The following is a 57,671-nucleotide window of genomic DNA, read 5'->3' on the forward strand; positions in this document are numbered from 1 at the left end:
TAATGTCGAAATTTCACCTTCTGATATAAACCCACAAGACATTGCATCTATTAGTGTATTAAAAGATGTGTCGGCTACCTCAATATACGGCCCTAGAGCAGCTTTTGGAGTTGTTTTACTTACTAGTAAAAAAGGGAGAAAAAATCAAGACCCTAAATTTAGATATACTTTAACAACAAGTTTAAGTTCACCTGAAGATGTACCCAAACAAGCTAGCACTTACAATTTTATTAAAGCATTAAACGATTGGGGAGAAACAAGCTATTGGGGAGGTCAAGATGTACCTACATGGCTTAACTTTTTAGAAGATTATAAACAAAACCCAGAAGCTTACCCTGATGGTTATGCAACCGACACTAACGGTTTAACCTATTCATTAACCGACCATGATATATGGGGTACTTTATTTTCTGACCCTGCTTTTTCACAAATACACAACTTAAGTGTTCATGGCGGTAGTGAAAAAATTACATACCGTATTTCAGGAGCTTTTGCTAACCAAAATGGTACAATTGTTACTGACAATGATAATTTTAAAAAGTATAATATTAACAGTGACATATCTGTAAATTTAACCGACAAATTAAGTACAGACACTAAATTAATGTATATGCGCTCTAATAGAAGCTCTTCTATTTCTAGCTTCTCTAGATCAGTAAATTACCCAAGTTTTGCACCTATAGATGGGTATCATGAGTATGCTGATGGTACGGTACTACCTTACGAATCTTCAATTAATAGAGAGCGATTATTACCTGCGCCAATACGCATACAAAACAACATTAGGTTTTTTCAACAAATTAAGTACGAGCCTATTAAGGATTTAAATTTAACAGGTGAGTATACTTTTGAAAGAAAAACAAACGATTATTACAATACTACCTTGTCTATTACCATGGCTCATCCTGTAAGTTTTTCTCCTATACTTACTTCATCACTAAGTTCGTATGAAAGAACTAATAGCTTTAGCAACTATAATACGTTAAATTTATATGCTGATTACACCAAAAAATTTAACAAACATAAATTTAAAGGATTGATTGGTTATAATAAAGAAATTAAAAAAACAGAATCTTATTTTGCTAAAAAAGAAGGAATAATAAGCAATAATCTACCTTCATTATCTTTAGCTAATGGAACTACCACTGCTGACGATGGCTTTTCTGAGTGGGCAGTATTAGGATATTTTGGTCGACTCAATTACGATTATGCTGGCAAGTATTTTTTAGAAGGAAATATTAGACGCGATGCTTCTTCAATCTTTCCTAAGAAAGATAAATACTCAACCTTTACTTCGGTTTCTGGAGGATGGATAATAAGCAAAGAAAGCTTTATGAACACACTAGACTTTGTAAGTCTATTAAAATTAAGAGCTTCATATGGGGAGCTAGGAAACCAGAAAGCAGGAAACCTTGGTGTATACCCCTCAATAGAACAGTTTGGATCAGGAACCGTTAACTGGATAGACCCAGATACAGGATTAGGTGCATTTTATATTAATAATCCAACTCGTTTAATAAGCCCTAGCTTTACTTGGGAACGTGTAGAAAACACTAACTTTGGGGTAGATTTAGGATTGTTTAATGACAATTTAACAGCAAATTTCGACATCTATACTCGTAACACGAAAGATATGCTTACCGCAGGTAAAGAACTACCTAGTGTATTAGGTGCTGATGAGCCTAAAGAAAACGCTGGCGATTTACAAACCAAAGGTTGGGAATTTCAAGTTAACTGGAAACAAAATTTTACAGACTTCTCATACAACATAGGCGTATCACTTTCAGACAACACCTCAAAAATAACCAAATTTGAAAATGAAGAAGGTTTATTAAGCAATTATTATGTAGGCGAAACCATAGGAGATATTTGGGGATATGTTACCGATGGCTATTATACTGTAGACGACTTTGTAGAAGGTACCTTAGCAAGTGACTTAACAGGAGGAACACTTAAAGATGGGGTGGTAAAAATAAAAAACGGTTCTAATCCTAACCCAGGAGATGTAAAATACAAAGATTTAAACGGTGATGGAGAAATAAGCCCTGGATCAAGCACCTTAAACGACCCTGGAGACAGAAAAGTAATAGGCAATAACTCAAGAAGATACCAATATGGTGTTTTTGGTAATGTAAAATACAAAAATTTCGATTTTTCATTTTTATTTAATGGGGTAGGTAAAAAAGACGTATGGGTAAACAACGCTTTTGTTTTTCCTTACAGAACACAATTCGAATCACTTTTTAACCACCAATTAGATTATTGGACACCTGAAAATACCGATGCTTATTTACCTAGAATTTACCCTTCTGGCGGAGGGGGTAATTATGGCGCAAACAGAAACGTACAAACTAAATATTTATTAGACGGTTCTTACTTACGCTTAAAAAACATAACCTTAGGATATTCTATACCGCAAGAAGTATTAGACAAATTAAAACTAGACAACGTACGCTTATTTATAGCGGCAGAAAACTTGGTTAATTTTGATCATTTACCTAATGGTATAAACACAGAACTAGAAAACAAAGGTGCAGGAGCAACCTATCCGTTTTCGAGAACCTTTAGTACAGGAATAAACATACAATTTTAATTGTTTTAAAAATGAATATCATGAAAAATAATATTAAAAAACTATATATACTGTTCGTATTCCTGTCAGTTTTTACAGGATGCAACGACGACATTTTAAACCAATTACCCAAAGACACTTTGGTTGAAGAAACAACTTTTACTTCCGATGCCAATTTTAAAAGTTACGCTTGGGGGTTTTACACCTCTTTTGACGCATACAATTTATCACAACAAAACCTTGGCTTTCGAGGCGATTTATTAGCGCTTGGTAACGGCTCTCAAACCGACCCTTGGTTGCGTCAAGCTATACAAATACCTACCACTAGTAGTTTATGGAGCGATTCGTATAAACAAATAAGAAGAGTAAATATAATGTTAAGAAACACAAATAACGGTTCTTTAGACGAAACCCAACGTAAACATTGGGAAAGTGTAGGGCGTTTTTTTAGAGCTTATCATTATTTTAACTTAGTAAAGGCTTATGGCGATGTGCCTTGGCTTGGCGACTTAGTATTAACCGATAAAAGCCCAGAATTGTATGGTAAAAGAACGCCAAGAACTGAAGTAGCGCAACACATATTAGACGATTTAAAATTTGCAGAAGCCAACATAAAAGCAGACGGAAGTGGTAAAAACACCATAAACACCAATGTGGTAAGAGCCTTACTTTCTAGATTTGGTTTATTTGAAGGTACTTGGGAAAAATATCATGAAACTTCTGGCGGAACACCTGAAAAATATTTACAAGCTTCATTTGACGCCTCTGCTGAATTAATGGTTGCTTTTCCTTCATTAATAAGTAATTTTGACTTAGTGTTTAACAGCGAATCATTAGATGGTAAACCAGGTATTATTCTTTACAAAGATTACATTTTTGGGCAAGTAACTCATATTTTAACTTCACGCCTTAGAAACTCTGCAGGAAACTGGGATTTAACCAAAAAAGCTGTAGATAAATTTTTATGCACCGATGGTAAAACTCGCTGGACAAGCACTTCTTTTAAAGGCGACAAAGACCCTTATGATGAGTTTAAAAATCGAGACACAAGGTTATACATAACCACTACGGTACCTTACAAAGTTAAACCTACTGGTGGTAATAAAAACAAATCATATACTTGGACGTACGACTCTAACCCAAAATATAGAGAGTACTTAGATATTATGGCTGGTTTATCTGATGCAGAACACAAAGCTGGGCCAACAATGAACTGGGCAGGTTTTGTTGTTAAACAAGAACCGCATTTTAGAAAATTTAATAGCGGTCAAGGGTTTAATGTATGCTATACGGGTTATAGATTAAACAAATTTTACAACAATTTAAACACAGGTATTCAAAATAAAGATTTTGCGGATGCCCCAATTTTTAGAATGGGTGAAGTTTTATTAAACTATGCTGAAGCTGCTTACGAACTTGGTACAATTAACCAAAGTATTATCGATGCTACCATTAATAAATTAAGAGCCCGAGGAGGCGTTACTTCATTAGATATAAGTAACATCCCTAACGACCCAACAAGAGACGCTGACGTAGACGCTATTTTATGGGAAATTAGACGAGAAAGAGCGGTAGAATTACTAGCAGAAGGCTTTAGATGGGACGACTTAAGAAGATGGAAAAAATTTGTAGAATACGGAAGTCAAGAAAAATTAGGTCGTTGGGTTAAAAATTCTGATTACGGCAATAAACTTCCTATTCAAGGAGGTGCCTCTGAAGGATACGTATCTCCTTTTGGCGTACCCCCTGGTGTACCCGAATACTATTATTTATCACCTATACCGAGTAACGAAATTGTGCTAAATCCTAATTTAACGCAAAACCCCGATTGGAATTAAAAAATAGCTTTATAAAATATACGCTCTAGATTAATCTAGAGCGTATATTTTATATAATTGACAAAACATTAACTATAATTAGCAAACTTTAATTTTACAACAAAGCATAAAAAAGCATACATTTGCAAATCAATTTTATTCTAACTTAAGTACATTTTAGTGTTTTTTTTATTTGTGTTAACACAATTTTGCTACATATAATAAACAATACAACACTCTTAATTATTAATTTAATAATTAACTAAACAAAAAATACGTAAAATAGTATCTTTTAAAGATTCAAGGTGTATTATTTGTTTAACGTATAAAACCAGAACTCACAATGAAACCAACTACAAGACGAGATTTTATAAGGAAAACAGCTATTGCTGGGGCAGGACTTTCGATGCTTCCAGATGTAACTTTTTCAGGAGTACCACTACTTAACACCGAAAAAAAATTGCGTTTAGCCTTTATAGGGGTAGGTCTTCGTGGAACCAACCACTTAAATAATGCCTTACACAGAAAAGATATTGAAATAACTGCTATCTGTGATATCGACCCCAAACGAATAGATATTGCTTTAGAAAAAATAAGTAAAGCTGGTTTTAAAAAACCTCAGACTTTTGGCAAAAACGACTACGATTATCGAAATTTATTAGAATTAAAAAATGTAGATGCTGTAATAATAGCAACACCTTGGCTATGGCATACTCGAATGGCTGTAGATGCAATGAAAGCAGGAAAATATGCTGGTGTAGAAGTGTCTGCTGCTAATACAATGGAAGAATGTTGGGATTTGGTAAATACCCACGAACAAACTGGCTCACATGTAATGATTTTAGAAAATGTAAATTACCGTAGAGACGTACTTGCTGTATTAAATATGGTAAAACAAAACGTTTTTGGAGAGTTAGTGCATTTTAGATGTGGTTATCAACATGATTTAAGAGGCGTAAAACTAAACGACGGAAAAACACCTTACGGAAAAGGAGTAGAATTTGGAGAAAAAGGAATTTCTGAATCAAAATGGCGAACTAAACACTCTGTATTAAGAAATGCCGACACCTACCCTACTCACGGTATAGGGCCAATAGCTGCCATGTGCAATATTAATCGAGGCAACCGTTTTACTTCTTTAACTTCTAGCGCAACAAAAGCAATAGGACTACACAATTATATTGTGGAACATGGCGGAGAACATCATCCCAATGCCAAAGTAAAATTTAAACAAGGTGACGTTATTACAACCACAATTGAAACGGCTAACGGAGAAACCATTATTGTAACACACGATTGTAATTTACCTCGCCCTTACTCTTTAGGATTTAGAGTGCAAGGAGCTAATGGTTTATGGGAAGTAGATGGTAATCGAATGTATATAGAAGGACAATCAAAACCTCATCGATGGGATAATGCAGATAGTTGGTTAAAAAAATACGACCACCCATTATGGCAAAAATATGGCGAATATGCCGCTAATTCGGGTCATGGAGGAATGGACTTTTTTGTACTAAATGCTTTTGTAGAATCAGCAAAACAAAATATTGCACCGCCGTTAGACGCATATGATGCGGCAGCTTGGAGTGCCATAACCCCGCTTTCTGAATTATCTATAGAAAATAATGGCGAACCCCAAAATTTCCCTGACTTTACAAGAGGGCTATGGATAAAAAGAAAACCGTATAACTGGATTAAAGATACTTATTAATACAAAATGTCAGATAAAATTATTTCATTAGCACCAGCAAGAACCTGTCTTTTTGGTGACCACCAAGATTATTTAGAATTGCCAATAATTGCATGTGCCATAAACAGATACATCAAATTAGTCGCAACAAAAAACCACTCAAATGTTTTTCAAATTTCTAAGCCCGATATTAACGAAGAAACTACTATTAGTATTGATGCTGGAACAGGAGAAATAGAACTAGGCGACCATTTTTTATCCGCCCTAAAAGTAGTTCAAAAATACGGTTGTATTCCTACCGAGGGTTACGATATTACCATATCAGGTAATATCGCCATTAACGCAGGTACTTCTAGCTCATCTGCTGTAATTATTGCTTGGATTAAATTTCTATTAGAAGCATACGGATGCAATCAAAAAGTAACCCCTTTATTAATTTCTGATATAGCATATCAAGCCGAAGTAGTTGAACAAAAAGCTTCTGGCGGAAAAATGGATCAATATAGTATTGCCTTAGGCAATATTATCTATTTAGAAACCGATGAAAAATCGTATTACGAAACAATCAATAAACCTATTGAAGGGCTTATTGTTGGAGAATCTGGAATACCAAAAGAAACCCTTTCACTTTTAAAAGAGTTAAAAGAAAAAACTTGGTTATCTGTTTTTAAAATAAAAGAAAAAGTAAAAAACTTTACCCTTAAAGATGCTAAAATAGAAGATTTAAATATCTATTTAAACTATCTACCTACAGATTTACAACCTTATTTATATGCGGCTATTTCTAATTACGATGTAACTAAAAGAGCTTTAAATGAATTTAGAAAACCTAGTTTAAATTTACCTAAAATAGGTGCTTTAATAAACGAGCACCATACTATTTTAAGAGATTCTTTACAAATAACCGTTCCTCGAATTGATGACATGATAGATGCTGCAAACAAAGCAGGTGCGTATGGGTCAAAAATTGTTGGCTCTGGAAAAGGCGGAAGCATTGTTGTTTTATCGCCTAAAGAAAAAGAACAACAAGTAGTAAATGCTATAATAGAAGCAGGCGGGGTAAATTCTTATCCTGTATCTGTTGATAGTGGAGCAAGAATTATTGATAAATCAATGGAAAAAACAATACAATTTTAATTTTTTACAAACACACTAAAAAAATGCATGACAATTTAATTATTTTGGCTGGAGGAGCCTCTTCTAGGATGAAAAAAGCCGCCCAGTCTGAAAACATAAAACAAGAAGACATACAACAAGCTAACAGTCGAAGTAAAGGTCTTATTGGTGTAGGCCCCGAAGGAAGACCCTTATTTGATTATTTACTATATAATGCCAAAAAAGCAGGATATAAAAATATTTTTATAATTACTGGCGAAAAAGACTCATTATTCAAAGAGTTTTATGGTGCAAACAAAAAAAATAACAAATTCAAAGGGCTTAATATATCATATGCCACACAATATATACCTAAAGACAGAGTAAAGCCTTTTGGTACAGCCGACGCTTTATTTCAAACCGTTGAACAATACCCAGAACTAAATACACAATCGTACACCGTTTGTAACAGCGACAACCTATATTCAAAAGAAGCATTAGAAGCATTAAGAGAAACTAAAAGCCTTAATGCCTTTATTAGTTACGATAGAGATGCATTAGACTTTCCAGAAGAAAGAATATCTCGTTTTGCTGTAGCAAAACTCGATGCAAACAATTATTTATTAGAAATCGTTGAAAAACCTTCGTTAGAAATAGTCGAAAAAAGCAAAGACAGTGAGGGTAAAGTACGGGTAAGTATGAATGTGTTTAAATTTGATGGAGCTATGTTATATCCTTATTTAAAAAACTGTCCTGTACATCCTGAAAGAGATGAAAAAGAATTACCTACAGCTTTATTAAATATGATAAAAGATAATCCAGAATCTACTTTAGGTATTTCATTTTCAGAACATGTTCCTGATTTAACCTCTAAAGACGATATTGAAAAAGTTAGAATTTATTTAACAACAAATTACCCCGTATTAAACTGGGAATAAAATTAATCTTATGGTAACACTTAATACATTAGATATTACACTAATAGCTGTTTTTTTTACGACTATTTTGTTTATCGGAATTTATGTTTCTAAGAGCTCAGGAAAAAGCTCTTCTCAATTTTTCTTATCAGGCAAAAGTATGCCTTGGTGGTTATTAGGGGTTTCTATGGTAGCAACCACCTTTTCTACCGACACCCCTAACTTAGTAACCGATATTGTGCGTAGTAACGGCGTATCAGGTAACTGGGTATGGTGGGCCTTTCTAATTACAGGACTTTTAACGGTTTTTGTTTACGCAAAACTTTGGCGAAAATCAAATGTAAATACCGATTTAGAATTTTACGAGCTACGCTATGGTGGTAAACCCGCAAAATTTCTAAGAAAATTTAGAGCAATCTATTTGGGTGTTGTATTTAATGTAATTACCATGTCTGCAGTAACTTTAGCGGCTATTAAAATCGGACAAATAATGTTAGGTTTAGCCCCTTGGCAAACTGTAGTTGTAGCAGGGTTAATTACGGTTACCTTTAGTGCCATTGGTGGATTTAAAGGTGTGGTTTATACCGACTTTGTCTTGTTTTTTGTGGCCATGACCGGTGCTATTGGCGCTGCTTATTACTTAGTAAATATTCCTGAAGTTGGCGGTATTCATGCGTTAATCAATAACGAAAGTGTAGCTAGTAAAATAGCTATACTGCCTGATTTTAGCGATAAACATGCATTAATAACATTACTAATTATTCCATTAGCAGTACAGTGGTGGAGTTCTTGGTATCCAGGAGCAGAACCTGGCGGTGGTGGCTACATTGCGCAACGAATGTTAGCTGCAAAAAACGAAAACCATGCTATCGGAGCCACTTTCTTTTTTAATGTAATGCACTATGCTTTACGCCCTTGGCCTTGGATTATTGTTGCCTTAGCATCATTAATTGTTTATCCAGATATTGCAAGTATCCACTCTGCTTTTCCAAACATAGCCCAAAGTAAATTAGGTAACGACTTAGCCTATTCTGCAATGCTTACCAAATTACCTCACGGATTATTAGGTATTGTTTTAGCCTCTTTAATTGCAGCCTATATGAGTACGATTTCTACTCAATTAAACTGGGGATCGTCTTACATTGTATACGATTTTTACAAACAACAAATTAACCCAGAAGCATCAGAAAAAAGATTAGTAGCTGTAGGTCGTATATCAACTGTTGTTTTAATGGTATTAAGTGCTGTAATAGCCTTATTATTACAAAATGCAATGCAAATATTTAATTACTTATTGGTATTTGGTGCGGGTACAGGGTTAATTTTTATCTTACGGTGGTTTTGGTGGCGAATTAATTCGTGGAGTGAAATTACAGCAATGTTTGTTTCAGGAATTGTATCAATACTATTAATCACACCTATAGGGTCGTATTTGTTTGGGGCTGAAAATGGTATTTTTCCAGAATACTATCAATACCCATTCGTAGTTTTAATAACTACAATAGCCTGGTTAATAGCAACCTATGCAACCAAACCCGAAAACAATGAAGTGCTTTATAATTTTTATAAAAAAACCCAACCTGGTGGCCCAGGGTGGAAACACGTACTACAACAAGCAAAAAAAGACAATATAACTATAGAGGATAAAAACGAAGTTTGGAGTGTGCCTTCTGGCATTAAAGCCATGTTAGTTGGTTGTGTATTAATTTACAGCTGTTTATTTGCCACAGGATATTGGATTTATGGCGAAACAAAATATGCAATTATACTCACTATAACAGCAATTATTTCAGGGTATATCCTTGTTAAAATTTGGAATAAAATAAAAGTAAACGTCTTATAACAATGATCGAAACTGCAAAAAACCCAATCAAACACAAAACTGCTGGTCAGTTTGAAGAAACAAGATTTGAAAAAATTCATAATGTAATTTTCAATGATTCTGATGAAGCTTCTATTTGCGTAGCACAAGAAATAGCTGCGCTAATCAGAGAAAAACAAAGCCAAGGAAAATCATGCGTATTAGGTCTTGCTACAGGATCTTCTCCTATAAAAGTGTATGAAGAACTTGTTCGTCTTCATAAAGAAGAAGGTTTGAGTTTTAAAAATGTAACTACATTTAACTTAGACGAATACTATCCTATGGAAAAAAGTAATATACAAAGTTATCATTACTTTATGCACGAACATTTATTTAACCATGTTGATATTTTACCTGAAAACGTAAATATTCCTGACGGAACAATTCCAAGCGAAGATATTCGAGATTATTGCCTTAGTTATGAAGCTAAAATAAAAGACGCTGGCGGTTTAGACTTCCAATTATTAGGTATTGGTAGAACAGGTCATATCGGTTTTAACGAACCAGGTTCGCATTATAATTCAGGCACAAGAGCAATTACCTTACACCATATAACTAGAGTTGATGCAGCATCTGCTTTTTTAGGAATTAATAATGTACCTAGAAAAGCTATTACCATGGGAATTGCTACGGTAAAATCTGCTAAAAGAATTGTTTTATTAGGATGGGGAGAACACAAAGCTTCTGTTGTTAAAGAAACTATTGAAGGAAGTGTTTCTTCGCAAGTACCTGCAACATATTTACAAAGCCACCCCAACACTACTTTTGTATTAGATAAAGAAGCAGGTAGTATGCTTACTAGAAATAAAACCCCTTGGTTGGTAAGCTCTTGTGAATGGACAAAAGAATTAACAAGTAAAGCTGTTGTTTGGTTGAGCGAACAAACAAAAAAATCAATTTTAAGTTTAACCGACAAAGATTACAACGATAACGGAATGTCTGGTTTACTTGCCGAAAAAGGCTCTGCTTACGATCTAAACATTGCTATGTTTAATAAATTACAACACACTATTACAGGATGGCCGGGAGGTAAACCTAACGCTGATGACACATACCGACCTGAACGTGCTACACCAGCAAAAAAACGAGTAATTATTTTTAGCCCTCATCCTGATGATGATGTAATTTCTATGGGAGGCACTTTTGACCGATTAGTAGAACAAGGACACGAAGTACATATAGCATATCAAACTTCTGGAAATATTGCTGTAACAGACGAAGAAGCCTTAAAATTTGCTGAAGTGGCTAGCAGTATTGACCCAAACAACAAACAAGCAAAAGAAATTATACAACATATTTCTGAGAAAAAAGAAAATACGATAGACTCTCCAGAAGTACGTCAATTAAAAGGCACTATTCGAAGAAAAGAATCTTATGCTGCCACTCGTTATGTAGGATTAGAAGATAAAAATGTTCACTTTTTAAACTTACCTTTTTACGAAACTGGAACTATAAAAAAGAACAAATTATCTAAAGCAGACATTGATATTATGTGTAATTTAATTGAAGAAATTAAACCACACCAAATTTATGCCGCAGGTGATTTAGCTGATCCACATGGCACACACAGAGTTTGTTTAGATGCTGTTTTTGAATCTTTAAAAATATTAAAAAAAGCTCCTTACATGAAAGATTGTTGGTTATGGCTATATCGAGGTGCATGGCACGAGTGGGATATGCACGAGATAGAAATGGCTGTACCTATGAGTCCAGATCAAGTTTTGAAAAAAAGACGGGCAATTTTTTACCATCAGTCTCAAAAAGATAATGTAATGTTTCAAGGAGACGATGCAAGAGAATTTTGGATGCGCGCTGAAGAACGTAATAGAGAAACTGCTAAAAGATACCATGCATTAGGCTTAGCCGACTATGCTGCCATGGAAGCTTTTGTTAGATACGAGTATTAAAAAATACTTGCTTTTTGAACTCCTCAGGTTTTAAAAAATCTGAGGAGTTGATTTTTTTTTAAATTATATAATAAATCTTTTTTATTCACATCACAAACCATGAATGCTCTTAAATATATTTATCTAATTTTCTTCTTTTATGCGTTATCACTTACATCATGTACAAAAGAAGACCCACATTTTTCAACAATTAAATTTAACAACGACTGGAAGTTTTCATTAAACACCGATGACAAAGCCATAGAGGCTAATTTTAATGATGAGAATTGGAGGGTTTTAAATTTACCTCATGATTGGGGAGTTGAAGGTTCTTACGCCGAAGAAAATGGTAACTGGGAGGCTGGTTATTTACCTTTTGGTGTGGGTTACTACCGAAAAACTATTGATTATGATAAAGCGTGGAAAAACAAAAACGTTTTTATCGATTTTGACGGCGTATATACTAATTCAACAGTATATATAAACGGTCATAAACTTGGTTTTTATCCTAACGGTTATTTAGGATTTAGCTACGAATTAACTCCTTATTTAAAAAAAGGAAAAAACACCATTGTGGTAAAAGTAGACCATGAAAAAGGCAATAGCGGACGTTGGTATACTGGAAATGGAATTTATAGAAACGTATGGCTAAGAACTGAAAACCAAGTATATATACCCAAAAAAGGTGTACGATTTCAAGATACAGAAGTTACCGATAAAAAAGCAAAAATAACCGTTACTGTTGACGTTACAGGAAAAATAAAAGCTTCTAAAAACTATACCGTACAAACCGTAGTAGCAGATAGTAACAACAAAATTGTATTTACAGATACAAAAAAGCTAACCAGTTCTTCAAAAAAAGGAGCTAAAGTTGTTATCGATGGTGAAATAGAAAATCCTAACTTATGGTCTCCAAAAAGTCCAAATATTTATCACCTAACCGTAAAATTAAAAAAAGGAACCCTGCTTTTAGATGAAGAAAAAACAATTGTAGGGGTTAGAGACCTAAAATTTTCTGCCGATAAAGGTTTTATTTTAAATGGCGTTGAAACCAAAATAAAAGGCGTTTGCGAGCATCACACTGCAGGTGCTGTAGGTGCTGCTGTACCTAACGACGTATTATATAGAAGGTTAAAACTTCTAAAAAACATGGGAGCCAATGCTATACGTACAGCTCACAACCCTTTCTCTCCCGAATTTTACACCATGTGTGATACCTTAGGTATTATGGTACTTGACGAGTTGTTTGATGGCTGGAATGTAAAAAAAGCCCCTAACGACTATGGTTTATATTTTAAAGATTGGTGGAAACACGATGTTGAAAGCTTTATAAAAAGAGACCGAAATCACCCTTCTATTATTATGTGGAGTATTGGCAACGAGGTACGAAAGCCAAGTAGAGAAGTACAAAAAGAAATTATAACTAAAGTTAAAGAATATGATAGTACTCGACCCATTACACAAGGCGGTCGTGACCCTACTAGAGGAATGAAAGGAAGTCAGTTACCTACGCAATTGGATATAAAAGGATTTAATGGAGACGGAGAAGAAAAAAATGTTTTTGAAGAGTTTCATAAAGAACATCCAAATACCCCAATGATCGGTACAGAAATACCACACACCTATCAAACCAGAGGGGTGTATCGTACACAAACACATTGGCGTCGACGAAATTTTCCTGCTCCTTGGGAACTAGGAGGTAATGGTAAAATGGGCGGATTAATGAAAAAGGTTTTTCCTATTAAAGATTTAGCTCCTAAAGAAGTTTTTCCTGAAGAAAAAAGCACTCAGTATTATCAAAACGGACACTACTATCCTATTAAAAACGATAAACCTTGGGCTGGTGATTTATACTATCAATCTTCTTACGACAACGCCTCGGTACGAAGCAGTTTGCGCAAAGCATGGCAACGCACAAGAGACTTTGATTATGTAATGGGGCAATTTCGTTGGACTGGTTTTGATTATTTAGGCGAAACCAATTATTGGCCTTCTAGAATGGCTAATTTTGGAGTAATTGACATTGCTGGGTTTCCAAAAGACAGTTACTATTTACTACAAAGTTTATGGACTAGCAAACCAATGGTTCACATATTACCGCACTGGAATCATGAAGGTAAAGAAGGCGTTAAAATACCCGTTGTTGTGTATACCAACTGTGATGAAGTTACCTTGTTTTTAAACGGTAAATCACTAGGAAAACAAACCTATAAAGATGAACAATTGGTATGGCAAGTACCTTATAAAAAAGGGGTTATTAAGGCTGTAGCCTATAAAAACGGAAAAGCAGTAGCCGAAACAGAAATTAAAACAGCAGAAAAACCTGCAAAAATTAAAGTAACTACCGATAAAAAAACGGTAAGAGCTAACGGAGAAGATGTTATTCACTTTGAAATAGACATTACCGATGAAAATGGCGTTTTTGTACCTTATGCTGAAAATTTAATAACCGTAAACCTCAAAGGAAAAGCTAAAATAATTGGAACAGATAACGGCGACCCTATAGATGTTTCAGATTATAAAACCAACCAAAGAAAAGCCTTTAGAGGTAAAGCACTATTTATAATTCAAACCTCAAAAGAAGATAGCGGCACTATCGAAGCAACTTTTTCTTCAAAAGGGCTAGAAAGTACTACAGCAACTATAGAAGTTGTTAACAATGATAAAAATTAAATGCGTTTAACAACAAAACAAATTTTAAGTATATAAAATCTAAAAAAGTAATTTATATATTTACCAATAGTGTCTAAAAGAGATCGTCTAAAAAATAATTTTTAGACGATTTTTTTTTTGTGGTTTACTGTTTTAGATTTTAAAGAATTGCTTTAAAACAGACTGCTAAAAAAAGCCTAAGTTATTTTATATAGCTATAACTAAACTTTTTAAGATTATGTGTGTTAATATCCCAAAAAAAGATTTTCTTTTAAAACAGCCTCTTTTTATTATTATAAGCCACTCGTTAAAATAGTGTTTACTAGTTAATATAAAAGGTAAGCTTATTAAAAAGACTAAATGACCATGTATATTTCTTGTACAATGCCTAGTTTTAAACTTAACGGATAATCTTTTTGAGTACACTTTACATCATTGCTTTTTATTACACTTAAAATTTTAGTATAACGCTATTTCAGGACGAAACAAAACTATAAAAAACCCTCTCAACAAACAGCTGTTTGTTGAGAGGGTTTTTTCGAACTTAATTACACTTCTTTTAAAAAGCTTATTTATTTTTTAGATCGTTGTTGAGCTGCCTGTTGTTCTTGAGCTTGCTTCATAGCATTATCTAAACGCTCTCTAAACTTACTCTTTTTAACTGGTTTCTTTTTATTTTCTTCTATTTGTGCATGAATTTTCTTTTCGTCAATTACGTAGTTTTTAATCACTAACATAATGGTTATCGTTAATAAGTTCGAAATAAAATAATACAAACTAAGTCCACTAGCATAATTATTAAAGAACACCAACATCATAATAGGCGAAAAATAAATCATATATTTCATTATTTTACTCATATCAGGCATACCTTCTTGTGTTGGCGCTTGCATATTTAATTGTTGACTTTGATTCATTTTCATATAAAAGAAAATAGCAACCGAAGCTAATATTGGAAATAAACTTATGTGATCTCCATAAAGTGGTATTTTAAAAGGTAACTTAAAAATAGTATCATACGATGATAAATCTTTTGCCCATAAAAAACTTTTTTGACGTAGATCGAAATTAGTAGGAAAAAACTTAAACAAGGCAAAGAAAATAGGCATTTGCACTAGTGCCGGTATACAACCAGACATCATACTAACACCTGCCTTTCGCTGTATAGCCATTGTTTCTTGTTGTCGTTTTAGTGCATTTTCTTTTCCTGGATATTTTTCGTTTAGTTCTTGTAACTCTGGACGAATTACTTTCATTTTAGCACTCGAAACATACGACTTATAAACCAACGGAGACATTATAATACGAACTACAATAGTCATTAAAATAATGATAAGCCCGTAGTTACCTATAAAACCTTTTAACATGTTAAATACAGGGTAAAAAATTGTGCGGTTTAAAAAGCCAAAAATACCCCAACCTAAATCGGCAGTTTCGCTTAAATTAGTATTCTTATACGTTTTTAAAACATTATAATTTGTAGGCCCATAATACCACTTCATTTTATAATTTAACTCCCCATTATTTAAGGTTAAAGGCGCTTTAAGTTCGTATCGTTTGGTAAAAACGGTATCTATTTCTTCATTTTTTAACAGATTGGTAGACGTAATTTTAGCATTATTAAATGGCGTATCTGTTAATAATATTGACGAGAAAAAATGTTGATGATACGACACCCAATCTACTTTATCAATTACTTCTGATTTATCAGGGCGTATATGATCAACCTCATTATTAGATTTGTAATAATACCAAGAATACATTCTATTTTCGGTATTCATACTTTTTTCGTGTCTATACCCATCTAATGTCCAATCTAAATTAATCGTATTTGAAGAGTTAATCACATTATTTAACCCTTTCGATTCTATGGTAAAATTAACCATATAATCGTTAGGCTTCATTTCGTAGCGGTATTCTAAAAATTGAGTTTCAGATACTTTCAATTTCATCGAAAGCACTTGCGTATCTCCATTTTTAGTTAGGGTAGGCTCAAAAAATAAATCTTTTGTGTTTAAAATTCGGTTATCAGTAGTGCCAAAATTAATATTGAAGGAGGCGTTATTATTTTTAATCAAATATAAAGGTAACGAATTATAGTTTTTAGCATTTTTTACCAATGCTTCGGTTATTTGCCCTCCCTTATTATTAATTGTTAATTTTACTAAATTGTTTTCAATAACAGTTACGCCTTCTTTACCATTTACACTACTATAAGCAAAACTACCTAACTTATTTTGTAAAGTAACTTGTTTTACGGAGTCGTTTACAACACTTGTTGTATTGTTTAAAGTAGCCGTATTAACTAACGAATCGTTGGTTTTTGTGCTATCAATTACTTGTTGTGTGTTGGTGTCTTCTGGTGTTGGTTTTGGTTTTTGAGTGCTCATCCACCAAAACATAATACCTCCTAATAAGAGCATTCCTATTAAAGAGTTAAAATCAAATTTTTTTTCTTCCATTGATTATGTGTTTGTCATTCTGTCATTTTCCTTGATTTATATAACAAGAAAAAACGCGACAAATGTAGTAAAACTCTAAGTATTTTTGTTTGTTTTACGGTTATTAATTTTAAGCAGTATATAAGTCAAAGAATATTCCAGATTTAATACTAACAAACTATATTTTAGCCTTTTGATTGTTTTAAGGCAGCTTTAATAAAACTGACAAACAATGGGTGTGGGTTTAGCACCGTACTTTTATATTCTGGATGATATTGTACACCAACAAACCACGGGTGTGAATCAATTTCAACAACCTCTACCAATCCTGTTTTAGGATTAATTCCTGCGGTTTTCATTCCTGCTTGTTCTAATTGATTTTTATACACATTATTGTATTCGTATCGATGGCGATGACGTTCGCTAATCAATTCTTTTTGGTAAGCTTCAAAAACTTTTGAGTCTTTGGTTAACTGGCAATCCCATGCTCCTAAACGCATAGTTCCTCCTTTTTTGGTAACCTCTTTTTGCTCTTCCATTAAATTAATTACGGGTATTGGGCAATCTTTGTCCATTTCAGTAGAATCAGCTTTTTGTAATCCAAGAACATTACGAGCAAACTCAATAACTGCCATTTGCATACCTAAACAAATTCCGAAAAAAGGAATGTTATTTTCACGAGCAAACTGTACCGCTTCAATTTTACCTTCGGTACCTCTATCACCAAAACCTGGAGCTACTAAAATACCATTAACCCCAGCTAATTTTTTTGAAATATTTTTAGCCGTTAATTCTTCTGAGTGTATCCAGCGTATAATTACTTTAATTTCATTGGCGGCACCAGCATGAATAAAGGCTTCGGTTATAGATTTATACGAATCGTGTAATTCTACATATTTACCAATTAAAGCAATTTCAACAGTAGATTTCGGATTTTTAAATTTTTGTAAAAATTCGTTCCACTTAATAAGTTTAGGTTGCTTATCGGTTGCTAATTTTAATTTTTCTAAAACTACTTTATCTAAGCCTTCATCAAACATTAAATTAGGTACATCGTAAATAGTTTCAGCATCTATCGACTGAATAACATCTTGTTTTTTCACATTACAAAACAAGGCTAATTTACGTTTAATATCATCAGAAATTAGGTGTTCAGAACGACAAACCAATATATCTGGGCTTACCCCACTTTGCATTAACATTTTTACCGAATGTTGTGTTGGTTTGGTTTTTAACTCACCTGCTGCAGCTAAATATGGAACAAGTGTTAAATGGATAACAATTGTATTATGCTCTCCTAGCTCCCATTCTAATTGACGAACGGCTTCTATATAGGGTAGCGATTCTATATCACCAACCGTACCGCCTATTTCGGTAATTACAATATCATAATCACCTGTATTTCCTAAAATTTGGATGCGATGTTTTATTTCGTCGGTAATATGAGGTATTACCTGTACCGTTTTTCCTAGAAACTCGCCTTTACGTTCTTTATTTATTACTGACTGGTATATTCGCCCAGTAGTTACATTATTGGCTTGCGAAGTGGGTATGTTTAAAAATCTTTCATAATGTCCCAAATCTAAATCTGTTTCAGCTCCATCATTGGTAACAAAACACTCTCCATGTTCGTACGGATTTAGTGTTCCTGGATCAATATTAATATACGGATCTAATTTTTGTATGGTTACCGAGTACCCTCTTGCTTGTAGTAATTTTGCTAAAGAAGCTCCAATTATTCCTTTTCCTAAAGAAGAAGTTACGCCTCCAGTTACAAAGATATATTTAGTATTATTCATGGCGTTTAGTAGGTTTGGGCAAAAGTAAGAAGTCTGTTAGTTTTGGCAAATAAAAAAGAGAAAAAAACATACGCAAATTTACAGTATTTTTATTCGATAGATTTTTTTTGAAAAAAAACAAAATAGCATTTGCGAAACAAAAAAACAGTTGTATATTTGCCAACGCTTTTAGCAGACGGAATTTCACAAAAGCAACACATTTTTTAAACAGATAGTTAAGATATATTGTAATGAGTAAAAGAACGTACCAACCATCGAAACGAAAAAGAAGAAACAAGCATGGTTTTAGAGAAAGAATGGCTTCTGCTAACGGTCGAAAAGTATTGGCTAGAAGAAGAGCTAAAGGAAGAAAGAAAATCTCTGTTTCATCTGAACCAAGAGCTAAAAAATAATGATTAACAATTGTTAATATTTTAAAGGCGTTACATATGGGTATCGCCTTTTTTTATACCTAATAATTATATTTTTGTACCTACAACAATAAATTTACAATGCCTAAAAAACAAGACCTTAAAAGTATTTTAATCATCGGATCTGGCCCTATTATTATTGGTCAAGCCTGTGAATTCGACTATTCTGGAACCCAAGCCTTACGTTCGCTTCGCGAAGATGGTATCGAAACCATACTTATTAATTCGAACCCTGCCACTATTATGACTGACCCCTCTATGGCAGATCATGTATATTTGTTACCATTAAACACAAAATCTATAGTTCAAATTTTAAAAGAACACCCAAATATAGATGCTGTATTACCTACTATGGGGGGGCAAACAGCTTTAAACCTATGTATAGAAGCTGATGAAAAAGGTATTTGGAAAGATTTTGGTGTTGAAATTATTGGTGTTGATATTGACGCCATTAATATAACTGAAGATCGAGAAAAATTTAGAGAGCTCATGCTTAAAATTGGGATTCCAATGGCCCCTCAAGCAACTGCCACATCGTACTTAAAAGGAAAAGAAATTGCCCAAGAATTTGGTTTTCCTTTAGTAATTAGAGCCTCGTTTACTTTAGGAGGCGCTGGTGCGTCTTTTGTACATAAAGAAGAAGATTTTGACGAATTACTAACGCGTGGATTAGAAATTTCGCCTATCCACGAAGTAATGATTGATAAAGCTTTATTAGGATGGAAAGAATACGAATTAGAATTATTACGCGACAAAAACGATAACGTAGTAATTATTTGTTCTATCGAAAATATGGATCCTATGGGAATTCATACTGGTGATTCTATTACCGTTGCCCCTGCTATGACGTTATCGGACAGAACGTTTCAAAAAATGCGTGACATGGCAATTAAAATGATGCGCTCTATTGGAGATTTTGCTGGTGGTTGTAATGTGCAATTTGCTGTTTCGCCTGATGAAAAAGAAGAAATTATTGCCATAGAAATTAATCCACGTGTATCGCGTTCATCAGCCTTAGCTAGTAAAGCAACTGGATACCCTATTGCTAAAATAGCTTCAAAATTAGCTATTGGTTATACCTTAGACGAGTTAGACAACCAAATTACCAAATCTACCTCTGCTTTATTCGAGCCTACTTTAGACTATGTGATTGTTAAAATTCCTCGTTGGAACTTTGACAAATTCGAAGGTTCAAACCGCGAATTAGGCTTACAAATGAAATCAGTAGGTGAAGTTATGGGTATCGGACGCTCATTTCAAGAAGCCTTACACAAAGCAACCCAATCTCTAGAAATAAAACGCAACGGAATTGGAGCTGATGGCAAAGGATATAAAGACTACAACCAAATTATAGAAAAACTACAACATGCCTCTTGGGATCGTGTTTTTGCTATATATGATGCCATACAAATTGGAATACCATTAAGTAAAATACATGCAATTACAAAAATTGACATGTGGTTTTTAAAACAATACGAAGAATTATACGAACTAGAAAAAGAAATATCAACCTATAACATTGACACCCTTGATAAAGATTTATTGCTAGAGGCAAAACAAAAAGGATATGGCGACCGTCAAATTGCCCATATGCTAGATTGTTTAGAAAGCGAGGTGTATAAAAAGCGTGAAGAATTAAAAATTAAACGCGTATACAAACTAGTAGATACATGTGCTGCCGAATTTAAAGCGCAAACACCATATTATTACTCTACTTTTGAAAGTGATATTAAAAATAGTGATGGCACCTTAACTGTAGCTAACGAAAGTGTGGTTACCGATAAGAAAAAAGTAATTGTTTTAGGCTCAGGACCCAACCGAATAGGACAAGGAATTGAGTTTGATTACTGTTGTGTTCACGGGGTTTATGCTGCTAAAGAATGTGGCTATGAAACCATAATGATTAACTGTAACCCTGAAACCGTTTCAACCGATTTTGATACGGCAGACAAACTATATTTTGAACCTGTTTTTTGGGAGCATATTTATGACATTATTAAACACGAAAAACCTGAAGGGGTTATCGTGCAATTAGGCGGTCAAACCGCTCTAAAATTAGCAGAAAAACTAACAAAATACGGAGTTAAAATCTTAGGAACAAGCTTTGAAGCCTTAGATTTAGCTGAAGATAGAGGTAGCTTTTCTACCCTATTAAAAGACAATAATATTCCATATCCTAGATTTGGAGTAGCCGAAACAGCTGATGAAGCACTAGCCTTATCAGACGAATTAGATTTTCCTATTTTAGTTCGCCCTTCTTATGTATTGGGTGGACAAGGAATGAAAATTGTAATTAACAAAGAAGAATTATTAGAACATGTTGTTGATTTACTACGTAAAATACCAAACAACAAACTACTGTTAGACCACTATTTAGAGGGCGCAATAGAAGCTGAAGCCGATGCTATTTGCGATGGTAAAAATGTATACATTATTGGTATTATGGAACATATTGAGCCTTGTGGAATTCATTCTGGAGATTCTAATGCCACCCTACCACCTTTTAATTTAGGTGAGCTTGTTCTAGAGCAAATTAGAGAATACACCAAAACCATAGCTCTAGCTTTAGAAACTGTTGGTTTAATTAACATTCAATTTGCTGTTAAAGACGATAAAGTTTATATTATTGAAGCAAATCCAAGAGCCTCACGTACGGTACCATTTATAGCAAAAGCCTACAAAGAACCCTACGTAAATTACGCAACTAAAGTTATGTTAGGCGAAAAAAAGGTAACGGACTTTAATTTCAACCCTCAGTTACATGGTTTTGCCATAAAACAACCTGTATTTTCATTTAACAAATTTCCAAATGTAAATAAAAAGTTAGGGCCTGAAATGAAATCAACTGGCGAAAGTATTTTGTTTATTGACAGCTTACGTGACGATAATTTTTACGACCTATATTCTCGTAGAAAAATGTATTTAAGTAAGTAAATTTAGTTTTTAAACATTATTAAAAAAAACATAATTTTAAAAACCGTTGTGTAATTTTATTTAAATAACAATTGATTTTTGTTATTAAACCATTATAATTATTCATACAAATTTTACCAAAAAATAATTATAAAAAAATACATTTGCACTAATAAAATCAAAAAGAAATGTCTAGTACAACACAAAAAATAAAATGTTTAATTATTGGCTCAGGACCAGCTGGTTATACTGCGGCAATTTACGCTTCTAGAGCCGATTTACAACCTGTAATGTATACAGGCATGCAAATGGGAGGGCAATTAACTACCACCACAGAGGTTGACAATTTTCCTGGATACCCTAAAGGAACAGATGGTACTGCAATGATGGAAGACCTTAAAAATCAAGCAGAACGTTTTGGTACTGAGGTACGTTTTGGAATGGTTACTAAGGTTGACCTAAGCAACAAAGAAGGACAAGCTCATAAAGTAATTATCGACAACACTACAGAAATAGAAGCCCAAACCATTATTATTGCTACAGGAGCTTCTGCTAAATATTTAGGCTTAGAAAGCGAACAACGTTTAATTGGCGGTGGGGTTTCTGCTTGTGCTACTTGTGATGGCTTTTTTTATAAAAACCAAGAGGTAATTGTTGTTGGTGGTGGCGATACTGCTGTAGAAGAAGCTACTTACTTAGCTAAGTTGTGTAAAAAAGTTACTATGTTAGTACGTAGAAATGAATTACGAGCTTCTAAAGCTATGCAACATCGAATAGAAAAAACTAAAAACTTAGAAGTACTTTATAATACCGAACTTGATGAAGTTATTGGCGACAATGTGGTAGAAGGTGTGAGAGTGGTTAATAATAAAACAGGAAAAAAACAGGAAATAGACGTTACTGGTGTTTTTATCGCTATTGGTCATAAACCAAATACCGATTTATTTAAAAATATAATCACCATGGACGAAACGGGATATATTATTACCAAAGGAAAATCTACCAAAACCAATATACCTGGCGTTTTTGCAGCAGGTGATGTACAAGATAAAGAATATAGACAGGCTGTTACCGCTGCAGGTACTGGATGCATGGCTGCTTTAGATGCAGAACGGTATTTAACCACTTTAGAGTAACAAAATATTTTTTCAATCTAAAAACACCGAAGTATTTGCTTCGGTGTTTTTTATTGCATTCTATACTCGAAACAAAAATACGTAGCTCTTCTCATTACTTATTAGCCGTAAATAACAACTTAAAAAAAATTGTAATCGCTATTAACAAGTGCATTGATAATTTATGCAATAACTTTTTCATTGGCTTGTAAAAAAATGGACTCCTAAAAAAATAATACTCTCATTAACAACAAATTATTACATTAGCATTAAATATTATAGAACATGCAAACAAAAACCCTTTTCACCCTACTTTTTACAGCTATAATATTAAGTTGCTCAACAAATAGCCAAAACGTTATAGCCCCCAACATTATTCCAAAACCTGTATCACAAATAATTAATACAGGTACTTTTTTATTAAATGAAAAAACAAATTTAATATTTGACAATCAATACAAACAAGTTGCTGATTATTTTACTGCACACCTAAAATCACAATTTAATTTTGAGCTAAACAAACACAATAGCAATAAAAAAATTGTATTTTCTTTAAATTCAGAAATTAAAAATGATGAAGGTTACATCTTAGAAATAACTCCTAATCAAATTACAATTGAATCAAAAACACCTAAAGGGGCTTTTTATGGTGTACAAAGTTTATTACAATTATTACCCGTTAAAACTGATCAAAAATCAATTGCCGTTCAGTGTTTAAAAATAATAGATGAACCTAGATTTACCTATCGTGGTATGCATTTAGATGTTGGGCGTCATTTTTTCTCAGTTAGTTTTATAAAAAAATATATCGACTTACTAGCCATGTTAAAAATGAACACATTTCACTGGCATTTAACCGAAGACCAAGGATGGCGAATAGAGATAAAAAAATACCCGAAATTACAAGAAATTGCAGCCTATAGAAAAGAGACGTTAATCGGTTCTAACGCTACCAAACCACATAAATTTGACGGAAAAAGATATGGCGGATATTATACGCAAAAAGAAATTAAAGATATTGTAAAATATGCGTCAGATAGACAAATTACTGTAATACCTGAAATTGAAATGCCAGGGCATTCACAAGCTGCCATTGCCGCATACCCTGAATTAGGTTGTACAGGTAAAGAAATTGAAGTAGCCACAAAATGGGGCGTTTTTAAAGATATATATTGCCCTAAAGAAACGACCTTTAAATTTTTAGAAGATGTTATCGATGAGGTAGTCGAATTATTCCCTGGTAAATACATTCATATTGGAGGAGATGAAGCTCCTAAAACACGATGGAAAAACTGCAAACATTGTCAAAACCTTATTAAAAAAGAAGGACTAAAAAACGAGCATGAATTACAGAATTACTTTATTACCCGTATGGAAAAATATATTAATTCTAAAGGAAAACAAATAATAGGTTGGGATGAAATTTTGGAAGGCGGTTTAGCTCCCAATGCAACCGTAATGTCTTGGCGAGGTGTTAAAGGAGCAATAAAAGCAGCTAAACAGCATCACGATGTAATTTTAACCCCTACTTCGTATTGCTATTTTGATTATTATCAATCTAAAAACAAAAATGAACCCTTAGCAATCGGAGGTTATTTACCACTAAAGAAAGTATATAACTTTGAGCCAATTCCTAAAGAATTAACCAAAGATGAAGAAAAATATGTACTTGGAGCACAAGGAAATGTTTGGACAGAATACATGAAAACTCCTGAAAAAGTTGAATATATGGCATTACCCCGAATGGCAGCTTTAAGTGAGGTTGTTTGGTCTAAACCAACTGATAAAAACTACGATGATTTTGTTAAACGAGTAGCTATTTTTAATAAAAGGCTAGACCAAATGCATATTAATCATTCTAATCATTTACACGAACCTGAAGTAAAAACGAAAAATTAAGTGTAATAAACCTAAAAAAGGAAGCTTTTTAATTTTTTAAAAGTTAACAAACAATTAAAATTTTAGATTTAACAAAAACCAATTAAACTATTGTAGTTTTACTTAGTCTTAAAATGTATCAATTTATTTCAAAAAAACTTTAACACCAATTAACTAAATAACAAACTTACTTTCCCTAATGAAAAAATACCTGTTTCTAATTGCTGCTATTATACTTACTACTACAATAAACGCCCAAAAAAAAGAAAATTCAACCACTGATAAAATAACCATAACTTGTAAAGTAATTGAAAAAAATACCAATCAACCTTTAGAATATGCTACACTAGTATTAACAAACACAGCAACCAACCAAGTTACAGGAGGTATTACTGACACAAAAGGAACCTTTTCTATTATCGTTCCTAAAGGAAATTATACTGCAAAAATTGAATTTATAGGCTTTAAAACAAAAAATTTAGGCAGTAAAAATCTAACCACAAACACCAATTTAGGTACTATTTTTTTAGATGAAGATACCCAAACACTTGATGAGGTTGAGGTTATTGCAGAAAAATCAACTGTAGAAATTCGCTTAGATAAAAAAATATATAACGTAGGTAAAGACATGACCGTAAAAGGCGGAAATGCTAGTGATGTATTAGATAATGTTCCGTCAGTAAATGTTGATGCAGAAGGCTCTGTAAGCTTACGTGGTAACGAAAATGTTCGTATTTTAATTGATGGAAAACCCTCTGCTTTAGTTGGGCTAACTGGTGCAAATGCCTTACGAAACCTGCCTGCAGAAGCCATAGAAAAAGTAGAAGTTATTACCTCTCCATCTGCTCGTTACGACGCTGAAGGTACCGCTGGTATTTTAAACATTATTCTTAGAAAAGGAAAAATTACTGGTTTTAATGGTTCTATGAACCTTACTTATGGTATTCCTGAAATGTATCAAATTGCTCCTAACCTAAATTATCGAACTAAAAAAATTAATTTATTTTCTAATATAGGATATTCTTATAGAAAAGGGCCAGGAAATTCACAAAGTTTCTTTACCAATTTTAACGATGACGGCTCTATAAAAAGCTACAGAGATGAAGATCGTGTTTTTGACAGAAAAAGTAACGATTTTAATGGAACATTAGGGCTAGAATACTACATTAATAAAAACAGCTCTGTTACTGGATCGTTTTTATATAAAAAATCAAACGACAATAATATTGCAACCAATATTACAAATCATTTCGATGCTAATAAAACATTAACAGGTACAGAAAACAGAATTGAAAACGAGAAAGAAAAAGATATTGACAAACAATACTCGTTAAATTACACTAACAATTTTGATGGTAACGGACAAAAACTAACCGCCGATATTCAGTACGATGACAGTAGTGAGTCTGAACCCTCAACTGTTATAGTAAACAATAGCTTATCAGAAAAAAACTCACAAATAACTTCTTCTAAAAATCAACTTTATCAAATTGACTACGTATTACCTATTGGCGAAAATAGTCAGTTTGAAGCAGGACATAAAACTACTTTACAAGATTTAAATTCAGACTTTAAGGTACGTAACGCTAACGGAGACCCATTACCTAACGACCCCTCTAATGCAATTGATTTTAAACAAAATATTTATGCTTTTTATACTCAATACGGAAGCAAAATAAACAACTTCTCATACTTACTAGGTTTACGAACCGAAATAACTAATATTGATTTAAATGTTTTAACCACCAACGAACTTTCTACTAAAAATTATACCCAGTGGTTTCCTACAGTTAATTTAGGCTATAAAATAAATGATAACGATAATATTACTTTAGGATATAACAGAAGATTACGCAGACCTAAACACTGGTTTCTAAACCCTTTTGAAAGTAGAAGTTCTGCAACTAATATTTTTAAAGGCAATCCTGATTTAGACCCTACTTTTACCAGTTCGTTTGATTTAGGGTACAACACTAAAATTAGCAGTTTTAATTTAGGCGCTTCTGCATACTATCAATATTCTACTAATATCTTTCAAGTAATTTCGTTATTAGAAGAAAGAGAAATAGACGGCGTAAAAACAGACGTTACCATACATCAACCCATTAATTTAAATGATGAAAACAGATATGGTTTTGAGCTTACAACCAACTATAATCCTTCTCAAAAAATACGTTTATCTGGGTCATTTAATTTTTTCAAATATAAAACCAACCCCTACACCTACGTTTCTGAGTTAAATGGTAAACAAGAAATTACCCAATTAAACGAAGTTAACAACAGTAGCTGGTTTGCTAATTTTAGCTCTATTATTACACTACCTACACAAGTTCAGTGGCAAACAAACATTATGTATCGCGGACCTCAAGTATCTGCACAAAGCGACCGAAAAGGTATGTTAATGGCTAATTTGGCTTTTAGTAAAGACATTTTAAAAGACAAAGCCTCTCTAGTACTTAATGTAAATGACTTGTTTAATTCTCGTAAAAGAGAAATGACAACTTATATTGGCGGCCGAGAAAACCCTTCAACCATAAGTAAATTTGCCTTTCAATGGCGTGAACGTCAAATATCATTAAGTTTTACATATAGATTTAATCAACAAAAGAAAAAAACACCTGAACGCCAAAAAGGATTTGACGGCGGCGGCGATGATTTTGGAGGATAACCCCCCTCTTCGTTTTATTTTTAGACATAAAAAAAACTCGTCATATGACGAGTTTTTTTTATATTATATTGTTTAAAAACTACTTATCTTCAGCAGCTTTTTGAGCTTCTCTTTTTAATTTTCTATTCTCCCAGATAGTACCTCCTATCCAATAAGGAACAACAAATGTTAATAAAAAAATTAACAACCAAAAACCAGCTGTAAAAATAAACATAAACAATAATAAACCTGAAAACTCTGAAAAATTTAACATCTGTTTTTTTAATTAAATAAATCTAAAGCACAAAATTATAACTATTTTTTGTTTCATCCAATAAAATTAAATAAAAAGTAACTCTTATGCATTTAATTTATCAACAGAGTGTTTATTATCTATTTAGCAAATCCTAACTACAAAACAAGCCTTTAAAAAACATTATAAATATATTAATCAATATTACAGTTATTTTATTTTAACATAAAAACACTACATTTGCTTTCATTTAAATATTACATATAATGTTTGGCGATATTTCTGGTATGATGGGCAAGTTAAAAGAAGCTCAACAAAAAATAGAAGAAACAAAACAACGTTTAAATACGGTTTTAATTGACGAAACGGCTCTTGACGAAAAAATAAAAATTACCGTTACCGCAAATAGAGAGGTTAAATCAATTTTTATTGATGATAGTTTGTTAACAGATAAAGAGGCGCTTGAAGATTATTTAATTATCACTTTAAATAAGGCTATAGAAAAAGCTACCAAAATAAACGAGCAAGAAATAGCGGCAGCAGCAAAAAACGGAATGCCAAATATTCCTGGTTTAAACGGTTTTTTATAGTTATACAAACCTTCAATTAAAACAGCTCTCTTAACTTAGTTATTTGTTCAGGTCTTCCTAACACAATTAAAAAAGTGTTTTTTTCTAGTTCAATTGAAGCTTCAGGATTAATAATATAGTGCTGTTCTGCTGTTTTAAAACCAATAACATTACATCCTGTTTTTTTTCGTAAATCTAAATCTAAAATCGTTTTTCCAATATATTTTTCAGGAAGATTATTTACCGATATTTCTTCAAGGTTGGGCGTTGTTTTTCCTTCAAAAGTTAACTGATCAACAAACTCAATAACATCGGGTGAAACCACTAAAGAGGCCATATGTTCACCGCCTAATTTATCGGGCATAATAACATTATCAGCTCCTGCTATTTTTAATTTATTATACGAACTTTCTTTTGAAGCCCTACTAATTATTTTACAGTTTTTATTAAGTTGCTTTGCGGTTAATACCACAAACAAATTATCTGCATCTGAAGGCAATGCGGTTATTAAATAAGAGGCTTTTTTAATTCCTGCTTTTATTAAAGCTTCATCAGTAGTTGCATCGCCCTGAATATATAATACTTCTTTACTATCTAAAATAGAAATAAGCTCTTTATTTTTTTCTACCACCACATAATCTTGCTTGTAATTATCTAGTTTAAAAATAGCTTGTTTACCATTTCTACCATATCCACAAACAATTATATGTCCGTGTAAATGCTCTATTTTTTTTTGCACGCTTTTTAGTTTTAATTGTTGAAAAAATTGACCACTAACAATATATTCTGAAAATAACGAAATTGCATACCCAAATATCGTAATACTTGTTAAAATTAAAAAAACTGAAAATATTTTATCGTACATATTAAACGGATGTACCTCGCTAAAACCAACTGTAGTTACGGTAATTACAGTCATGTACAGAGCATCAATAAAATTGTAATCAGAAATTAACATAAACCCAATTACCCCTACTAACAACACTAAAAAAATTAGGAATACCGATTTGTATAAACGTGATTTAACTATTTTTTTCATAAACTATAAATCGAAAACCGAGGTTCGTTTAGTATAAATCATATCTTTTAATCGTAGTAAAAAAGCTAAGGTTAAATAAATTCCGAAAGATAAACCCACCGTAACAAACGATATGTAAATAAAAAACAATCGTACATTGGTGGTTCGTATGCCTAACCTGTCGGCTAGCCTTGATGAAACTGCAAAACCATGCTTTTCAAAAAAATATCGAACAGAATGTATAAACTTCATACAAATAAATAGCGGTTAAACATTAATTTTTTAAATCATCTTATACAATGCCACAATAAAATACTTTTATCTGAACAAAGGTATAGAACTTATAAAAAACAAGGTAACGATAATTCAGCTAAATTATCGAAAATAAAATAAAAATAAAGGTTTTCGCTATTTGGCGAAAACCTTTATTTTATAAATGAATACAAATCGATTTAATTTTTATCAATAATATCACCTGAGCCAACCGAATTAACAGCTATATTCGTGGGGTTTCCTTTATAATAAATGTTCCCTGACCCCACTAAACTAGCTTTAATTTTATTTTTCACTGAAATTTTAATATCTCCAGAGCCAGCAACACTAGCTTTTACGGCATCTGCTTCTAAATTGTACGCCTTAATGTTTCCTGAACCCGCTACCGATGATTTTAATTCGTCTGTTTTACCTGATAAATTTATATTTCCCGAACCTCCGATAGCCGTTCTAACCATTGTTGTTTCTACAACTGCTGTAATACTACCCGAACCACCTATAGCAAATGACATAACTTTTCCTTTAATTAACTTTTTTACCTCAACATTACTCGAACCACCTAACGAAAGCGCTTTTATTTCTTTAAAAGGTATGGTTACTACTATTTTTTTTGTGGGTTTAATATTGGTATTTTCTTTACTCTTAACGGTCAACGTTTCATGGTTAACTTCGGTAATGATATACGGAATAATATTTTCTTCTCCTTTAATTGTTATTTCGCCCTCTTTTCCATCTATTAACATTACATCAAACGAGCCTCCAATATCTATTTTATTATAACCTGTAGTTGAACGAGATTGAGTAGTTATTTCTCCGTTTCCCTTAATTGTTTTAGTATTCCACCAACCTTGAGCATTAACCATTATACCACAAAAAAGGACAAAAATTGTAAGTGTTGTTTTTTTCATTTCTAGTTATTTTTTTAGTGATTATTTTCGTTTCGAATCGAAACTCCTCCATAATCTGATTTTATAGTAATTATTGAGTTTGAATTTTTACTACCCCAAACACCTTGATAAAGTTTTTTTGAGGGTTTTACAATACTTTTAAATAAGCTCACATTTTGTTTCGGATAATTAAACCCTGCATAACTTAAATCTACCGTAAAATTGAAATTGTTTAAATGGTTTACTCCTATTTTAATCGCTGTATAACTACCATTTATAGCTACTTTTTCAAATTTATTAACTAAGTTTTTTATTTGAACGCTCCCATAATCTGCTCTTAGTATTGCTGTTTTTTCTATAGATCCTAAACTAATTTTTGCATAATCTGAATTTCCGTTGATATAAACCCCATCATCAACCGTAACATTACCGTAATCTGCATTAAAATCAATGGTATTTACTTGTTTAAAGTTTAAATTAGAATAATTCGAATCGACCTTTATTTTTTCTGCCTTACTAATCAAAAAATCAGAATAATTTAACGTGAGTTTTCCTGATTTTATATTGTTAATTCTACCCTTACCATATGCTAAGTATATTGTGTTTTTTTCGTTTAATAAATTATCTATATTTAAATTACCATACTGACAGTTAATTGTTGCTTGGTTTTCTAATTTATCTAAATAAATATTACCATATTTATTATTAAAGTCAGCCATACTCGTAGCTGGCATTTTAACACTGTAATTTATCTGGCTGCTAAGGTTTTCGTTATTACTTTTTATCCAACTACTAAACCAATTCGATTTTATTTTTTTAAACGTTGTTTCGGCAGACACCGCATTTAATGTGTTGTTAAAAGAAACATCTATTGATGCTAATTTTTGTTCAACACGGTCTAAATCGTCTCCTTTTACCGTAATTTTAATGATAATAGCTACTTGATTTTTGTTCCAAGTAGTAACATTTATATTTCCGTATTTATTAATTAAAGAAACGGTAGCATCAGAGTTTACAGCAAATTCTTTCGCTATGGTTTTACTCTTTTCATGTTTCTTTTTACTGTTTGTTGCAAAACAAACCAATGGTAAAAAAAATAACAACAATAAGGTTTTATATATGTGTTTCTTCATAATTTTTCTTTTTGTTTTTTTGTTGGCTATCTATTAATTCTAACACATTTTCTAAAACTTTTAGTCGTTGTTGATAATTATTAATCATGGCATAAACTATTTTTTTTTCATATCCATTTTTAGTGAGTTCTTTTACCAATTCGTTATAACTATCTTCTAAGTCTTCTATTTCTTCTAAGGCATTTTCAATAATTGTTTCGGTTTCTAAAGTTCGTTGTTTTTCAACCTTTTTTAATTCTTTATTAATTACCGCTAAATAATAATTTTGGGTTTGTTTCATTTTAGGAGAGATATTACCTAAATCAACCCCTTGTTTTTGTTGACTTTTACCTAACCAAAATCCAAGCAATAAAAAAACAGATGCTGCAACACTCAGCCATTTCCAGTTTATTTTAGTTGGTTTATTTACGGTTTTGAGTTTTTTTTCAAAACGATTAAAATGCCCTAATGGTGGCTCGTGAATATCAAAATCGTTTTCAGCAAAAAATGTATCTATATTATCTTTCATATCATACTTTTGCATTAATTTCTGTTAACAATACTTGTTTTATTTTTTTCTTAGCTCTAGAAATAGTGGTGCGAACATTTTCGTTACTATAATTCATAATTTGTGCTATTTCTTCATAGTCGTACCCCTCAATTAAATGTAAGGTTATAACTAAACGATAATTGTCTTTTAATTTATTTATACAGTCTAGCACTTTTTTAACTTCTAGTTTTGAATATTCTATCGTTGTTTCTTCAATTTCTTGACTTAAAACCACTTCCATCTTAACCTCTTTATAACGATTATTCTTTTTTAACTGAGTCAAACTTTTATTAATAACTATCCGTTTTAACCATGCGCCAAAAGTTACCTCTTCTCTATAGGTATCTAATTTGGTAAACGCGGTTAAAAAAGACTCTTGCACAATATCTTCTGCTTCAAATTCTTCTTTTAAAATACGAAACGCCGTATTATACATAGCCTTAAAATAAGCCTTATACAATTCTAACTGCGCATTTTGATCGTTAAATTTACAGCGCTCAACAAGTTTGGTTATATGTAGTGGTTGTTCTTTCAACTAAATCGTTCTAAACTAATAACAACTTTTTTTATAATCTGTGACAGTTATTTTTAATAAAGATACTTTTTTGTATTAGTTTACCTCAAATACTTTTTTAATATTTGCCTATATTAAATTTATAAAATGTCTAAAGTTGTTTTAATCACAGGTGCTTCTTCTGGAATAGGTAAAGCAATCGCTGTTTATTTACAAAATAAAAACTATACGGTTTATGGCACAAGTAGAAATCCTGAAAAAGTTATTAAAAGTCCTTTTTCTTTAGTAGCATTAGACGTTACTAAGCCCGAAACTATACAAGCTGCGATTAATACTATAATTGACAAAGAAAAAAAAATAGATATCCTTATAAATAATGCAGGAAAAGGCATTACTGGTGCTATTGAAGACACCCCTACACAAGAAATAAAAACTAATTTCGAAACCAATTTTTTTGGTGCCATAGAAGTTATAAAAGGCGTATTACCTCAAATGCGCAAACAAAATTCGGGCTTAATTATAAACATAACCTCAATTGCCAGTTATATGGGCTTACCTTTTAGAGGAATATACTCTGCTTCTAAAAGCGCCTTAGCCATCGTAAGCGAAACACTTAGCATGGAGGTTAAAGAATTTGGCATTAAAGTAACTACCATTGCCCCAGGCGACTTTGCTACTAATATTGCGGCTGGAAGATACCACACCCCTGTTTTTGAAACCTCGGCTTATAAACAAAAATATGCCGAAAATTTAGCCTTAATGGATGCCCATGTTAATAGCGGAATGAACCCTGTAAAAATGGCTGAAAAAGTATACCAAATCATCAATACGAAAAAACCTAGAATACATTACAAAGTAGGTGGCTTTACCGAAAAATTTTCGATTGTATTAAAAAGAATTTTACCTGATAAATGGTACGAAAAATTATTAATGAATCATTATAAATTGTAACTTCGCACCGCATAAATCTCTAAAGCAATTTATTTATCAGTATGTAAATAAATTACTGATTTAAAGTAAATTAAAAAGACAAAACACCGTAAAATCATATTTTTAAAACACTTAATCACATGAAATTTTTTATAGATACTGCCAATTTAGATCAAATTAAAGAAGCCCAAGCTTTAGGTATTCTAGATGGGGTAACCACTAATCCTTCATTAATGGCCAAAGAAGGAATTACAGGCGAAACTAATATTATCAATCACTACAAAGCCATATGCGAATTAGTTGACGGCGATGTTTCTGCCGAAGTAATTTCAACCGATTTTGAAGGAATGGTTAAAGAAGGAGAAGCTTTAGCTGCTTTAAACCCGCAAATTGTAGTAAAATTACCAATGATTGCCGATGGGGTAAAAGCTTGTAAATATTTTGCTGACAAAGGTATTAAAACCAATGTTACTCTTGTTTTTTCTGCAGGGCAAGCCTTATTAGCTGCAAAAGCAGGTGCAACCTATGTATCGCCTTTTATTGGTAGATTAGATGATATTTCTACTGATGGATTAAATTTAATTGCTGAAATTAGAACGATATACGATAATTATGGTTTTGAAACCGAAATTTTAGCAGCCTCTGTACGCCATACAATGCACATTATAGATTGCGCTAAAATTGGATCGGATGTAATGACTGGTCCTTTAAGTGCTATTAAGGGTTTATTAAAACACCCCTTAACCGATATTGGTTTAGCTAAATTTTTAGCTGATTATAAAAAAGGAAATTAAAACACAACCCCTCTAAGATTACAACCTTATAAAATTATGCGGTTAAACACGCTTTGCAAAAAGAAAGTTTACCGCATACTATTTTATTTTAGGTATATAAAACTTAAAATTCTGTTTTTATTAATCAATCGAATAAAAACCACACAAAACGCTTATAAAAAATCGATGTTTTAGCATGCTTACCTAAAAAAAGAAACATGAAAAATAAAAAAACACCCTATAAAAGCGTTTTAACCATTGCTGGTAGTGATTCTGGAGGTTGCGCGGGTATTCAAGCCGATATAAAAAGTATAAGTGCTTGTGGTGCTTATGCAGCAAGTGTTATTACAGCCACTACTGCACAAAACACACAGGGTGTAACAGATATTCATGCAATTCCTGTTTTACATATCGAAAAACAGCTAAACGCCGTTTTAAGCGATATTAATTTTGGTGCTATTAAAATAGGAATGCTTTACTCGTGTGATGTAATAAAAGTTGTGGCTTTAAAATTAACCGAATATTCGGTTAAAAATATTGTACTTGACCCTGTAATGATAGCAACTTCTGGCGATAAACTAATAACAGAAAACACTATTGAGTGCTTAAAGGATTTTTTACCTAAAATCCAACTAATTACCCCAAATATACCTGAAGCTGAATTACTTATTAAACATCCTATTGATGTTACTAATTTTGAAAATTCTGCTAAAGAAATTGGCTTACAATACAAAACCTCTGTATTGCTAAAAGGAGGTCATTTAAATAGCACTTCTAATGAAATGAGTGATGTTTTATTTGTAAATCAAACAAACAAAATTCACAGAATCAATAATCCAAAAATAAATACAAATAATACTCGCGGAACAGGGTGTAGCTTATCATCGAGCATTGCTACTTTTTTATGTTTAGGTTATCCTATAGAAACTGCGGTAAAAAAAGCTTGTCAATATGTAAATGAAGCCATTGGTAATGGAAAAAATAAAATTTTAGGAAAAGGAAATGCTCCTATTAACCATTTTGGGTTAAACTAACCTAGATTTATTTATATTAGCAGTAGCAATTTATATTAGGTGTAATTTGCATTAACAAACAGATACAAAGAAATGGAAGAAATAAATATTGATAATTACCTAGACAACCATTATATTCATCGAAGTAATTGGTTAAGAGCTGCTGTTTTAGGAGCAAATGATGGCATTATTTCAGTTTCTAGTCTTGCAATTGGAGTTACCGCAGCAAGTTTATCAAGAGAACCTATTGCTTTAGCAACCGTAGCAGGGCTTGTTGCTGGTGCTTTATCAATGGCTGCTGGCGAATACGTTTCGGTAAGTTCGCAAACCGATATTGAAAAAGCAGATATAGAACGAGAGGCTATAGAGCTTCAAGAAATGCCCGAAGAAGAATTACAAATTTTAGCCAAAATATACGAAAATCGCGGTTTAAAAAAAGAAACCGCTATGCAAGTAGCTATTGAACTGACCGAAAAAGATGCTCTAGGAGCTCATATTCGTGATGAATTAGGTATAAATGAAATTACCCAAGCAAACCCATTACAAGCAGCTTTAGCCTCTGGTGCAGCATTTACCGTTGGTGGTGTTTTACCCCTATTAGTAGTATTGTTTGCTCCAATTGTAGGAATGGAATATTGGCTTTACGGATTTACCATTATTTTTTTAATTATTTTAGGTATTACAGCTGCAAAAACAGGTGGTTCAAACGTACTAAAAGCAATAGTACGAATTACTGTTTGGGGTACAATTGCCATGGCTATTTCAGGCTTAGTGGGGTATCTTTTTGGGGTAAATGTTTAATTTTTAAAAATCAATACAAATACGCTTTTTTAAAGTAAAACACTAATACCACAATAATTATAATATTCACCTTTTTTGTAAATTACCTAAGTAATTCAAGTAAATTTAGCTGAGCTAAAAGCAATAAATACAAACGCATAACAACGGTTATACTAACCACTCACAATGTCTGAAAAAGTTTTTAAAAAAAAAGATTTTTTATCTGAAGTAAATACCTCAAAGAGGGTTTTTCCAAAAAAAGAACTTGCACAATTAGTAATATCGGCATGTAGCCAATTTAATATTAATACCGTAGTTATTTCTCCAGGTTCGCGAAACGCCCCGCTAACAGTTGGTTTTTATAATCATTCAAAAATAACCGCTTTAAGTGTGGTTGATGAACGGTGTGCGGCTTTTTTTGCACTTGGCATTGCCCAACAAACACAACAGCCTGTTGCTGTTGTTTGTACTTCTGGTTCAGCCTTATTAAATTATTACCCAGCTATTGCTGAAGCTTTTTACAGTAATATTCCATTAGTAATTATTTCTGCCGACAGACCCAAACATTTAATTGATATCGGAGACGGTCAAACCATTCGACAAGAAAATGTTTTTAAAAATCACATTCTATGTTCAGTAAATCTTGAAGAAAATTGCGACCAACAAAATACAAATCTTGCCTTATTAGCTAATGCTTTAAAAATAAGCAGCACTCAAAAAGGCCCTGTACATATTAATGTTCCGTTTGATGAACCTTTGTATGAAACAGTCGAACAATTACAAGAATTTAATTTTTTAACAGCATTAAATACTACTAAAAAAACAACGGTAATAAACCCTGATAATGCAATCGATTATACCAAATTAGCTAGCATTTGGAATAACACGAAAAAGAAAATGATTTTAGTTGGGGTAAATTATCCTAATGATGAATTAAACAAGTTGTTAGATTTTATAAATCAAGATACATCGATTTTATTACTAACCGAAACCACCTCAAATATTCATCATAAAAAAGCCATTCATACAATTGACCAACTTATTTTTTCTCTTAATAATGAAGAGTTTAGCGAGCTAAAACCTGATATTCTTATCACGTTTGGCGGAATGATTGTTTCTAAAAAAATTAAACAATTTTTAAGAACACATCAACCAACACATCATTGGCATATTGACGATAAAACAGCAATGAATACTTTTTTCTGCTTATCAAACTTTATTAAAACCACTCCTACTCATTTCTTTAAAAACTTTAACAAAGTAACAAAAACAACAGCAAGTGAGTATCAAGATAAATGGTTAACTATTCGTGATATAAAACACAAAAAACACCAAGATTATTTAGCGAAAACTGAACATTCTGACCTAAAAGCTTTTCAACAAGTTTTAGCCAGTATCCCTACAAACACACAACTACAAATTAGTAATAGTGCTGTTATTAGATACGTACAATTATTTACCTTAAACCAAACCTTAAAGGTATTTTGTAATAGAGGTACCAGCGGAATAGATGGGAGCACCTCTACGGCAATTGGGGCTGCATACGCCTGTAATAATCAAACTGTTTTTATTACAGGTGATATTAGTTTTTTTTATGATAGTAATGCTTTATGGAACAATAATGTTAAAAAAGACTTTCGTGTTATTTTAATTAATAATGCTGGTGGCGGAATATTTAAAATTATCCCCGGCCCCAATACCACTAACGCAATTTCTTATTTTGAAACGCCACACAATTTAACCGCCAAACATTTGTGTAAAATGTATGGTTTTAAATACCTCCATGCTTCTTCAACAAAAGAAGTAACTGAAAAATTATATAATTTTTATCGCTCTTCAAAAAAACCAAAATTGCTAGAAATTTTTACCCCAAATAATAAAAACAATACTATTTTAAAAAACTATTTTAACTATTTACAATAATGGATTTACAAGAAGGCGATAAAGTAGACTTAATCATTGGGCAAGAAACAGCATTAGGCTATACTGTTTTAATTAATGAAACACTTGAAGGATTACTTTATAAAAACGAAATTTTTGAAGATATAGAAGAAGGTGTAAAAACAATAGGCTATATAAAAAAACTTCGTGAAGACGGAAAAATAGATGTGAGTTTACGTGCTCAGGGTTTTAAAAATGTAATTGATACCGATGTTGATAAAGTTTTAAAAAAACTACAAGAAAAAGGATTTTTGTTATTAACTGACAAAAGCACCCCAGAGGCTATTAAATTTCATTTACAAATAAGTAAAAAGGCTTTTAAACGCGCTATTGGAAATTTATACAAACAGCAAAAAATTAATATTTTAACTGATAGAATTGAATTGAAAAAATAATTATTTACCGCTTAACCTCTTAATATTACCATAAAACAATTCTTTTTTAGGGTCAGAATCATTCATTTTACCGTAAGCCTTTTTATAATATTCTAAAGCAAGATCTCTTTGGTTTTGTTTTTCGTAATATAAACCAATATAATAATCACCTATATGTGATTTTGGATATACATTTACTATCATTTCACCAAAATCAAGTAAATACCTCCCCCCCTCTCTATCAATAACAATATTTTCAATTGCGTAAATATCTTTTATGCGTATTCCTAAATCAACCCCAAACAAATAATCAATCTCTAAATATTTTTTTTCTAAATATGCTATTGCTTCTTGAGGTGATAAATTTTTAATCTTTTCATTATATTCTTTTTCACTAATTCCACGATACAATTCAAAAATAACATTAATAGCACGTGGAATAGCTTCGCTCATTGCAGATAAATAATTGGGCGAATTCATGTCATCATACTTAAAATGAAAATTTTTGGCGCTTAATGAATTAAAGTAAGTCTTTAACATCGTTAAGGCTTTTTTTTCACTTTTACTGTAAAAAGGAAGATTGTTTAAATAATAATAAAATTGATTATCTTCTTTACCAAATCGATATACTTGATACGAGCTAACTTTTTCTGTAATTGTAGGCGGAAATATGGGGTTTATACACACATAAGCATTAAACAACGAAGTATCTTCATTTAAAAAAGCGGTAATAATATTTGCTGCCATTCCTTCTCCAACAATGGTAATAAAAGGAGAAATTCTATAATTTTTCTCTATAAAAGAAATAATTTCTTTTTTTATAAAATTTATAAATTTAACGTTACCGCCTGTTAATCTATAAGTGTCTTTATCATAATAAATATCTTCTTCCTTTGTTTTATCTAAAGAAATACCAACCACTACTTGTTTAGGGGCTCTGTCTTTTGAGGCAAATAATTTTGCATTCTCTACATAAAGGTTAAATAAATTATCGGTATCTATTACTATTGCTAAAGGGTAATTATGGGTTTCTTCTTTATAGCCTTCTGGAAGATAAATTTTTAAATCACGCACCCCATACAACTCTTTAGAGGTAAACTTTTGGTTAATAACCTGTTGTTGTGCAAGCAGTGACAAACTTATGGTAAATAAAAACGCCAAACACCAAATCTTTTTCATGTCTAATTACTATTATTATTACTGTAAATTAGCACAAAAAAATCGAATATTTTATTTTTGCGCTAGTCTATACTAGACAAACTTAATAATAAAATTTTTAAATCATGACACAACCTACATGGAAAATAGCTAAAGAGTACGAAGATATTACCTATAAAAAATGTAATGGGGTTGCTCGAATTGCTTTTAACAGACCTAATGTTAGAAATGCTTTTCGGCCTAAAACAACTTCAGAACTATACGATGCTTTTTACGATGCTAATGAAGATACTTCTATAGGCGTGGTTCTACTATCTGCCGAAGGCCCTAGCACAAAAGACCAGGTGTGGAGTTTTTGCTCAGGAGGTGACCAAAAAGCTCGTGGGCATCAAGGTTATGTGGGTGAAGATGGCTATCATAGATTAAATATATTAGAGGTACAGCGGTTAATTCGATTTATGCCTAAAGCAGTTATTTGTGTAGTCCCTGGCTGGGCTGTTGGGGGTGGACATAGCTTACACGTAGTATGCGATTTAACTTTAGCCAGTAAAGAACACGCTATATTTAAACAAACCGATGCCGATGTTACTTCGTTTGATGGCGGGTATGGCTCTGCTTATTTAGCAAAAATGGTGGGACAAAAAAAAGCTAGAGAAATCTTTTTTTTAGGTCGAAACTATTCTGCACAAGAAGCTTTTGATATGGGTATGGTAAATGCTGTTATACCTCATGAGCAATTAGAAAGCACCGCTTACCAATGGGCGCAAGAAATTTTAGCAAAATCACCCACTTCAATAAAAATGTTAAAATTTGCCATGAATTTAACTGACGACGGCATGGTAGGACAACAAGTATTTGCTGGTGAAGCAACTCGTTTAGCCTACATGACCGATGAAGCAAAAGAAGGACGTGATGCCTTTTTAGAAAAGCGAAAACCTAATTTTCCAAAAAAATGGATTCCATAATAATTAATCCATAACATACAACTTACAACAACAATGAAAATAATCTGTATAGGACGTAATTATACGCAACATATAAAAGAACTCGCTAACGAAAAACCTAAAAACCCAGTTATTTTTTTAAAGCCTGATTCGGCAATATTACCTAAAAAAATACCTTTTTTTATTCCTCCTTTTTCAAATGATATTCATTATGAGGTAGAGGTTTTAGTTAAAATTAATAAAGTAGGTAAATATATAACCCCAAAATTTGCACATACTTATTACAACGAAATTGGTTTAGGAATCGATTTTACAGCTCGTGATATACAAACAACTTGTAAACAAAAAGGGTTGCCTTGGGAAAAAGCCAAAGCTTTTGACGGAAGTGCTGTTGTGGGTAATTTTTATGCTAAAGAAGAGTTTAACATAAATAACATTTCGTTTCAACTACTTAAAAACAATGAAATTGTGCAAGATGGAAATACACAAGAAATGTTATGGAAAATAGATGAATTAATTAGTTATGTTTCGCAATATTTTACGCTTAAAAAAGGCGACATCATTTTCACTGGTACTCCTGCCGGTGTGGGCAAAGTGTCAGAAAATGATATTTTAACGGGTGTTATTGAAAACAAACAAGCGTTTTCTATAAAAATCAAATAAAAAAACTAATCGAAATCAGTTTCTATTTTTAAATAATCTAAAAACTCTCGTTTTGTTTCTTTTTCTTTAAACTTACCCCCAAACTCTGCAGTAACTGTAGAACTTTCAATATCTTTTACTCCACGAGAATTTACACACAAGTGCTTAGCGTCAATAACACAAGCTACATCTTGTGTGCCTAAAGCTTCTTGCATTTCTTGTACTACTTGCATAGTTAAGCGTTCTTGAACTTGCGGGCGTTTAGAAAAATATTCTACAATTCGATTCATTTTAGAAAGCCCAATTACTTTTCCGCTAGAAATATAAGCAACATGCGCTCGACCAACAATAGGCAACAAGTGATGCTCACAAGTAGAATATACAACAATATTTTTTTCAACCAACATTTCGCCATATTTGTAGTTATTGTCAAATGTCGACGCTTTAGGTCTATTGGCTGGGTTTAATCCCATAAACAATTCGTTTACAAAAGATTTTGCTACCCTTTTGGGTGTACCTTGTAAACTATCATCGGTTAAATCCATTCCTAAAATTTCAAGAATATCTTTTACTTTTTCTTGAATTTTACTAATTTTTTCTGAATCAGAAATAGCAAAAGCATCAACACGTAATGGTGTTTTTGCTGAGGTACCTACGTGGTTTTCTCCTATTTCATCGATTCTCTCATCATTCACTTTGTTGTTTTTCACTTCAAATATTTCATTCTGTTATTAGGCTGCGAAGATACGTAAATTGTTAATATAATTTTATTTTATTTATAATTGCTGTTAATTAGTTTGTTTTTAATACGGTTTTTAATTTCTCTACACAATAATCAATTTGAGCTATCGTAGTAAATTTAGAAAACGAAAAACGCACCGATGTTTTTTTGGCTTCATTGGCTGGTAGCATAGCTTTTAACACATGTGAGCCTTTATTACTTCCGCTTTGGCAAGCACTTCCGCCTGAAACTGCTATACCCGCTAAGTCAAGTGAAAATAACAACATATTATTGGTAATTGGAAAACGCACATTTAAAATAGCACAACTGCTTTTTTCTAAGTTTGACGAAAGCCCGTTAAATTCTATTTCTTTTGATAACTTAAGAAGTTCTGTAATAAAATATTTTTTTAGGGCTAACAAATTTTGAGTGTCTTCGTTTATATTGGCATATAATATACTTAAAGCTTTTTCCATACCAAGTATAGCCTGTACATTTTCGGTGCCAGAGCGAATTCCTTTTTCTTGATTACCTCCATAAATAATTGGTGCAATGCCAATTGCACTTTTACAATAGGCAAAACCAACACCTTTGGGCCCATGAAACTTATGTGCACTTGCTGTTATAAAATCTATTGGTGTTTTTTGTAAATCTATTTTATAATGACCTATCGATTGCACCGTATCTGAATGAAACAGCACATTGTGTTCTTTACACAATTCACACACCTTATTTATGGGTAAAATATTTCCTATTTCGTTATTTACATGCATTAAACTTACTAAGGTTTTTAACGAAGTATCTGACAATAATTTTTCTAAATGAGCCAAATCTACCTCTCCAAAAGAATTCACCTCAACACATTGTATTTCAACAGGGTATAGCTGTTTTAGATGATTAACCGTATGTAATACGGCATGGTGTTCGATAGTACTGGTAATAATTCGCTGAACATTTAAATGCGTAACCGCATTGCACAAAATTAAATTATCGGCTTCTGTACCACTTGAGGTAAAAATAATTTCGCTAGCTGTACAATTAAAATAGGTTGCTATTTTTTTTCGGGCGGTTTCTATTGCTGATTTAGCTTTGCGCCCAAACTGATGAGTAGATGATGGATTGCCATAATTTTCTTCCATCGATTTACACATTAATTCAACAACTTCTGGAAACATTTTAGTTGTTGCTGCATTATCTAAATATACACTACTCATAAGGCAAAAGTACACTTTTAAATGGTTACTTCAGTTGCCCCCATACCATATTTTTGATATGATGCATCGCTATAGGTTACTGGATATTTGTTTAACAAAAATTGTAATTCCGCTTTTAGCACTCCCTCACCTACTCCGTGTATTAGTATTAATTTAGAAATATGCTTTTGAATACAAAATTCTAGTTTATGTTGAGCTGTATTTAATTGATATTGCAAAATATCGTATTTATCCATATTACGAGTAGACTTTACAAGCTTTTCTATGTGTAAATCTACCTCCATCACCACCTCTTTTTTATTTTTTTTAAATGGTTTTACGCGTGTTTTCTTAAGTGCATTTTTTTCTTGTAGTAAGCCTTCATTTATTTCAGATTGTTTGGCTATTTCTTCTTGGTCTACTCCTATTTTTATAAGCTCAGAAACATCAAAAATATATTTCATTTCATCATCAGAAACAATAGTAATTTTATTTTTATTTACCGCAATTACAACTCCAGTTAAATTTTCGTCTATTAACGCTACTTTATTACCAATTTCTATAGGCATTGACTAATCTTTATTTAATTTATATGGTTAACTAGGTCTGCTAAATTTTTTAATCATTTTGTGAAAAATAGAATTTTACAGCACTAACTTTCAATACTAATGAAATTTATGTTTTATGCGAAAAAGTAAAAACCTGCCCGTTTAAATTTGAATTGTTTTATCGTAAGGAATACTTTTTAGCACATGGTTTATCGCATTAATACGTGCTGCTGTTTTTCTATTTGCTTTAATAATTTTCCAAGGAGAAATATCAGTATTTGTTTTAGAAAACATTGCTTTTTTATATGTGGTATAGTCGTTCCATAATTCTTGCGCCGCTTCATCTACAGGCGTCATTTTCCATTGTTTTAACGGATTATTTGCAATATCTTCAAATCGTTTGGCTTGCTCTTTTTTAGAAATTGACATATAAATTTTTACCAATCGAATACCCGATTCTAATATCATTCGTTCAAAATCATTTACTTGATTCATAAAAATTTGATATTCTTCTGAGGTGCAAAATCCATTTACAGGCTCTACAACAGCTCTATTATACCAACTTCTGTCAAAAAAAACAATTTCACCTGCTTTCGGAAATTGTGCCACATAGCGTTGAAAATACCATTGAGTACGTTCGTCATCAGTAGGTTTTGGTAAGGCAACAATACGCATATGGCGCGGATTAATACGCTCGGTCATTCTACGAATAGCCCCTCCTTTTCCAGCAGCATCTCTCCCTTCTAAAAGTATAATTATTCGTTCGTTTTTTTCTATTGCCCAAGTTTGTAATTTTATAAGCTCTACTTGTAAATTTTTAAGTTTTTGCTGATAATTTACATACCTAACAGCACGTTCTAAATTTAATGGGTTTTTAGAAACTATAGCTAATAACCCCTTATTTGTATTAAGTTTTTTTAGTTCTTCAGAGGTTAGTTTTTTCATGAATATTTAATTTGTTGTACCGAACGATAGTAGCGCATCACCACGTTTGGGTCAGGAGTTAATACTGTTTGAGCTTCTTTTTTGCCGTCATAATCAAATTTTGACAATACATATCGTATCGCTTCTAATCGAGCTATTTTTTTGTCGTTAGTTTGTATTACTATCCATGGGCTGTAAGTTGTATGCGACTTACTAAACATTTCTTCTTTATAAAAAGTATATTTATCCCATAGCTCTTGCCCTTTTTTATCTACAGGACTAAATTTCCAACGTTTTAAAGGATTATCTTTTCTAGCTTCAAAACGTTTTAATTGTTCGTTTTTAGAAATGGATAACCAAAACTTAATAATTACCACTCCGTCTTCATATAACATATGTTCAAATTCAGGCACCTGAACTAAAAACTCTTGGTATTGTTTTTCTTTACAAAACCCCATGACAGGCTCAACAACTGCCCTGTTATACCAACTCCGATCAAAAAAAACAATTTCACCAGGATTGGGCAACTCTTTTATATAGCGTTGAAAGTACCACTGCCCTCTTTCTACTTCGGTAGGTTTGTTTAAAGCTACCAATCGTGTAGAACGAGGATTTAAATGCTCCATAAACCGACGAATATTACCTCCTTTACCGGCTGCATCTCTTCCTTCAAAAATAACGGCTACTCGCTTTTTTTCTTTGGCAATCCATTGTTGTAGTTTAACCAATTCTATCTGTAGTTTACGTAATTCATCTTCGTAAACCACAGTTCGTTCAACTTTATCAAAAGGAATGTTTTTTTGCTGTATTAGTGCAATCAACTCTTTGTTGGTATTAACACTTTCAAAATCTTCTATAGTTAAAGTAGGGGTGTTTTCCATCTTATAAAATAATGCCCAATGTAACAAATATTATGTAATTTATGCTTTAATAAAGCCTTATTTTATTTGTTTTTTTAAATAAAAAAACAAATAAATTTCTAAAACATATATTTGCATCGTCAAACTTATATAACCATAAAAAACAATTAATTATTTTTATAATTAAAATTTAAAACACAACTAAAAGACAGTAATTATAAGTACGTTATAACCTGCTGAGCAACAAATAAAAATAAATTATTAAGCTTAAATTATTGATTTGAAAAAATTTACACTACTCTCCTTTATTTGTTTTTCACTAACTTGTTTTGCTCAACATTCTTTTTTAAAACAATTTAGTTTAACTAGCGATAACGACCTTTATATTTCAATAAAAAAAGACCAATATTACACCAATGGATTATTTTTAAATTATCGGTATTTAAGCACCCATTCTAATAAAAAAGTATTAAAAAGAATTTATAATTTCGAATTCGCTCAACAAATGTATACTCCTTATTTATCTATAGTAAATGATGTTAGTTTACACGATCGCCCTTTTGCTGGGTATTTATTTGGTAATTTTGGTATTGATTTATATTTTAAAAGTAATACCGTTTTAAAAACAGCTTTAAAAATAGGTGTTTTAGGACCAATGGCTCATGGAGAAGAAGTCATGAACTTTGTACACAATTTGTATGGCTATAAGAAAGCTGAAGGATGGAAATACCAAATAGCTAATACTTTTGCTTTAAATTTAGAGACTGCTTATATAAAACCTTTATGGATAACTAACTCGAAAACGATAGATATAAACTGGTGTAATTCTGTCCGTTTAGGAACCATTTTTACAAAAGTTAACACGGGCATCTATTCTAGATTTAGTTTATTACCTTTAAAAAGAATGGTAAATTCGATAGCCTTTGGTGGGAATTTAAACCAAAAAAATCTTAACAAAAGCAACGGCTCGCGCGAATTTTTTATCTACGTAAAGCCAAGTATTGGGTTAGTGGGTTATGACGCCACTATTCAAGGAAGCCTTTTTAACGATAATAGCCCCGTAACATTTGACATAAAACACTTTCAATATACTGCCGATTTAGGTGTTCTTTTTAGTAAAAATCGATATATTTTTGAATATTCAATTCATTACTATTCCAAAAAACTAAAAAGTCCTAGAGTACCAAATATTAATTCGTACGCAACAATTAAAATTGCCTACCAATTTAATTAAAATCGTATCAACATCTAATTAATTTTCTAGTAAAAAATAGTCTGAAATTTAAAATACGACTTATACTAGCCTTCAAAATAAGCATCTTTAAAACCAATTAAATATAATTTTTCTTGTGCTCTTGTAACAGCCGTATATAACCACCGTAAATATTCTATGCTAATACCCGATGCTAAATAGGGTTGTTCTACAAAAACCGTTTTCCATTGTCCTCCTTGCGATTTATGACACGTCATAGCATACGAGAACTTAACTTGTAAGGCATTAAAATATTTGTTCTTTTTTATTGCCAAAAATTGCTTGTATTTCGATTTTTCGTCTGCAAAATCAGCTTTTACCGCTTCGTATAATTTATTCGATTCTTCGTAACTTAATGATGCACTTTCACTATGTAAAGTATCAAGTAACAATACGGTTTCAAAGGGTTTCATATCTAGGTAATCAATCATTCTAACTTCTACCTCTGCAAACCTAAAACCATATAAATCTTTAATAGCCTGTATTCTAAGTATTTCACAAATATCTCCATTAGCAATAAACCCTGCCGATGATGAGTCTTTCAACCAAAAGTAATTATTCTTAACCACCATTACATAATCGCCTACAGCAATTTCATTTTCTTGCCCCCTTATTTTTGTTCTAATTTGTTGGTTATATTGATTGGCTCTTTTATTAGAACGCACAATAATAGCTGTATCCTCTACACCTACACTACCTTGATAAGCTGTAGTAATTGCATCTTGTATTTCATAACCATCTTCTAACCTTATTATATCAGGATAATGAATATCAAATTGAAAATCGGTAGCACTATTTTGCAACAATAAACGTAAAGTAGTTGCATTGGTTAATATGCCTGAATTTTCTTCTTGCCTTGTTACCTCGTCTAACTCAATTTCTAACACTTCTTTACCATACTTAAATGATAAACTATCAGGTTCAAGCGCAGGACTCATGGTAGATTTTACAGGAGGAAGCTGTGCCGTATCACCAATAAAAATAAGATTGCAATGCTTACCTGAATATACAAACTCAATTAAATCATCTAATAGCGAACCATTTTCAAATAATTTTTCATTTTTCGATTGATCAGAAATCATAGAAGCCTCATCAACAATAAAAAGAGTATCGGTGTGTTTATTAATTTGTTTTGTAAACTCTACCGAACCATTACTTTTTTTCTTCGGAAAATAAATTTTTTTATGAATGGTAAAAGCTTTTCTTCTGGCGTACCCAGAAATTACCTTGGCTGCCCTACCTGTCGGCGCAAGTAACACCGCTTTTTTCCCTGCCCGCCATAAACAGTTTACCACGGTACTTATCGCCGTTGTTTTTCCTGTACCTGCATACCCCTTCAATAAAAAAATTTTGTCGCTATTTTTATCAAAAGTAAACTCACTTAACAGTTGCAATAGCTCATCTTGTTTTGTTGTTGGTGAATGCGGAAATTTTTTCAGCAATTCGCAGTAAAAATCATTCGGTGTTTTTATCATTCTTTAATTAAATTTCAAAGATAATATTGATTTGCTAATAAAAGTTTTTATCGTTAAAAAAAAAATGATAGATTTGCCAGTATCATATATTAAAAACTGTAAAAATGAATTTGTTATTAATGATTTTAGTGGCTGTAGTAGTTGCTTTTTTATTGGCATATCTTGTTGTAAAATTTGTGCCGCTTAAAATGAGATGGTTGGTATCTCTGTTATTGTTAGGAGCTTCCATATATCTTGGCTATAAAATTTATGAAGGAATTATGAGACCTATTAACTTTAATATTAATAAAAAGGTACGTTATGCTAAAGTTATTAATAATTTAAGGTCTATTAGAGATGCTGAAGTTAAGTATCATGAAGTTTATGGTAAATACGCACAAAATAAAGATACTTTAGTTAATTTTATCGAACATGGTAAATTAGCTATTACAGAAAGTAAAAATATAATGGTTAGAGAAAATCGTGGAGGAGGTATTTATGTAAACGTTTCTAAACGAAAAGTAGATACTACGGGTTACGAGCCTGTTTCAAAATACTTTAAAGATGTTGATTATAAAAACATGTTTAAAGTACCTGGTACCGACAAAGAATTTGTAATAGAAACGGGAACAGTAGAAAAAGTTCAAGGATTAGAAGTACCTGTTTTTATAGTTAGAACTGACAAAGAATCGGTATTAAAAGGAATGGACCCTGGATTAATAAAACAAGAACTAGAAGCTATTACTACCGATGAGATAAAAGGTTCTGATATTTCTGTAGGATCATTAAGTGAAGTTTCTACAAGTGGTAACTGGCCTCCTTTTTACGACAAACCTAAGACAAAAAACAAGGTTGATAAAAAAGAGTAAAAATAGCGAGTTAAAGGCTGAACATAAAAATATATCCATCCAATTTAGTTTGGATGGATTTTCTTTTTGTATTACAGAAGCAACTTCTAACAAACCTATTAATGTAACTCAATATCAGTTTAAAAATAAGGTTGAAACTCCAGAGTTATTACTTGAAAAAATTGAACATATTTTTACTTCTGACTCTACGCTACAACAAGATTTTAAAAATGTAGTTGTAATACACCAAAACAATTTAGCTACTTTGGTTCCTTCAAAATATTTTGATGAAAACAATTTAAAAACCTATTTAAATTACACTATTAAAACCTTAGCTAACGATTTTATTGCTTTTGATGATTGTACTAAAATCAGTGCAAAAAATGTATATATTCCATATGTTAACATAAACAACTATTTGTTTCAAAACTTTGGCGAATTTGAATATAAACATCACGCAACTGTATTAATAGATAAACTAATAAATTTAGCCGCCACTAAAGATCAACAACACTTTTTTGTGTACGTCAGTGCCTCGCAATTAGATATTGTAGTTACACAAGGTAGTGATTTAGTATTCTACAACTCTTTTTTATTTAATACTAAAGAAGATTTTATATACTACATTTTATTTACCGCTGAACAATTAGCGCTAGACCCCAATAAGTTTAACCTTACTTTTTTAGGTGATATCAGTGAAAACTCAGCCATTTATAAAATAACACACACCTATATTCGCAATATTGATTTTATAAAAATAAATACCGATTTTTTTAAAAGCGATACCGAATTATCACCTTATTCTAATTATTTACTTCTCTCGTAAATGCGCATTATTTCTGGAAAACATAAAGGAAAACGATTAACAGCTCCTAAAAATCTACCCGTTCGTCCAACAACTGATATGACTAAAGAAAGTTTGTTTAATATTTTAAACAACTTGTTTTTTTTTGACAACATTTCGGTTATTGATTTATTTGCTGGCACAGGAAATATTAGTTTTGAATTTGCCTCACGAGGCACAAAAGAAATAACAGCAATAGACAACCATTTTAATTGTATAACGTATATTAATAAAACAGCTAAAGAACTAAGTTTACCTATCAATACCTATAAAATAGATGTGTATTCTTTTTTAGAAAAAACCGCTTTAACTGCCGATATTATTTTTGCCGACCCACCTTACAATTTTGAAGAAAAACAGTTTTTAAAAATTGCCGACTTGGTTTTTGAAAAAGAGGTATTAAATACAGACGGGCTTTTAATTATAGAACATGCTAAACATACCGATTTATCTACCCATTCAAACTATAAGTACACTAAAAAGTATGGGGGTAGCATGTTAAGTTTTTTTGAGTATAACTAGATAATTTTACAATCTATATTAGACACCTAAAAAAAGAGCTAATATTTTACTATTAGCTCTTGTGTTATTAAGCAATCGATGCTTGTAGCATCCATGCCATTTTTTGGTGTTTTTCAGTGAGAGTTGTTATAAAGTCTACTGTAATTGTATCTTTTAAATCTTCACTTTTACCTAAATCATTGGTTAGTATTCTTATAATTGTATTATGATCATTTACTAAGTTTTGCAACATTGTTTTTTCATCTAAATTACCATGTGCCGTTTCTAATAAATTTGTACTTTTAAGGTAATCGCCCATAGTAGCCACTGCATAATGCCCTAGTTGCCGAATATGTTCAGCAATATCATCTATCATAACAGCTAACTCTTCATACTGCACTTCAAATAAATTGTGCAAACTATAAAAATTTGGTCCTTTAACATTCCAATGATAATTACGCGTTTTAAGGTATAAAACGCTTTCATCTGCCAATAATATGTTTAATAAATCGGCTATTTTTTCATTTTTTTTCGTTTCCATAATAGTAGTTTTATTTGTTTATACGAATATAACAATAAAAATTAAGCTTTTAAAGCCTTTATACTGTTAAAATAAGCTTATTTGATTTTTTTGATCTTTATCAAACCTTGAAAAATCTAACACTAGTTTTTCTTTATTTTTTAAATATCGATTTTTAGCAAGTTCAAATTGTAATTTTATTTGCTCTGCAATTTTTCCTTGACCAGACATTCGTTTTTGGTAGCGCGAATCGTTTAAATTTCCATTATGACAATCTTGTATTTGATGTAAAATTTTATCAGCTCTGTTTGGATACGTTTTTTGCACCCAGTCGGTAAAAATTTTTCCAATAGCTCCGTTTAATCTTACAATGGTGTACGCTACAGAAGTAGCCCCTAACTCACTTACTTTTTTTACTATCGAAATAATTTCATGACTGTTAATTGCAGGAATTATAGGTGCTACCATAACTGTAACAGGAATAGCATTTTGGGTTAAAACTTCAACCGTTTCTAATCTTTTTTTAATAGTAGTAGTTCTTGGCTCTAAAATACTACGTGTTTGTTCAGAAAGCGTTGTTATTGAAATGCTAACATTAACCAAATTTAGAGCAGCCATTTTAGTAAGAATATCTAAATCACGAAGAATAAGTGCATTTTTGGTAATTATACTTACTGGATGTTTTAACTTTAAAAGTACCGCTAACATTTTTCTAGTAATTTCTATTTTTTTTTCTATCGGCTGATAACAATCTGTATTACCCGAAAACATAATATTTTGAGGTCTCCAATTTTTACTGCGTATTTTTTTTTCTAACAAATCAGCTGCATTAGCTTTATAAAGTATTTTGCGTTCAAAATCTAATCCTGCAGAATACCCCCAATATTCATGAGTATTACGAGCATAGCAATAAATACACCCGTGTTCACATCCTTGATATGGATTCATAGAATAGGCTACTCCAATATCAGGGCTATTAACTTTATTAAGAATAGTTTTAGGATAAATTTGAAGGTATTGTGTTTTATTTACTTCTGACTTTTCGTTTTCTAAAGCACAATAATTTAAAAAATCGTCACGTATTTCATGCTCGTGCTTTAAAAAATGGTTATGTGTGTTAATTTGCGCACCACGTCCTTTACGATAGTTCATTGTAAAAAAGCTTAATATTTAACTATACGTGTTTTTAAAAGTGATTTTTTTATCGCAAAAAAAAGCTAAAGAAGAAACCGCATAACAAAAAGTTATGAATCAAAAATCAATCAAAAAACAACTGTATAAAGTTACATAAGATAACTTTAAAAACAGTAAGGTGTTAATAAGTTATACTCTTCGTACTTTATTAAGTAGCCAAAAATCTGCCAAAACCAAAGCGGTTAAAGCCTCTACAATAGGCACTGCTCTAGGCACCACACAAGGGTCGTGACGACCTTTTCCTTGAATTTCAGTAGCCTCTCCGTCGGCATTAATAGTAGGCTGATTTTGCATAATTGTTGCCACTGGCTTAAAGGCTACTTTAAAATAAATATCCATACCATTGCTAATCCCACCTTGAATACCTCCTGATAAATTTGATTGCGTAGTACCATCAGTATTAAAAATGTCGTTGTGTTGCGAACCTTTCATTTGACTACCACAAAATCCGCTACCAAACTCAAATCCTTTTACTGCATTTATAGACAACATTGCTTTACCTAACTCGGCATGTAATTTTTTAAAAATAGGTTCTCCTAATCCAACAGGAACATTTTTTGCTACACAAGTAATTGTACCTCCAATAGTATCCCCTTCTTTTCTAATTTCTTTAATTTTCGCAATCATTTTTTCAGCAGAAGCTTCATCTGGGCATCTAACAATATTTTTTTCTGTTTTAGAAAAATCTAACTCTTGATACGGTTTTTCAATAAAAATTTCACCTACCGACGAGGTAAATGCATTAATTTGTATGTGATTAATTAACTGTTTTGCTAATGCCCCAGCAACTACCCAATTGGCTGTTTCACGTGCCGAGGTTCTTCCTCCTCCACGATAATCACGAATGCCATATTTTTTATCGTAAGTATAATCGGCGTGTGAAGGGCGATATACATTAGTGTTATGATTGTAATCTTTACTTTTTTGATTGGTATTTTTAATATTAAAACCAATAGCTGCCCCTGTGGTTTTTCCTTCAAAAATACCCGACAAAAACTCTACTGTATCGGGTTCTTTACGCTGTGTAACAATGGCAGATTGCCCTGGTTTTCTACGGTTTAATTCATTTTGAACGGCTTCAAAATCTATTTCAACTCCTGCTGGGAACCCATCTATAATTCCGCCAATTGCAATTCCATGAGATTCTCCAAAAGTAGTAAGCTGTAATAAATTTCCGAAAGAATTAAACATCTGTTTTTATAATTAAAAATTTGTGGCAAAAATAAATCTTTTTATTGAATTTATTTTAATTAAGGGGTATAAAGAAATTAGTAATTAAAAAAAAAGAAATTTATTTTTTGTGTTCGAAAAAGGTTTATATATTTGCATCCGCAATACAGTAAATTGCATTACTTAAAGGAGAAATGGCAGAGTGGTCGAATGCGGCGGTCTTGAAAACCGTTGTCTGTAACAGGACCGGGGGTTCGAATCCCTCTTTCTCCGCAACACTTTAAAAAAACCTCTTGATTTTCAAGAGGTTTTTTTGTTACTTGAAAGTTTCTTTCTTCATCTGCCCCACGCATTTTGATTATTGTTTTTTACTGTATGGTTTTTAATCTTATAAATTTAGCTAGTCTTGTATCAAAAAGTTCACAATTCGTACACAAAATTTGATTAACGAACTTCCCCTAACATCTTATTACTATATATTTATTTAAAAAGAAATTGTTAAGGTTAGTGTATTTCCATTTTTTTCGTCAGACTGTGTTTTGTTATACCATTCTTCTGTAAAATCAAGCGAAAAGACATAATTTGCTATTTTTTTTGAGACACCTAAACACCACTCTCTAGCATTAATAAATCGTGTTCCTAAATCTTTATTCGGTAATATATACCATTCATAACTAGTGTAAACTTGCCAACCTTTTTTAAAATTATAAAACGGATTAAGTTTATAGCGATATCGAGTAGTTATTTTATTGAGTGATTTTTCTGAAAAAAGAAAATTACGCCACTCAAACTTAAAAAGTTGATTAAGCTGTAATTGTTTGTAAACCGTATTTGTTAACCCTACACCTAACCAAGGTCTTAATTCCCAATAATCTGGTTGTTTTTTATCAATGGTATTATTAGAAACAAATCCACCATACAAATCCCATTGATTACTGTTTTTCTTAGCTTCTAAATCTAATCCTATACGACTCCATCCGTCTGCAGAATAAAACTGTTTCCAATGTACAACGGCAGAAATTCCCCATTTACCAGACTGTTTTATGCTGTTTTCTATATTTATTGTAGTAAAATTATTTCCTTGAGATATTATGGTACTAAACCATAACATTGCAAAAACGGAAACTATTTTTGTTTTGTTAACTTTTATAAACTCCTCAAGCATAAATTCTAATTGATTTAATATACATTTTTAAAAAAATAATAAACTACCGAGTTACTTGATATATGTACTATTTTTTACCCATATATTTATTGAGTCATTTTATACTTAACTAAACTACCTCTTTTCTATTCAACTCGCTTAGTTTTATTATTACATACCGTCTATACATCAATTAATCATTCTAAAAAATTAGATTTGATAAAAAATTGCAAAAAACATCGAAAAAGTTTTTTTTTATTTCTTTTTGCACTTGTTCTTTCTAAGTTTAAATGTTTTTAAAAACAGCAGGGAATAATTATATTAAACCCCGCTGTTTAAACACAACTTACTTACAAATTAATTATTGATATTATTTTTATTTAATTTTATTTTGAAAATGAAAAAATTTAGATTTATCCTTTTCACCATGACTTATAATAACCAAAATATAACGCTATTGTTAAAAACAACAGTTTTAAAAAGCTTCATACAAACCCAAATACAACGCATGGTTACCATGAATACCATAATTATAGTCGAGTCTTAAATTCATGTGTTTTTTAGGAATTAAATTAAACCTTAATCCACCACCAAATGAAGGAAGCCAAACATTTTTACCTCCATATATTTCTTCTAAATCACCTGTATCCCAAATTCTTCCACTCCCTATATTAGCTGCTAAGCCAAATCGTTTTAATTTTCCTGAAAAATTCAGTCTATATTCTGCTTGAATATCTATTTGATTTTTGCCTCTATACTTACCTCTCATATACCCTCTAAGATCAACTTGAACTAAATCTACCGTACTCACTCCATACATAGCCAAGGCACCATAAGGAACATTTCCAAACTTATTTACCCCATATAAGCGAAGAGCAAGAATATCATTATCAGCCATTGGAAAGTATTTTATAACACTATAGTTAAGAGCTGAAAAATTATCTGTTGAACCTAAAAATTTTGGTGTTGTAGAAAGATATATTGTTACCCAATACCCTTTAGTCGGATAAAAAATATAGTCGCGAGAATCGTAAGTTGCCATAACTCCAATAGTAGATTGGGTAATATCATCAACCATTATATTCTTATCTTTTGTATTATTTGTGTAGTCTAAAAAATCTTGAGGCGTATAATTATAGTATAGACCTGCATAAAAATTATTAGCAAATCTCTGCAAAGCTTTCGCTCTAATGAAAAAAATATTTTCATTATAAGACATATTATCTCCATCATCATACATGTATTTAACAGGAATATGAGATGAACCTAAATTTAAAATCACCCTAGTTCTATTTTCATTGAAATAAAACTCTTGATTTATCCACCAAGTATAACTCTTATTAATACCATACATACCCATAAAAGAAGACTTTGACATAGGGGAAACTAGGTCTTCTTTATTCAATTTATACATAAATGCCCCCATAGCACCAAAAGAAGTTCCATAAGTAGGGTTAGACATTACAAAAGGAATAGGCATAAAATATACTTTCTTTTCTTTTGCCATATTCTTCATATTCTTTTTCTTTTGTTGTGCACTTACACTCAATAAACTAAGTATAGCTATAGTTATTAAAACAATTTTTTTCATAATTAAAATTTTTAATATTTTTTTATTCGTTAATAAATATTAAAACGCCTCTTTAAATCGAAAATAAATACCCCAATCATCTTTACCAAAACCAACATCTAACCCTACATTTATATGACTTTTGGTTAAAGCGGTCCATCGAATACCTGCTCCAATACTAGGGTAAAGGCTCCAATTAAAATCTTCGGTATCAGAACCATATAAGGTACCCAAGCCTGCAAAGCCAACAGCACTTAACCTCAGCTTATTACGAAAATTCCAACGGTATTCACCTTGAATATCTAACATTCCGTCTCCTCTATATTTACCATCAGAATAACCTCTTAAATCTACACCCCCAACGACCACTTGTTGCTGAAAATGCACATTTTTTAAACCTGATTTTGTATGAAAACGCAATGCTACTATATCACGATTATCTACTACCCCTATATACCTGTTATAGTTAATAATAAGTACATTAGACAACTCTGAATTACCTATCCATTTTGGCAAATGATTAAACTGAAGTTTTAACAAACTTCCGTTTTTAGGATAATTTATATCATCTCGTGCATCTCTAAACACTTCAAATTTTAAAATATTTAATTCGGTATTTATATCCGATAAATCTCCTTCGAAATCAGTTTTAGAATGTTGATAAGTGTATCCTAAACCAAAGTATACTTTTCCAAAAATTTTACGTTTTACATCAAGCGTTATAACATCCGATTCTGTAGCATAATCTAAAAAATCGTCTCCTGAACCTTGATTTTGCACATAGGTTTGAAAATTATAATTATCTATAGCTATACCATAAACAATCCGCCACTTGTCTTTATCAAAGAAAAAACTACCAAAATTAACTACTGCCCAAGAATTATTAGTTGTATAATATCCCACCACCCCTAATATCGACCTAGGAGATTGCATATCATTTTTATCAACATAAAAAGAGTACATCGGCACTAACCCAAACCCTGCTCCAATAGTAGTACTATAATTAAAATAAGGCGCTACATTAAACTCTGGACTTCTATTGTCGTTTTTGTGTTGTTGTGCATTTATTGAAAAACACATTGCCAAATAAAAAACCAATATTGGTATATATTTTATTTTCATAATTATTGTTTCAGAATTTATTGTTTTATCAACTCAATCTTTATGTTCTTATTTGCTGATTTCATATATTCTAAAACTGCATCTGCGCTAACTGGTCTATACAATCGAATTAAAACTGTCCAATCCTGAACCACGTTCATGTTATTTATGGTGCCTGGGCAATTAAAGTGAAATGTATAAGTGCCATCATCATTCGGTGTTGCTTGATTGTTATTGAGAGCGAAATTATCTTTTACAATCCACCCTTTGCTATCATATGTGGTCACAGAAAAGAAACCTCCTTTGTTAAATTGAAGGGGTGGTACAGGTAATGTTAACGATGCACATGCACCAGAACGAGCTTCAACAGGAGGCTGAATAGTATTTAAATAGGCAGCATCTT

Annotated in this window: 49 protein-coding genes and 1 tRNA gene (2 of these 50 cut by a window edge); 27 read left to right on the forward strand and 23 right to left on the reverse strand. The window is 31.9% G+C overall.

Going from position 1 to position 57,671, the window contains the following annotated elements; translation table 11 throughout:
• From AB2B44_RS06205 to AB2B44_RS06240, 8 genes are all read left to right on the forward strand, one after another.
• A protein-coding gene (locus AB2B44_RS06205; RefSeq protein WP_369048705.1) for a SusC/RagA family TonB-linked outer membrane protein crosses the window boundary here: on the forward strand, nucleotides 1-2,593 show its 3' portion. The gene continues 542 nt to the left of window position 1, outside the view; the window shows 2,593 of its 3,135 coding nt (coding positions 543-3,135); the start codon falls outside the window, past its left edge; it ends in the stop codon at nucleotides 2,591-2,593.
• A gap of 20 nt (nucleotides 2,594-2,613) precedes the next feature.
• Nucleotides 2,614-4,410, forward strand: coding sequence for a RagB/SusD family nutrient uptake outer membrane protein (locus AB2B44_RS06210; RefSeq protein WP_369048706.1), 1,797 nt, complete (start codon nucleotides 2,614-2,616; stop codon nucleotides 4,408-4,410).
• A 322-nt stretch (nucleotides 4,411-4,732) separates the two neighbouring features.
• Nucleotides 4,733-6,100, forward strand: coding sequence for a Gfo/Idh/MocA family protein (locus AB2B44_RS06215; RefSeq protein WP_369048707.1), 1,368 nt, complete (start codon nucleotides 4,733-4,735; stop codon nucleotides 6,098-6,100).
• Nucleotides 6,101-6,106: 6 nt separating this feature from the next.
• The gene (locus AB2B44_RS06220) at nucleotides 6,107-7,216 is read left to right on the forward strand and encodes a mevalonate kinase (RefSeq protein WP_369048708.1); all 1,110 of its coding nucleotides are present in this window, start codon (nucleotides 6,107-6,109) and stop codon (nucleotides 7,214-7,216) included.
• A 23-nt stretch (nucleotides 7,217-7,239) separates the two neighbouring features.
• Nucleotides 7,240-8,112, forward strand: a complete 873-nt coding sequence (locus tag AB2B44_RS06225) for a sugar phosphate nucleotidyltransferase (RefSeq protein ID WP_369048709.1) — start codon at nucleotides 7,240-7,242, stop codon at nucleotides 8,110-8,112.
• Between the two features lie 10 nt (nucleotides 8,113-8,122).
• Nucleotides 8,123-9,934 (forward strand): sodium:solute symporter family protein, encoded by a 1,812-nt coding sequence (locus AB2B44_RS06230; protein ID WP_369048710.1) that lies wholly within the window; start codon nucleotides 8,123-8,125, stop codon nucleotides 9,932-9,934.
• A 2-nt stretch (nucleotides 9,935-9,936) separates the two neighbouring features.
• Nucleotides 9,937-11,859, forward strand: coding sequence for a glucosamine-6-phosphate deaminase (gene nagB / locus AB2B44_RS06235; protein WP_369048711.1), 1,923 nt, complete (start codon nucleotides 9,937-9,939; stop codon nucleotides 11,857-11,859).
• Between the two features lie 99 nt (nucleotides 11,860-11,958).
• A complete protein-coding gene (locus AB2B44_RS06240) occupies nucleotides 11,959-14,511 on the forward strand; it encodes a glycoside hydrolase family 2 TIM barrel-domain containing protein (RefSeq protein WP_369048712.1) in 2,553 nt (850 codons plus the stop codon).
• Nucleotides 14,512-15,062: 551 nt separating this feature from the next.
• Here the strand turns inward: AB2B44_RS06240 and yidC are convergent.
• A complete protein-coding gene (gene yidC, locus AB2B44_RS06245) occupies nucleotides 15,063-16,952 on the reverse strand; it encodes a membrane protein insertase YidC (protein ID WP_369048713.1) in 1,890 nt (629 codons plus the stop codon).
• 164 nt (nucleotides 16,953-17,116) lie between these two features.
• A complete protein-coding gene (locus tag AB2B44_RS06250; RefSeq protein ID WP_369048714.1) occupies nucleotides 17,117-18,730 on the reverse strand; it encodes a CTP synthase in 1,614 nt (537 codons plus the stop codon).
• Between the two features lie 230 nt (nucleotides 18,731-18,960).
• Between AB2B44_RS06250 and rpmH the strand changes: the two genes are divergently transcribed.
• The 5 genes from rpmH to AB2B44_RS06275 all read left to right on the forward strand — a co-directional run bounded on the left by rpmH (nucleotide 18,961) and on the right by AB2B44_RS06275 (nucleotide 27,714).
• Entirely contained in the window at nucleotides 18,961-19,122 is a 162-nt protein-coding gene (gene rpmH / locus AB2B44_RS06255) for a 50S ribosomal protein L34 (protein ID WP_369048715.1), read from the forward strand.
• Nucleotides 19,123-19,221: 99 nt separating this feature from the next.
• The gene (carB, locus tag AB2B44_RS06260) at nucleotides 19,222-22,074 is read left to right on the forward strand and encodes a carbamoyl-phosphate synthase large subunit (RefSeq protein ID WP_369048716.1); all 2,853 of its coding nucleotides are present in this window, start codon (nucleotides 19,222-19,224) and stop codon (nucleotides 22,072-22,074) included.
• A gap of 167 nt (nucleotides 22,075-22,241) precedes the next feature.
• Nucleotides 22,242-23,189, forward strand: coding sequence for a thioredoxin-disulfide reductase (gene trxB / locus AB2B44_RS06265; protein ID WP_369048717.1), 948 nt, complete (start codon nucleotides 22,242-22,244; stop codon nucleotides 23,187-23,189).
• Nucleotides 23,190-23,453: 264 nt separating this feature from the next.
• Nucleotides 23,454-25,067, forward strand: coding sequence for a beta-N-acetylhexosaminidase (locus AB2B44_RS06270; RefSeq protein WP_369048718.1), 1,614 nt, complete (start codon nucleotides 23,454-23,456; stop codon nucleotides 25,065-25,067).
• A 178-nt stretch (nucleotides 25,068-25,245) separates the two neighbouring features.
• Nucleotides 25,246-27,714: a TonB-dependent receptor gene (locus AB2B44_RS06275; protein ID WP_369048719.1), complete on the forward strand. Its 2,469-nt coding sequence runs from the start codon at nucleotides 25,246-25,248 to the stop codon at nucleotides 27,712-27,714.
• A gap of 79 nt (nucleotides 27,715-27,793) precedes the next feature.
• Here the strand turns inward: AB2B44_RS06275 and AB2B44_RS06280 are convergent, their stop codons facing one another.
• Nucleotides 27,794-27,967, reverse strand: a complete 174-nt coding sequence (locus AB2B44_RS06280; RefSeq protein ID WP_369048720.1) for a hypothetical protein — start codon at nucleotides 27,965-27,967, stop codon at nucleotides 27,794-27,796.
• A 245-nt stretch (nucleotides 27,968-28,212) separates the two neighbouring features.
• On the opposite strand from AB2B44_RS06280, the gene AB2B44_RS06285 reads away from it, so the two are divergent.
• Complete coding sequence (locus tag AB2B44_RS06285; RefSeq protein ID WP_369048721.1) at nucleotides 28,213-28,536, forward strand: YbaB/EbfC family nucleoid-associated protein; 324 nt, start codon at nucleotides 28,213-28,215, stop codon at nucleotides 28,534-28,536.
• Between the two features lie 16 nt (nucleotides 28,537-28,552).
• Here AB2B44_RS06285 and AB2B44_RS06290 read toward each other — a convergent pair whose 3' ends face one another.
• The 6 genes from AB2B44_RS06290 to AB2B44_RS06315 form a co-directional block, all read right to left on the reverse strand.
• Nucleotides 28,553-29,554, reverse strand: coding sequence for a TrkA family potassium uptake protein (locus tag AB2B44_RS06290; protein WP_369048722.1), 1,002 nt, complete (start codon nucleotides 29,552-29,554; stop codon nucleotides 28,553-28,555).
• Between the two features lie 3 nt (nucleotides 29,555-29,557).
• Nucleotides 29,558-29,785: a PspC domain-containing protein gene (locus AB2B44_RS06295; RefSeq protein ID WP_369048723.1), complete on the reverse strand. Its 228-nt coding sequence runs from the start codon at nucleotides 29,783-29,785 to the stop codon at nucleotides 29,558-29,560.
• Nucleotides 29,786-29,985: 200 nt separating this feature from the next.
• A complete protein-coding gene (locus AB2B44_RS06300; protein WP_369048724.1) occupies nucleotides 29,986-30,714 on the reverse strand; it encodes a head GIN domain-containing protein in 729 nt (242 codons plus the stop codon).
• A 14-nt stretch (nucleotides 30,715-30,728) separates the two neighbouring features.
• Complete coding sequence (locus tag AB2B44_RS06305; RefSeq protein WP_369048725.1) at nucleotides 30,729-31,826, reverse strand: hypothetical protein; 1,098 nt, start codon at nucleotides 31,824-31,826, stop codon at nucleotides 30,729-30,731.
• Entirely contained in the window at nucleotides 31,807-32,334 is a 528-nt protein-coding gene (locus AB2B44_RS06310; RefSeq protein ID WP_369048726.1) for a hypothetical protein, read from the reverse strand. The genes AB2B44_RS06305 and AB2B44_RS06310 overlap by 20 nt, the downstream gene beginning before the upstream one ends.
• A gap of 1 nt (nucleotide 32,335) precedes the next feature.
• Nucleotides 32,336-32,890, reverse strand: coding sequence for an RNA polymerase sigma factor (locus tag AB2B44_RS06315; protein WP_369048727.1), 555 nt, complete (start codon nucleotides 32,888-32,890; stop codon nucleotides 32,336-32,338).
• Nucleotides 32,891-33,016: 126 nt separating this feature from the next.
• On the opposite strand from AB2B44_RS06315, the gene AB2B44_RS06320 reads away from it, so the two are divergent.
• The 6 genes from AB2B44_RS06320 (at nucleotide 33,017) to AB2B44_RS06345 (ending at nucleotide 38,701) form a co-directional block, all read left to right on the forward strand.
• Nucleotides 33,017-33,820, forward strand: coding sequence for an SDR family oxidoreductase (locus AB2B44_RS06320; RefSeq protein ID WP_369048728.1), 804 nt, complete (start codon nucleotides 33,017-33,019; stop codon nucleotides 33,818-33,820).
• Between the two features lie 119 nt (nucleotides 33,821-33,939).
• Complete coding sequence (gene fsa, locus AB2B44_RS06325) at nucleotides 33,940-34,593, forward strand: fructose-6-phosphate aldolase (protein ID WP_369048729.1); 654 nt, start codon at nucleotides 33,940-33,942, stop codon at nucleotides 34,591-34,593.
• 197 nt (nucleotides 34,594-34,790) lie between these two features.
• Complete coding sequence (gene thiD / locus AB2B44_RS06330; protein WP_369048730.1) at nucleotides 34,791-35,606, forward strand: bifunctional hydroxymethylpyrimidine kinase/phosphomethylpyrimidine kinase; 816 nt, start codon at nucleotides 34,791-34,793, stop codon at nucleotides 35,604-35,606.
• 72 nt (nucleotides 35,607-35,678) lie between these two features.
• On the forward strand, nucleotides 35,679-36,386 hold the full coding sequence (locus AB2B44_RS06335; RefSeq protein ID WP_369048731.1) for a VIT family protein: 708 nt from the start codon (nucleotides 35,679-35,681) through the stop codon (nucleotides 36,384-36,386).
• Between the two features lie 165 nt (nucleotides 36,387-36,551).
• Nucleotides 36,552-38,288: a 2-succinyl-5-enolpyruvyl-6-hydroxy-3-cyclohexene-1-carboxylic-acid synthase gene (menD, locus tag AB2B44_RS06340; RefSeq protein WP_369048732.1), complete on the forward strand. Its 1,737-nt coding sequence runs from the start codon at nucleotides 36,552-36,554 to the stop codon at nucleotides 38,286-38,288.
• The gene (locus AB2B44_RS06345) at nucleotides 38,288-38,701 is read left to right on the forward strand and encodes a DNA-binding protein (protein ID WP_369048733.1); all 414 of its coding nucleotides are present in this window, start codon (nucleotides 38,288-38,290) and stop codon (nucleotides 38,699-38,701) included. Before menD ends, AB2B44_RS06345 begins: the two co-directional genes overlap by 1 nt.
• Here the strand turns inward: AB2B44_RS06345 and AB2B44_RS06350 are convergent, their stop codons facing one another.
• Entirely contained in the window at nucleotides 38,702-39,859 is a 1,158-nt protein-coding gene (locus tag AB2B44_RS06350) for an alpha/beta hydrolase-fold protein (RefSeq protein ID WP_369048734.1), read from the reverse strand.
• A gap of 104 nt (nucleotides 39,860-39,963) precedes the next feature.
• Here AB2B44_RS06350 and AB2B44_RS06355 point away from each other — a divergent pair, with 104 nt between their 5' ends.
• Nucleotides 39,964-40,803, forward strand: coding sequence for a 1,4-dihydroxy-2-naphthoyl-CoA synthase (locus AB2B44_RS06355; RefSeq protein WP_369048735.1), 840 nt, complete (start codon nucleotides 39,964-39,966; stop codon nucleotides 40,801-40,803).
• 33 nt (nucleotides 40,804-40,836) lie between these two features.
• Complete coding sequence (locus tag AB2B44_RS06360) at nucleotides 40,837-41,445, forward strand: fumarylacetoacetate hydrolase family protein (RefSeq protein ID WP_369048736.1); 609 nt, start codon at nucleotides 40,837-40,839, stop codon at nucleotides 41,443-41,445.
• A 5-nt stretch (nucleotides 41,446-41,450) separates the two neighbouring features.
• On the opposite strand, the gene folE is transcribed toward AB2B44_RS06360, so the two are convergent.
• From folE to ppk2 (AB2B44_RS06385), 5 genes are all read right to left on the reverse strand, one after another.
• Nucleotides 41,451-42,143 carry a GTP cyclohydrolase I FolE gene (folE, locus tag AB2B44_RS06365; protein WP_369048764.1) on the reverse strand — a complete coding sequence of 231 codons (693 nt, stop codon included), beginning with the start codon at nucleotides 42,141-42,143 and terminating at the stop codon, nucleotides 41,451-41,453.
• Nucleotides 42,144-42,216: 73 nt separating this feature from the next.
• Nucleotides 42,217-43,359, reverse strand: a complete 1,143-nt coding sequence (locus AB2B44_RS06370) for a cysteine desulfurase family protein (RefSeq protein ID WP_369048737.1) — start codon at nucleotides 43,357-43,359, stop codon at nucleotides 42,217-42,219.
• 17 nt (nucleotides 43,360-43,376) lie between these two features.
• Nucleotides 43,377-43,907, reverse strand: coding sequence for a Smr/MutS family protein (locus tag AB2B44_RS06375; RefSeq protein ID WP_369048738.1), 531 nt, complete (start codon nucleotides 43,905-43,907; stop codon nucleotides 43,377-43,379).
• A 141-nt stretch (nucleotides 43,908-44,048) separates the two neighbouring features.
• Nucleotides 44,049-44,831, reverse strand: a complete 783-nt coding sequence (ppk2, locus tag AB2B44_RS06380; RefSeq protein WP_369048739.1) for a polyphosphate kinase 2 — start codon at nucleotides 44,829-44,831, stop codon at nucleotides 44,049-44,051.
• Nucleotides 44,828-45,691 carry a polyphosphate kinase 2 gene (gene ppk2, locus AB2B44_RS06385; RefSeq protein ID WP_369048765.1) on the reverse strand — a complete coding sequence of 288 codons (864 nt, stop codon included), beginning with the start codon at nucleotides 45,689-45,691 and terminating at the stop codon, nucleotides 44,828-44,830. Before ppk2 (AB2B44_RS06385) ends, ppk2 (AB2B44_RS06380) begins: the two co-directional genes overlap by 4 nt.
• A 259-nt stretch (nucleotides 45,692-45,950) precedes the next feature.
• Here ppk2 (AB2B44_RS06385) and AB2B44_RS06390 point away from each other — a divergent pair, with 259 nt between their 5' ends.
• The gene (locus tag AB2B44_RS06390) at nucleotides 45,951-46,904 is read left to right on the forward strand and encodes a lipid A deacylase LpxR family protein (protein ID WP_369048740.1); all 954 of its coding nucleotides are present in this window, start codon (nucleotides 45,951-45,953) and stop codon (nucleotides 46,902-46,904) included.
• Nucleotides 46,905-46,969: 65 nt separating this feature from the next.
• Here AB2B44_RS06390 and AB2B44_RS06395 read toward each other — a convergent pair whose 3' ends face one another.
• A complete protein-coding gene (locus tag AB2B44_RS06395) occupies nucleotides 46,970-48,397 on the reverse strand; it encodes an ATP-dependent RecD-like DNA helicase (RefSeq protein WP_369048741.1) in 1,428 nt (475 codons plus the stop codon).
• 104 nt (nucleotides 48,398-48,501) lie between these two features.
• Here AB2B44_RS06395 and AB2B44_RS06400 point away from each other — a divergent pair, with 104 nt between their 5' ends.
• Genes AB2B44_RS06400 through rsmD form a run of 3 tightly spaced genes read left to right on the forward strand, consistent with a single transcriptional unit; the run spans nucleotide 48,502 to nucleotide 50,590 of the window.
• Nucleotides 48,502-49,245: a hypothetical protein gene (locus AB2B44_RS06400; RefSeq protein WP_369048742.1), complete on the forward strand. Its 744-nt coding sequence runs from the start codon at nucleotides 48,502-48,504 to the stop codon at nucleotides 49,243-49,245.
• Nucleotides 49,229-50,050, forward strand: coding sequence for a DUF3822 family protein (locus tag AB2B44_RS06405; protein ID WP_369048743.1), 822 nt, complete (start codon nucleotides 49,229-49,231; stop codon nucleotides 50,048-50,050). Before AB2B44_RS06400 ends, AB2B44_RS06405 begins: the two co-directional genes overlap by 17 nt.
• Complete coding sequence (gene rsmD, locus AB2B44_RS06410) at nucleotides 50,051-50,590, forward strand: 16S rRNA (guanine(966)-N(2))-methyltransferase RsmD (RefSeq protein ID WP_369048744.1); 540 nt, start codon at nucleotides 50,051-50,053, stop codon at nucleotides 50,588-50,590. It abuts the gene before it with no gap.
• Nucleotides 50,591-50,657: 67 nt separating this feature from the next.
• Here rsmD and AB2B44_RS06415 read toward each other — a convergent pair whose 3' ends face one another.
• The 3 genes from AB2B44_RS06415 to aroC form a co-directional block, all read right to left on the reverse strand.
• On the reverse strand, nucleotides 50,658-51,110 hold the full coding sequence (locus AB2B44_RS06415; RefSeq protein WP_369048745.1) for a Dps family protein: 453 nt from the start codon (nucleotides 51,108-51,110) through the stop codon (nucleotides 50,658-50,660).
• A 66-nt stretch (nucleotides 51,111-51,176) separates the two neighbouring features.
• Nucleotides 51,177-52,241, reverse strand: a complete 1,065-nt coding sequence (locus AB2B44_RS06420) for a PA0069 family radical SAM protein (protein WP_369048746.1) — start codon at nucleotides 52,239-52,241, stop codon at nucleotides 51,177-51,179.
• A 171-nt stretch (nucleotides 52,242-52,412) separates the two neighbouring features.
• On the reverse strand, nucleotides 52,413-53,474 hold the full coding sequence (gene aroC, locus AB2B44_RS06425) for a chorismate synthase (RefSeq protein ID WP_369048747.1): 1,062 nt from the start codon (nucleotides 53,472-53,474) through the stop codon (nucleotides 52,413-52,415).
• Nucleotides 53,475-53,641: 167 nt separating this feature from the next.
• Between aroC and AB2B44_RS06430 the strand changes: the two genes are divergently transcribed.
• Nucleotides 53,642-53,726: transfer RNA gene (locus tag AB2B44_RS06430), tRNA-Ser, on the forward strand.
• A gap of 211 nt (nucleotides 53,727-53,937) precedes the next feature.
• Here the strand turns inward: AB2B44_RS06430 and AB2B44_RS06435 are convergent.
• The 4 genes from AB2B44_RS06435 to AB2B44_RS06450 all read right to left on the reverse strand — a co-directional run.
• A complete protein-coding gene (locus AB2B44_RS06435; protein ID WP_369048748.1) occupies nucleotides 53,938-54,618 on the reverse strand; it encodes a DUF2490 domain-containing protein in 681 nt (226 codons plus the stop codon).
• 454 nt (nucleotides 54,619-55,072) lie between these two features.
• The gene (locus AB2B44_RS06440) at nucleotides 55,073-56,188 is read right to left on the reverse strand and encodes a BamA/TamA family outer membrane protein (RefSeq protein ID WP_369048749.1); all 1,116 of its coding nucleotides are present in this window, start codon (nucleotides 56,186-56,188) and stop codon (nucleotides 55,073-55,075) included.
• Nucleotides 56,189-56,227: 39 nt separating this feature from the next.
• Nucleotides 56,228-57,289, reverse strand: coding sequence for a BamA/TamA family outer membrane protein (locus tag AB2B44_RS06445; protein WP_369048750.1), 1,062 nt, complete (start codon nucleotides 57,287-57,289; stop codon nucleotides 56,228-56,230).
• A 17-nt stretch (nucleotides 57,290-57,306) separates the two neighbouring features.
• Nucleotides 57,307-57,671, reverse strand: partial view of a DUF1254 domain-containing protein gene (locus tag AB2B44_RS06450; RefSeq protein WP_369048751.1) — the 3' end only. The gene runs 733 nt beyond the window's last position; 365 of the gene's 1,098 nt are visible here — the last part of the coding sequence; its start codon lies beyond the right edge, outside the window; the stop codon is at nucleotides 57,307-57,309.

The organism is Tenacibaculum sp. UWU-22 (genome assembly GCF_041021355.1).
Lineage (GTDB): Bacteria > Bacteroidota > Bacteroidia > Flavobacteriales > Flavobacteriaceae > Polaribacter.

What these genes read in the sequence shown, in the direction of transcription:
- AB2B44_RS06210 (WP_369048706.1), top strand. Translation starts at nt 2,614, where the DNA reads ATGAAAAATAATATTAAAAAACTATATATACTGTTCGTATTCCTGTCA.
- AB2B44_RS06215 (WP_369048707.1), top strand. Translation starts at nt 4,733, where the DNA reads ATGAAACCAACTACAAGACGAGATTTTATAAGGAAAACAGCTATTGCT.
- AB2B44_RS06220 (WP_369048708.1), top strand. Translation starts at nt 6,107, where the DNA reads ATGTCAGATAAAATTATTTCATTAGCACCAGCAAGAACCTGTCTTTTT.
- AB2B44_RS06225 (WP_369048709.1), top strand. Translation starts at nt 7,240, where the DNA reads ATGCATGACAATTTAATTATTTTGGCTGGAGGAGCCTCTTCTAGGATG.
- AB2B44_RS06230 (WP_369048710.1), top strand. Translation starts at nt 8,123, where the DNA reads ATGGTAACACTTAATACATTAGATATTACACTAATAGCTGTTTTTTTT.
- nagB (WP_369048711.1), top strand. Translation starts at nt 9,937, where the DNA reads ATGATCGAAACTGCAAAAAACCCAATCAAACACAAAACTGCTGGTCAG.
- AB2B44_RS06240 (WP_369048712.1), top strand. Translation starts at nt 11,959, where the DNA reads ATGAATGCTCTTAAATATATTTATCTAATTTTCTTCTTTTATGCGTTA.
- yidC (WP_369048713.1), bottom strand. Translation starts at nt 16,952, where the DNA reads ATGGAAGAAAAAAAATTTGATTTTAACTCTTTAATAGGAATGCTCTTA.
- AB2B44_RS06250 (WP_369048714.1), bottom strand. Translation starts at nt 18,730, where the DNA reads ATGAATAATACTAAATATATCTTTGTAACTGGAGGCGTAACTTCTTCT.
- rpmH (WP_369048715.1), top strand. Translation starts at nt 18,961, where the DNA reads ATGAGTAAAAGAACGTACCAACCATCGAAACGAAAAAGAAGAAACAAG.
- carB (WP_369048716.1), top strand. Translation starts at nt 19,222, where the DNA reads ATGCCTAAAAAACAAGACCTTAAAAGTATTTTAATCATCGGATCTGGC.
- trxB (WP_369048717.1), top strand. Translation starts at nt 22,242, where the DNA reads ATGTCTAGTACAACACAAAAAATAAAATGTTTAATTATTGGCTCAGGA.
- AB2B44_RS06270 (WP_369048718.1), top strand. Translation starts at nt 23,454, where the DNA reads ATGCAAACAAAAACCCTTTTCACCCTACTTTTTACAGCTATAATATTA.
- AB2B44_RS06275 (WP_369048719.1), top strand. Translation starts at nt 25,246, where the DNA reads ATGAAAAAATACCTGTTTCTAATTGCTGCTATTATACTTACTACTACA.
- AB2B44_RS06280 (WP_369048720.1), bottom strand. Translation starts at nt 27,967, where the DNA reads ATGTTAAATTTTTCAGAGTTTTCAGGTTTATTATTGTTTATGTTTATT.
- AB2B44_RS06285 (WP_369048721.1), top strand. Translation starts at nt 28,213, where the DNA reads ATGTTTGGCGATATTTCTGGTATGATGGGCAAGTTAAAAGAAGCTCAA.
- AB2B44_RS06290 (WP_369048722.1), bottom strand. Translation starts at nt 29,554, where the DNA reads ATGAAAAAAATAGTTAAATCACGTTTATACAAATCGGTATTCCTAATT.
- AB2B44_RS06295 (WP_369048723.1), bottom strand. Translation starts at nt 29,785, where the DNA reads ATGAAGTTTATACATTCTGTTCGATATTTTTTTGAAAAGCATGGTTTT.
- AB2B44_RS06300 (WP_369048724.1), bottom strand. Translation starts at nt 30,714, where the DNA reads ATGAAAAAAACAACACTTACAATTTTTGTCCTTTTTTGTGGTATAATG.
- AB2B44_RS06305 (WP_369048725.1), bottom strand. Translation starts at nt 31,826, where the DNA reads ATGAAGAAACACATATATAAAACCTTATTGTTGTTATTTTTTTTACCA.
- AB2B44_RS06310 (WP_369048726.1), bottom strand. Translation starts at nt 32,334, where the DNA reads ATGAAAGATAATATAGATACATTTTTTGCTGAAAACGATTTTGATATT.
- AB2B44_RS06320 (WP_369048728.1), top strand. Translation starts at nt 33,017, where the DNA reads ATGTCTAAAGTTGTTTTAATCACAGGTGCTTCTTCTGGAATAGGTAAA.
- fsa (WP_369048729.1), top strand. Translation starts at nt 33,940, where the DNA reads ATGAAATTTTTTATAGATACTGCCAATTTAGATCAAATTAAAGAAGCC.
- thiD (WP_369048730.1), top strand. Translation starts at nt 34,791, where the DNA reads ATGAAAAATAAAAAAACACCCTATAAAAGCGTTTTAACCATTGCTGGT.
- AB2B44_RS06335 (WP_369048731.1), top strand. Translation starts at nt 35,679, where the DNA reads ATGGAAGAAATAAATATTGATAATTACCTAGACAACCATTATATTCAT.
- menD (WP_369048732.1), top strand. Translation starts at nt 36,552, where the DNA reads ATGTCTGAAAAAGTTTTTAAAAAAAAAGATTTTTTATCTGAAGTAAAT.
- AB2B44_RS06345 (WP_369048733.1), top strand. Translation starts at nt 38,288, where the DNA reads ATGGATTTACAAGAAGGCGATAAAGTAGACTTAATCATTGGGCAAGAA.
- AB2B44_RS06350 (WP_369048734.1), bottom strand. Translation starts at nt 39,859, where the DNA reads ATGAAAAAGATTTGGTGTTTGGCGTTTTTATTTACCATAAGTTTGTCA.
- AB2B44_RS06355 (WP_369048735.1), top strand. Translation starts at nt 39,964, where the DNA reads ATGACACAACCTACATGGAAAATAGCTAAAGAGTACGAAGATATTACC.
- AB2B44_RS06360 (WP_369048736.1), top strand. Translation starts at nt 40,837, where the DNA reads ATGAAAATAATCTGTATAGGACGTAATTATACGCAACATATAAAAGAA.
- AB2B44_RS06370 (WP_369048737.1), bottom strand. Translation starts at nt 43,359, where the DNA reads ATGAGTAGTGTATATTTAGATAATGCAGCAACAACTAAAATGTTTCCA.
- AB2B44_RS06375 (WP_369048738.1), bottom strand. Translation starts at nt 43,907, where the DNA reads ATGCCTATAGAAATTGGTAATAAAGTAGCGTTAATAGACGAAAATTTA.
- ppk2 (WP_369048739.1), bottom strand. Translation starts at nt 44,831, where the DNA reads ATGAAAAAACTAACCTCTGAAGAACTAAAAAAACTTAATACAAATAAG.
- ppk2 (WP_369048765.1), bottom strand. Translation starts at nt 45,691, where the DNA reads ATGGAAAACACCCCTACTTTAACTATAGAAGATTTTGAAAGTGTTAAT.
- AB2B44_RS06395 (WP_369048741.1), bottom strand. Translation starts at nt 48,397, where the DNA reads ATGATAAAAACACCGAATGATTTTTACTGCGAATTGCTGAAAAAATTT.
- AB2B44_RS06400 (WP_369048742.1), top strand. Translation starts at nt 48,502, where the DNA reads ATGAATTTGTTATTAATGATTTTAGTGGCTGTAGTAGTTGCTTTTTTA.
- rsmD (WP_369048744.1), top strand. Translation starts at nt 50,051, where the DNA reads ATGCGCATTATTTCTGGAAAACATAAAGGAAAACGATTAACAGCTCCT.
- AB2B44_RS06415 (WP_369048745.1), bottom strand. Translation starts at nt 51,110, where the DNA reads ATGGAAACGAAAAAAAATGAAAAAATAGCCGATTTATTAAACATATTA.
- AB2B44_RS06420 (WP_369048746.1), bottom strand. Translation starts at nt 52,241, where the DNA reads ATGAACTATCGTAAAGGACGTGGTGCGCAAATTAACACACATAACCAT.
- aroC (WP_369048747.1), bottom strand. Translation starts at nt 53,474, where the DNA reads ATGTTTAATTCTTTCGGAAATTTATTACAGCTTACTACTTTTGGAGAA.
- AB2B44_RS06435 (WP_369048748.1), bottom strand. Translation starts at nt 54,618, where the DNA reads ATGCTTGAGGAGTTTATAAAAGTTAACAAAACAAAAATAGTTTCCGTT.
- AB2B44_RS06440 (WP_369048749.1), bottom strand. Translation starts at nt 56,188, where the DNA reads ATGAAAAAAATTGTTTTAATAACTATAGCTATACTTAGTTTATTGAGT.
- AB2B44_RS06445 (WP_369048750.1), bottom strand. Translation starts at nt 57,289, where the DNA reads ATGAAAATAAAATATATACCAATATTGGTTTTTTATTTGGCAATGTGT.